The organism is Vibrio sp. 10N.222.51.C5 (assembly GCF_041474575.1).
GTDB lineage: Bacteria > Pseudomonadota > Gammaproteobacteria > Enterobacterales > Vibrionaceae > Vibrio > Vibrio crassostreae_C.
In genome coordinates this window covers 1-48,577 of record NZ_JBFRUJ010000066.1, presented here as the reverse complement: position 1 = coordinate 48,577, position 48,577 = coordinate 1, and the positions used below count along the sequence as shown (strand labels likewise).

Sequence of the window (48,577 nt, the reverse complement as noted above, 5' to 3'; positions counted from 1 at the left end):
TGTCAATCCCATTTTAAAATGTCCTCATTTGTCCCAAATAGAAATGTCCCCTTGTTAGGTCTTTCGACTGGAAGCTTTGAATGGTTCGGTGAGGACAGGGTTGATGGCTCGAGGGGCTGTTTGAAGGGCTCTTTGTTGTGCACGGCGCTTGGGGGCTTTCTTGCTGCGGGTTCGTTGCTGTTGTTGTTCGAATTCTTCTTGTTGTTGCTGAGCAAATTTTAAAACTTGGCCGAGGCGTTTGTTGTCGACGATTTGGGTTTGTTGAACGTGCTCGAGTTTGTCGAAGGTTTTGAATTCGAGTTTTCGATGCCCGTATTGGATGGCGATTTCACCGTTTGGGTAGTCGAGTATCTTGACGTTTTCGTACGTTAATCGGCTGTTTTCTTCAGTAGGTTCAATGAGATAAATCACTTTATCGTATTGAAATGTAAGTGACTTAGAGAGCTTACGAGTTTCTTGCCAACTGAAAATATCGTCGAGTTCTTGCTTGGACTCTCGAACCGGACGATGCATGTCTTTTGGGTATTGAGCGGGCTTAGCAAAGCGATGGTTAAAATCGGCGATGAAGTAGGGAAGCCAGGCGTTGGCTTGTTCGATGGTGTCGATACCTTGTAAGCGCATCTCTTTAACCAGTCGGTCTTGCAGCGTGAGGTTGGCTCGCTCAACGCGGCCTTTGGCTTGGGAGCTGTTGGCACAGATGAGTTCTATCGCCAGTTCTTTCAACACGCGCCCGTATTGAGTTTGGCCAACTTGTTTGTGTTTCTCCTGATTCACTCGAAAAATAGAGTGCTTGTCACTGTAAAATGCGATGGGCTTGCCGTGCTCATTGAGGTATTCACGCGTGGTCATCATGTAGTCAAACGCGGATTCTGTCTCGCTGAATCTTAGGTTCATCAGACGGCCAGTCGCATCATCAATGAACACCAATAGGCAGCATTTGTCGCTGCGGCCCTCAAACCAGTCATGATGTGAGCCATCTATCTGAATCAATTCTCCAAGACAGTCTCGACGGTAACGAGGCTGATAGACCCGAGGTTTGCGTTGTGAATGTGGAAGCCACAGTCCGTCGGCGATCATCCATTGACGGAGTGTTTCTTTAGAGACGGATAGATTGTGTCGTTCAGTCAGTTTTTCCAGAGCGAACGTTGGTGAGAAGTCAGAGTAATGCTCACGGATAAGTTTCAGTATTTCAATTCTGAAATGTTCTGAGTAGCGTCGATTACTTGGGCGTCCACGCGCTGCGTGTGTAAGACTTTGCGCGCCAAGAGAGACAAGTTGGTTTACCAAACGTCGGATATGACGCGCAGACAGGTTCAAAATGATAGCAGCGTCAACTTGGCGTAGTCGTTTTTCACGTACGTCAGTAAGTACCTTGAATCGATGAATATCTTTTTCACTCATAGTAATAAGCATCCGGATAACTCCTAAGCAGACCAATATAGGTAAGCTTAGGAGGACATTTTAAAATGGCTTAAACCGGACATTACTAAATTGCTCTAACAAATTAACTGCGTATTATGTACGTTATGTTAAATGGTGTTTGGTATTTATAAGGCAGGTATCTTTGTGCGATGCCCTGCCTTTGTATTGTGCCGATATTCTCTAATTTATACTGTGTATTTAACCATACTGGCTATTTACCATAAAATACCTAATAACCAGTGATAATAATCTTCGATTTTAACCCTGGTATTAGTTAGAGATTAACCGCCAGCAAATTTAACTTTGTAGCCTTTCTTTTCAAGGTGCGCTTTGATCTTGTCGCGCGCGTCACCTTGAATTTCGATGTTGCCATCTTTTACTGAGCCACCGCAGCCGCAAACTTTCTTGAGTTCTGCTGCCATTAGTTTTAATGGTGCGTCATCTAGGTCTAAGCCAGTTACGACAGAAACGCCTTTGCCTTTACGGCCTTTGGTTTCTTTTTGGATTCGAACGATACCATCGCCTTTAGGACGTTGGACTTTCTCTTCTTCAGGCTTAATGCGACCTGTTTCTGTTGAATATACTAGGCTCATAATTTACTTCTTTTGTTGCTCTGCTTTTTGTTTTGCGAGTAAGTAAGCTTCTATATGGCGTTGGATTGCAACCTTGCCGCCTTTGATTAAGCGACCGTTAAACATGCAATACCACGCATTAGGCTCACCGGTGTCATTCTTGATTTGGTAGCCGTTGAAGTTTTCAGTCGAGCCACCAGTTCCTCTCGACTTATTTAATGACATGAATTCTTTTGGATCAATAATAGATGCGGTATCAATCCACCAATCAATACTCTTTTTCACGGCAGCTAGGTTGCCCTGAATAACGTTGTTTTTTAACTTAGCACGCCAAACTGTGTTGTTAGCATCTATCGATTGAAGATGGACGCTTCGGTAAATTGAATTAGCCATATCTATTAATCATCTTTCTGTTTTCACTGCATTAATCATAAGTATACTAATAATGATATCAAGCATAATATGGTAAAAACACCTGTCGAGGTATGGTAATTTGAGAAAAAAAGTCCCTATTTTAACTGACTCTGTGATAATTAATTCATTTGTTGAAAAATTAAACAGCAACGCGACAATAGAAATTATAGATGAGTTGACAGGATTTCAATACTCTCGCAATTCACTGTTGGGCATTTACAGTGATTGGAATCGCTATCATGCGTTCTGTACCAAACATCGTATTAACACACTTCCCGCATCTATAACCGCTGTTCGTCGTTTTCTTGAAACGGAGTCTAACGATAGAAAATACGCATCGCTAAAACGTTACACTGCAACGCTTAGCATGTTACATACTGTGTTGAGCTTTGCTAACCCGATCAAGCACAGGCAAGTTCGCTTTACCCTACTCCACTTACAATCTCAAATGGCCGGTGACGCTAAACAAACCAATGCTATGACATCTGTGCATCTCACTGATTTGAATACGTTACTCTCCCATGAGAAAGCAAACCTGAAAGAGATCAGAGACATTGCTATTTATAACGTGATGTTCGAGTGTGCTTTAAAGCGCTCAGAGCTTAAGTTGTTATCGATGAGTGATGTTGAGTACGTTGAAGATCATTACCAAGTAACAGTCAAAGATTCGGCTTATCAGTTGTCACAAATAGCCAGTGTTGCACTTCAACGTTGGCTTTCGTTTACTGGTATACAAGATGACTTGCCAGTATTTCGTGCGATAGACAAGCATGAGAATATTGGTTTGCAGCCTTTAGATGATTCGTCCATCTATAGGATATTGAGAAGAGCTAGCGACTTACTTCAACTGCCAGAAAATCACCATTTCTCTGGAAATTCGATTCGTGTTGGTGCTGCACAAGAGTTGTCGAAACAAGGTCTTAAGGTGAGAGAGATTCAGGACTTTGGTCGTTGGCTTAGCCCGGCAATGCCAGCTCAATATGTCGGTTTCACGGGAACGGCTGATAGTGAGAAGATGAAGTTTAAGGCGTTAATACCTTGGCAATGACGGGTCGCAGATTACTTGGATATTACTATTTTGATATAAGTTATGGTTAAAACGATATTTGTAAAAACGGTTAGCGTTAAAAACAAAAAGCGCCTTGGCGAAAGCTCAAGGCACTTGTTGGTTCAGCTCTAAGTGAACGAAAACGAGTTAGAAACCTAAGAAAGGCTTGTTCTCACGCAGTTTTCTAAGAACTGGCTGAATTTGTGGCCGTCATGCTCAACCATTTTAGGGAACATGGAGATTGGCGTCATACCTGGGAAGGTGTTGACTTCGTTCAGGTAGATTTCGTTGTCTTGCGTTAAAAAGAAGTCGATACGAGACAAGTGACGAAGCTTCATCTGGGTGAAGACTTTTCGTGCGCTGTCTGCAATCAATTCACGCTGTTCGTCAGTTAAATTACTTGCTTCAACTTCAGTGATCGAGTGGCTGTCTGCACTGTACTTCTCTTCGTAAGAGTAAAATGCGCCATTCGGTGCAATCACCTCACCCGGCTTGCTGATGTGTAGCTCGCCATCGATTTCATAAGCAGCAATTTCTAGCTCTCTAGGCACCACTGATTTCTCAACCAATACTTGGTTCGAGAAAGTGAACGCCTTGTTGATAGCCTCGCTTAAATCTTCTACTTGGTTAACTTGGTAACAACCTACAGAAGAACCTTGACGAGCCGCTTTTACAAACACTTTACCCCACTTTTCAAATGCTTGAGTTGCTTGTGAGTGAGCTTGATCATTGTTGTCTGATAAGAACAGGTACGGCGTGTTTGGAATACCAAGTGCGTCGTACCAAAGCTTTGACGTGATTTTGTTAAAGCTGTTGTTGCTTGCTTCTGGACCACAACCTAGGTATGGAATTTTAGCCATTTCAAACAGTGATTGAATGTCACCTGTTTCACCTGGGAAACCGTGTATGCAAGGCACAATGAAATCGACTTTAGATGCTAAATTGTCACCGCGTAAGGTTTGGTCGTTAATATCAAGATAAACCAATTCACCTGAATCAAGACACCAGCCTTCGTTCTTAATTTCAACTCTTACAACGTTAAAATCTGCAACGCTATTAAGTTGTTCAAAAAGGTAATTGGCTGAAACTAAAGATACTTCATGCTCTGAAGATCCACCGCCGCAAAGTAGAAGGATGTTTGTGGTGTTCATGGGTAAATTCGGTCCTTGAAACTAGGAGTACTGACTTCAATGATAAACAAAAGTCGAGATAGGTACAGTGTTTTGATTGTTAAAATTGCGTTCGAAAGATCGAGCGATTAACTATTAAACAAAACAGCGAGTCTTAAAACAAAAGAAGGAGCATTTGCCCCTTCTTTATGAATCAAAACTTAGTTCAACTTGTTAAGCGTTGGGTATTCAGAGTTCTTGATGTCATCAATGCTCTTAACGAACGGCTTCAAGTTTTGGAAAGTGTTCGGCAGTGTTGAGATTGCCTTTTTAGCTTCTAAGCGTGTTGCGTAGTCACCATAAAGTACCGTGAACCACTTAGTGCCGTTAACCATTTTGTAGTTTTCCCAAACTGGTTGAGAAGTCGTAGGTAGCATTTTCACGAAAGAATCGACTTTACTTTGGCTGCCAACAGCAACAACTTGAACTGTGTAACCAAAACGCTGGTTCATGTCTTGTTGTTTCTTGGTTGGTCCTGTCACTACTGCAACTGGCTTAGCTTTAGTCGTTTGAGTGACTTTCTGTTCAACAGGTTCAGTTCTGATCACGTTGACAACGTTTTCTTCAACAACGCCTGTTTGCTCAGATTGAGATACAACTGGAGCTTCAACTTTGGCCGTCTTGTACTCTTCTTGATAACTATCTGAAGTGACATTGGTAACGTAGTCGTCAGATACACACGCAGCCAAGAGCAGTGGCAAAGTCACAATTGCAAATTTTTTCATGGAAAGCTCTATATCCTTAATAATAATTACTATAAATCATGCCGATACGTCGGTTTAGAATCAAGTTAACTTTGGGATTATACACCATTAGTGGGTGACCTATTTCACAAACTTTATGCAGTGTTTGCTTATTCATCTGAATTCGGTGAATTTGCCATCAACCTGTGAGTGCAAAGTAAGTTACGATGAACTTACGTGCATTGCTAGGATATGTCTATGAATCATCTTGATCCCCTACTTAAACCCCGTTCAATCGCTGTTGTTGGTGCTTCTCAACGAGAAACACGCGCAGGATATATTGTTATGAACAATTTGTTGCATGGGGATTTTAAAGGTGCGGTGATGCCGGTTACGCCGAAATATGATTCAGTGGCCGGTGTGCTTTCTTACAAGAACATTTTGTCGTTACCGATTGTTCCTGACCTCGCAATCTTGTGTACCAATGCGACCCATAATGTCGCTATTTTTGAAGAACTGGCTGAGAAAGGTATAGCCTCTGTCATTGTGCTTTCTTCAGACATGCAGCAAGAAAGCGATAATGGTGAGACGTATGATGAACGATGCCTAGCGATTGCCAAAAAGCACAACATTCGAGTGTTGGGTTCCAATAGTTTGGGGGTGATTGTCCCTTGGTTAAATTTGAACGCCTCATTCTCTCCAGTGACAGCATTACCCGGTAAGATCGCCTTTGTTTCTCAGTCGGCAGCTGTGTGTACCACTATTCTCGATTGGGCTAATGACAAAGAGATCGGTTTTTCGGCGTTTATCTCTATAGGCAATGGTAGCGATATCGAATTCTCGGAGTTATTGGATTATCTCAGTACCGACTCTCACACCGAAGCGATATTGCTTTATGTAGACAGCATTACTGATGCGAGGCGCTTTATTTCTGCAGCGCGTGCGGCTTCGCGTAACCGACGAATTTTGGTGTTGAAAGGCGGTCGAACGGCGAAAGGCAGAGCCGCAGCAATGGCTCACACTGGCGGTGCCGACACATTAGATATTATTTATGATTCCGCAATCCGACGCAGCGGCATGCTACGAGTTAAGAACTTACATGAACTGTTTGCTGCGGTAGAAACACTGACTCATTCAGTACCATTGCGAGGCGAGCGCTTGGCTATTGTTACTAATGGTGGCGGCCCTGCGATTATGGCTGTGGACACCCTATTTGACCGCGGTGGTAAGCTCGCAGAGTTTTCAGAAGAGACACTTGATAAGTTGAACAAGGTTTTGCCATCGAGTTGGTCTCATAGCAATCCTATCGATATTGTCGGCGACGCTGGTGATCAACGTTATATCGACACTATAAACATCTTACTCGATGGCGATGAAGCAGACGCGATTCTTATCATGCACAGCCCTTCAGCGGTCGCACATTCCGCTAAAACGGCAGAACGAATTATTGAAGCGATTAAGAAGCACCCTCGCCACAAGCGCTTTAACATCCTGACGAATTGGTCTGGTGAGCTAACAGCAAGGCCCGCACGAAAGCTGTTTACCGAAGCGGGTTTCCCAACTTATCGGACCCCTGAAAGCTCTGTGGTCGCATTCATGCACTTAGTCGAGTACAGACGTAACCAACGTCAGTTAATGGAAACGCCGACCACTGCAGAAAAAGTACACATTGAAGATCTAGCAGATGCGAAAGGTTGGATAGAAAGAAAATTACTGGATAAAGACACAGTTAGCCTTGATACTCACCAAAACAGTCAGTTTTTCAAGAGCTTCAACCTCGATGTGTTACCAACTTGGATCGCTTCTGACCCAAGTGAAGCGGTACACATCGCTGAAACGATCGGTTATCCCGTCGCAGTAAAATTACGTTCGCCGGATATTGCACATAAGTCAGACGTACAAGGCGTGATGCTCAATTTGCGAAACAGCAGTGAAGTTGCCAATGCGGCTCAGGCAATTCTCGATCGTTCTCAATTATCCTTCCCTACAGCAAACATCCACGGCTTGTTAATTCAAGGTATGGCTAAGCTCGCGGGCGGCCAAGAGTTGCGTATTAAGGTTACAACAGACGAAACCTTCGGCCCAATCATATTACTTGGACAAGGTGGTTCGGAGTGGGATGAGTCGATTGATGCCGCAGCTGCTTTTCCACCGCTCAACATGACACTGGCGCGTTACTTGATTATTCGAGCGATAAAAAGCGGCAAGATTCGTCTACAAAAACTCCCTAACCCCATCGATATAGAAGGTTTGTCTGAGTTATTGGTACGTATATCGCAAATGGTAGTGGATTGCCCTGAAATACATGATTTGGATATCCATCCAGTACTGGCCAATGGTGACAAGTTCACGATATTAGATGCCGATATCATCTTGAAAGCGTACGAAGGCGATCCACAGGAACGTCTTGCGATTCGCCCTTATCCGGTCGAGCTTGAAGAACGTATCCAGCTAAAAGATGGAACCGAAGTGTTGTTACGCCCTATTCTTCCCGAAGATGAACCGCTTCATGCTGACTTCATTAACCGTGTGTCTAAGGAAGATCTCTATAAGCGTTTCTTTAGTGATGTCGGTGAATTCAATCATGAGGCGTTGGCGAATTTCACTCAGATTGATTTCGATAGAGAAATCGCCTTTGTGGTCGTTCGCGAGGAACAAGGCGTTCCAGCGATCATCGGCGTGTCCCGTGCACTGATTAACCCTGAGAACACAAACGCCGAATTCGCAATATTGATTCGTTCTGACCTTAAAGGTGTTGGTCTAGGTCGCATTCTTATGACCAAGGTTATCGATTACTGCCGTGCGAAGCAGACCAAGCAGATGTCGGGTATGACGATGCCAACCAATAGAGGGATGCTGACACTAGCTCAAAAGCTCGGTTTTAAGCTAGATATCAGTTTTGAAGATGGTACTGCAGATATGGTGTTACCGTTACTTTAACGCCCATGTCTTTTTAAGATGTTGGATACACCAAGACTTGGCGTCGCCCATTTTGTTGCGTCGCCAAGCCATAACAATATCGATCGGTTGTGGTTCTGTACCGGAGATCTGCTGTAGTACGCCAGATTCAATCAAAGGTTTAGCGACACTATTCGGTAAGGTGCCAATCCCTAGTCCTGATGTCAAAGCCTCTACTTTCGCAGGAAAGCTTGTCACGGTTAAACGTGGCTGTTTCTCTAGAATATTGATGCTTAGTGCTGGCTGATCGCGTGCGGTGTCTGCAATGGCAATAACCCTGTAACTTTCTCTCGCCTTCTGATCGAATTCACCAGAACGCTTGTGAACATAGTGGCTTGATGCCGCGACCCACACCATCTCCATTTTACCAATTACGTCACTTTTCATATCGTTTGGAATTGTATCGAGCTTAGGGCATATCAATAAGTCAGCACGACCATCTGTGAGAGATTCCCAACAACCCGCTAAGATTTCCTCTTGCAAACGAACGCGTGTTTTACTGATTTTTCCTAGTTCATCTACCAGTGGGAAAAAGTTAGCAATCGGGATAATGCCATCAAAGGCGATGGTCAAATCGAGCTCCCAACCATTGGCTAGAATGCTTGCCTCGTTAACAAGACGTTCTGTAGCTCCAAGAATGATTCTACCTTGCTCAAGTATCAACTGACCCGCTTCCGTGAAATTTGCACGGTGGCCTGAGCGGTCAAAAATCATGATGTCTAGATCTTGTTCAAGCTTCTGTATTTGATAGCTGAGTGATGAAGGCGCTCTGTCCATTTCATTGGCCGCGGCGGCGAAACTTCCACGTCGGTCGATGGCGTCTAGGATGTGTAACGCTTCAAGTGTTATTGGACTATGCATAGCTTTCCTACTTTATAAATGAGACTTGAATCACAAAAACAGAAGCATTCAGACTGTGAATGGAACTGTAAAAGTCTTGTTAATACAGATATTTAAGAGTATTAATTATGAGTTAGTTGATAAAATTGAAAATTATTTAAATGCAAATAATAGTAATTATCATTTAGATCCAATATTATATTTCGCAAATCAAGATAATACTATGGAACTAAGGTAACTATCAGATGTATAAGCAATCCCTGCTCTCTGCTTCAATCGTTTTAGCGCTTTCATCAACATCAGCCTTTGCTGAAGATTATGCCCTATTTGACGAGGTTGTTGTATCTTCGACTCGTACTAATCAACAACTTGAAGATGTTGCTGCGTCGGTAACTGTGATTAACGATAAAGATATCGAAAAAAACATGGTTACGGATGTAGAAGACTTATTTAAGTACACACCAGGTGTCACGGTGACTACGAATTCTCGCCAAGGGATTCAAGGTATTAACATTCGTGGTATGGAAGGTAACCGAGTAAAGGTTATCGTTGATGGAGTATCACAAACTAGCCAATTTACTCCAAGTGGTACTCAGTCATATAACTTCATTAACTCTTCACGCATTGATGTCGATACGGATATGTTGAAGTCTGTCGAGATTGTTAAAGGTGCGGCTTCTTCTCTGTATGGTTCTGACGCGATTGGTGGTATTGCTGCGTTCGAAACAAAAGACCCGAGTGACTTTTTAAAAGACAAAGACTTCGGTGGCCACGCGAAGTTCAACTACTCTTCATCTGATAATACCTTTAGCGAATCGGTTGCTTTAGCAAATCGTATTGGCGACCTAGAAACGTTAGTTGCTTATACTCGCAGAGACGGTGAGCAAACTGATAACTTTGGTACACCTGATGAGCAAGATACTCAGAACAACAACTTGTTGATTAAGCTTCAGTACCAATTAAACGAACAACACCGTTTAGAGTTTTCTGGTAACTTCATTGAGAATTCTGGTGATACCGATTTAAATAGTGCAAGTTACACCGACTACACTGGCGAAGACACAACTAGCCAACAGCAAATCGGTATCAAACATATTTGGGATGCTGACCTAGCGTTTGCAGATACTATTACTTGGCAAGCTGACTGGCTGAGCAAAGAAGAGAATGGCGTAACTAATCGTACTTCTAATGGCGGTATGTTCCTACCTCCGGCAGGTAATGTTCAGAAAAAGGACTATATCTACGAGGATGAAGGTTATCAATTTGATGTGCAATTCGATAAGTTCTTCATGACGGGTAATGTAGAAAACTACTTTATCTATGGCGCTTCATATTCGGACAAAGACATTAAAAACGTTAATAACGAATATAACTCCATCAGCGCAGACCAAGTTATTTTCTACATCCCTGCCGCATCTGAAAGAAAATATGGATTCTTTGCTCAAAATGAAATGACGATCGGAAATTGGATGATTACTCCGGGTGTTCGTTTTGATGGTTTTGAAACTGATCCAGGTGATACAAGTCAAAACCCAAGTGGTAACCCAGAAGAGTCTTATGCAAAATATTCAGACTCAGCTGTTACCGGACGTTTGGGTACAACTTACACGCTTAATGATGAAAATAAGATCTTCGGTCAAATCAGCCAAGGCTTTAGAGCTCCTGATTTCCAAGAGCTTTACTACTCATTTGGTAATCCTGCTCACGGTTATTTGAATGCCCCTAACCCTGACTTAGAAGCTGAAGAAAGTATTTCATACGAGTTAGGTTGGCGTCATAACACAAATTATTCATCAAGCGAAATCGCTATCTTCTACAGCGATTATGATAACTTTATTGATAACGTAGCAGTTAGTGGCTCAGCCACTCCGGCCGATCCAACAATATATCAGAATGTAAACATTGATGAAGCCGTAATTAAAGGTATCGAAGCGTCAAATACACAGTCTTGGAATAGCTTCATGCCAGTGAAAGGTGTTAGTACTCGTGTTTCTGCAACGTATACTGAAGGTGAAGATGGCGAAGGTAATCCTCTTAACAGTGTAAACCCTTGGAACGCTGTCGTTGGTTTTAACTATGATGCTCCTTCAGCACTATGGGGTACATCACTTAACATAAGCTACACAGCAGGTAAGAAGTCTAGTGATATCAACAGCGATGGTTTGAATGATGAAATTCTACCAATTGATTCAGCAACTGTAGTTGACCTAACAGCATACTACTTGCCGATGAAGGATCTTACGCTTAGAGCAGGTCTCTTCAACGTTACGGATGAAGAGTACTACTCGTGGAATGACGTTCGTGGATTCTCACAAGAAGATAAAGATTACACGCAAGCAGGTCGTAACTGGTCAATTACAGCTAAATACGAATTCTAACTCGTTAGAAAACTTAACGACAGAATCTGATACAGCAGAAACTAAAAAGCCAGCTTAATTGCTGGCTTTTAATTTATTTCACTAAAAAATTGTATAAAAAAGGTAATAAGTGAAATTACTTCTCTGCCATCTCTTTTTTAACCATTACTGCAGCAGCAACGATGAAAGTGATGATTAGGCCTAGTTCCATGATTAACTCCAAAGAAAATTAACATTAAACATATAATTCGCGAGCATAATAACACAGCGGATACAGAATGATACTTTTTAACCACTAATTTACTTTTTATTCGATTAAGATCAAAAAAGATGCCCGAAAGCATCTTTTAATTTTTGAATCATTCACGAAACCACTAGGTTAACCAGGGAATCCATTCGGGTTTGTTGACTGCCAGCGCCATGTATCTTCGGTCATTTCAGCCAATGTGCGGCTTGCATTCCAGCCCAGTTCTTTCTGAGCTTTAGCTGGATCTGCCCAACACTCTGCGATGTCACCAGGACGGCGTTCAACTAGCTTGTAAGGGATCTCTTTACCGCTTGCTTGTTCGAATGCTTTAACCATGTCTAACACACTTGAACCGTTACCCGTACCAAGGTTGTAGATATGAAGACCGTCTTTGCACCCTACTTTCTCAAGCGCTGCGATGTGGCCATCAGACAGATCCATTACGTGGATGTAATCGCGAACGCCAGTCCCGTCTTTTGTTGGATAATCGCTACCAAATACAGATAGGAATTCACGGCGGCCCACTGCTACTTGAGAGACAAATGGCATTAGGTTATTTGGGATACCTTGCGGGTCTTCACCTAGCTCACCACTTGGATGTGAACCTACAGGGTTAAAGTAACGCAGCAGTGTAATGCTCCAATCAGGATTGGCTTTTTGGAAATCGGTTAAACACTCTTCAACCATTAGTTTACTACGACCATATGGGTTGGTAGCGCTTGTTGGGAAGTCTTCAGTAATTGGCACACTTGCAGGATCACCGTATACCGTTGCTGAAGAGCTAAATACCAAGGTTTTTACACCCGCATCACGCATTGCATCAACAAGAACTAAAGTGCCGTTTACGTTGTTGTCGTAGTATTCAAGAGGCTTTTCCACAGACTCTCCGACGGCTTTCAGACCAGCAAAATGGATAACCGCTTCGATGTTGTGTTGCTTCATAGTTTCAGTCAAAAGCGCTTTATCACGAACGTCACCTTCAATGAAGTTGGGACGAACGCCCGAGACTTTTTCGATGCGCTCTAGAACGCTTGGTTTACTGTTGTACAAGCTATCAAAAAGTACAGGTGTCATACCTGCGTTGATCATCTGGATACTTGTATGGCTACCAATGTAACCCATGCCACCTGTAACTAAAACATTCATGCTTAGCAGACCTTTTAATTAAAAATATTCAACCTATCACTTATGATACAACAACTTAGGGTGAGCTCACAAACACCGGTGCCTATTTACCCTCACGAGCGAACACAAACTGACCTTTTCCTTTGCGTTTCGCTTGGTACATCGCCTCATCGGCAACCTTTAGGATCACGTCTATATCACGCTCTGAACCATCAACTAAGTGTATGCCCAAGCTCGCTCCAACATGAAGCGAGCGCTGTTTATGGGTCACTTCTTGCCCGATCAGCTCCAACAGTCGCTCCGCTAACTTTGCTAACAAGACTTTGTTGGTTTGTTTAATAATAAGAACAAATTCATCACCAGACAAACGTGCTACCAAATCTCCTGCACGAACTTGAGATAACAACCGGCTCGATACTGCTTTGAGGATTTCGTCGCCCGCATCGTGTCCATAGTTATCATTAACGTGTTTAAAGCCATCGAGATCCAAATAGATAACCGCGAAGTGTTGATTAGAATAATGGCTAGACGTGACTACATCATCCATCACTTTATACAGCTGAGCTCTGTTGGCCAAACCCGTTAATGCGTCGTGATGAGCCAAGTGTTCGAGCCTTTCCATCTCTTTAACGTTGGATAAATCAGACAGCGTTAATACCATATCAAACTCGTCTTTCTCGTTGTCTGAGGCAATTCGATTCACTTTGACAAACATTGGAACTAACGTGCCGGACGCGCTTTTCTCCCACACTTCGCCTTGCCATTGACCATAGTTGTCTAACGAACTGCGAATTGTCGGCATCAATGATGAAAATTGCTGCCACGAAAATACTTCAAATGGTGTTTTGCCCACCAGCAGATCAGAGTGATAACCGAGAAGTTGTGTGATCGCCGGGTTAACCATGGTTATCACATTGGATGAGTTGAGCACGATCAAGCCGTCTTTACTGTTTTCGAAAACACCCGCAGCAATACGTTGGCGACTCATGGCCGTTTCTATGTCGGTGACATCTTGGATTGCATAAAGAATACGACCATGTTTTGTCAAAGAACGACTGCTCACACGGAGCCAGCGTTTTGATTGAAAGAGATCGGTGGTTTCCAGCAATTCGTCATTAAGTTCAATATTGGCATCAATAACATCTTGTAAGTAACCCGTTTGCTTGGTCGCGATCAACTCTTGGATCAACAAATTCTCAAGAAAGGCTTCCGAGCATTTAAAAATATCCCGAGTAGCTGCGTTCGCATGAAGAATGAGCCCTTTTTCATCCACCACCAACAAAGAGTGCTGAACGGTTTCAATGACCTCATTTGCGAATGATTTTTCTTCTTGTAACTTGTCTAACGTAAAATTGATTTGGTTATCGCGATGTTGAAGCCTTTCTAACATGGTATTGAAAGCTCGAACCAGATCGCCGATTTCATCGCGGTTCGTTACGACTAATTTAGGCTGCTTCGAACGACGCTCAACAAAGGCTTGCATCGCCTCATTGAGGTCAAACATCGGTTCGATAATCAAGCGTTGCACCAATTTGACCACTACTCCGCCTAACATCACCAGAAACAACAGGTAGACGACCGCAACCTTGAAAATATTCGTTAAGATCGAATTAAACGTCTCTTTCGATATTGTTACTCTCAAGTTCGCGATCACTGCGCCATCCAGTGTCACTGGAACGAGCAAGAAGATGAAATGCTCAGAGATGGCAAATTGATGATCGGCGATATCGTCTAATTCTTCTGCGTTTGGCCTTGGAACCAGAGTGTTGCTCACCTGATAGCTGGCAAAAAGCTGTTCGTTGATGTCATAGAGCTTCACTCTAACAATATCTTTATCTGCGACGAAAGCTGACAATATTTCCTGAGCCGATGACTTGTCTTCAAATAAAATCGCGGCTTGCAAGTTATAAGCAACACCTTGTGCTAGCACTTTAACACGCTGAATAAGACTCTCTTTCTCTCTCTCAAACGTGACAGTGTAATTTACCGATTGGATCGTTACAAAAGTGACTGCGATGAAGATGATAATGGGTAATATCAGCTTGTTTTTAATCGATATGTTATTAATGAAAGACAACATTATTGGCCCTCCACTATAGCGATTCGTAACAGGTTCGAGCCAATGACGTAGTCACCGCGCCTTGCGTTCTCTAGATTGATCTTAGGTTTGAGCTTATTATCGATGTGCGTGAGTTCAATGATTCCACCTAAGTCCGTAAAGTTAGGGATATCACTGATTGTCACAGTATGTGGCGAGTGCTCTTGACTAAGAAATTGGTCATTTTTACGGTCAGACAAATACGTAATATCACACTTAGAAGTAATCGACTGTTGAACTCGGATAGCGAGCGAACGAATAGATTTCCCCTCGGTAATTGACGTTAGCACTTGGCTTACCTTTTCATCGCCAATCACACAAAAGTTCACAGCGTTCATTGAGCTTTCATCATTCCAACGTATAAAATTCGCAATTCTAAAAAGGTACACCGCTTTCACTTCATAAGGTTTGAAACTAGCCGCCGATGTATTCAAAGGCACAATAAACATAGCTATAGTGGCAAGGCTGAGTTTCGTAAAACCGAGCTTAATACGGTACTTGAGCCACTTAGAATTCATGAGAGATCCTCACATATACGGACTCTTGGTTGACACAAATCTCGGTAAGTTTTTGTGTCACTTTCGAAGCCGTTTCCATTTCAACATCTAACATAGACAACTCTTCAAGGCTCATCGACATGAGTTGGTCTAAAGAGTTTTCTTGAGCAGCTACAAAAACAGGTGTCGTTAATGCTAGTCCTAAGCAAACCTGGCGGGATATCATGTGCTCACCTAATATACAGATAGATATTAATCCTTTAATCAATAGTTCAACTATATACAAAATACCATACTGGTAAATCTACGGTGTCGAAAGTTTGAGTTAGGTCACTGTTTATTTATGGTATTTATAAGACCGTCATTACTTACCTAAACGTAAAGGATTAGCACCACGTGACAACGAAGATTTTGCTTAATTGCGACATGGGAGAAAGTTTCGGCAATTGGAAGATGGGCGATGACGAGTCGGTCATGGAATGGGTCGATATGGCAAACATCGCTTGTGGCTTTCACGCGTCTGATCCGCACGTTATGTCCAAAACCATAAAACTGGCGCAGCACTATCACACCCAAATTGGTGCTCACCCTGGTTATCAAGATTTGGTTGGGTTTGGTCGCCGTTCTATTCCTCATACTATGGACGAGATCAGTGAACTAGTTTGTTATCAAGTCGGTGCACTACAAGCCCTTTGCCGATATCACCATGCATCTGTTGGCTATGTGAAACCTCATGGCGCCCTTTACAACGATATGATGGCGAACATTGATGTGTTTAATGCGGTAGCCCAAGCCGTCGCTGAATTTAACATCCCCTTAATGATTCTCTCTTCATCAGACAATCAACAGTATTTGGATATTGCTGACGATCATGACTTGCCTCTCTTGTTTGAAGCGTTTGCCGACCGTGCTTATTTAAATAACGGACAATTAGCGCCACGTACTCAAAAAGGCTCGGTTTACGTCAATCAAGACGATATCTATAACCAAGTTATGCAAATCATTAACTATGGCTCGGTTACGACTTTAGAGGGCGAAAGACTGCCTATTGAAGCCGATACTATCTGTGTTCATGGTGATAACCCTCAATCCATCGCATTAATTAGAAAAATCAGACAAGACCTCAACGCTTTTAATTAGTATGAAGCGTGTGATTGGTATGACGCATGGTCTAATCGCTCGTGAGATCTAATTGACTTGTATTGGCTTGGACACGGAAGTGAGACGCGCCAAGTAAGCTAATAAAAGGCAAAATAACAAACGTATGGAAACGAAATGACGACGAATCAGATTGAATTCAATATAGCGCCAGTCGCGGAATGCAGCGTTTTAGTCACCTTGACGCTATCGCCTTCAAATAATCAATCTAGCGCCGAATATGCGCAGTACATGGCTCACTTTTCCGATGCCATTCGCCAAAATTTGGCATCGGTGTTGATGAATGTGACGCCGGCTTACCAAACAATATTGGTCGACTACCTCCCTTATCGAATATCAGAACAGCAGCTCATTGAACAGCTCAATAATTTGATGAGTCATGCTCTGTCGTCCTTTTCTAGTGTTAGTAAAACTCGCGATACGATTGAGCTTCCTGCCTATTACTCACCAGAAACGGCGCTCGATTTAGACCGATATCAAAACAAAGGCCTGTCGCTCGACCAAATAATTCAACATCACACCTCACAGACATACAGCGTCAGTGCGATTGGGTTTACGCCTGGCTTTGCCTTTATGTCGGATGTGGTTAATGAGCTTGCCTTGCCCCGTCACTCCACACCCCGCTTAATTGTGCCCAAAGGCAGTATCGCCATCGCGGATACGAAAACAGCTGTGTACCCTTCGGATTCACCGGGCGGTTGGAATATTATTGGCAATTGCCCACTTCCGTTGTTCGATCATAGCAAGTTGAAGAACGCCGATATCACGCAAAGACCACTGTCTCTGCTTAATGTTGGTGATACCGTCCGTTTCATAGCGATTTCAAAAAAAGAATTTGTAGAGTTGGGTGGAGGCATCGTAAATGGCTAAGACAAAAACTAAACCAACACTGACAGTGATTAAGCCCGGCCCGTTGAGTTTGATTCAAGACTTTGGGCGATTTGGTGTTGCTCATCTTGGATTAACGCAAGGTGGACCGGTTGATGACTACTCTTATAGCTGGGCTAACCATCTATTGGGCAACCCAGTCAACCAAGCGGCGTTGGAAATCACGCTTGGGCAATGTGCGTTGAGAATCGATTTTGATTGCGAGATGGCACTATGCGGGGGTGATTTACAAGCGAAACTCGATGGTAAACCACAGGCTAACTGGAGCACTTTTCAAGCTTTTAAGGGGCAAGTTCTCTCATTTGGTTTGCCTAAAAATGGTCTAAGGGCGTATTTAGCCATTAAGGGCGGTTTCGATGTTCCATCAACTCTTGATAGCTGCTCTACAGTCACTCGTGAAAAGATTGGTGGATTAACGCAAGATGGCGAGCCATGCCAGCAAGGGCAACAAATCGCTTTTACCCAACACCAACTCTCTCATCCATTTAAAGCGTTGAGTGTTACCTTCCGATACACGCCTGATTACAATCTACCCGTGAACCTACGAGTGATTGAAGGCTATCAAAGCGAGCTATTCTCCGAGTCAGCAAGAGAGATTTTGTATAACGCGCAGTATCACGTTGACCAAAACTCTAATCGGATGGGTTATCGACTCAGTGGCGAGCCCGTAGACTCGCCTGACATTTCGCTATTGTCAGAAGGCATTGCCCTAGGTGCGATTCAAATTCCACAAGATGGACAGCCTATCGTGCTGCTTAATGATAGACAGACCTTAGGTGGTTATCCGAAGATAGGATGTGTCGCCAGAATCGATTTACCACGCTTGGCGCAAGCAAAACCTGGACATGCGATATCGTTCAGCAAGGGCGATCGCTTGGGCTTACAAGATGTTTGGTGCCAATGGGCTCAGTTTTTCGGCTATTAGTTTTTGCGATGTGTTATGTGCTAAATGCTATGTAGCTGAGAATAATCAACTAGGAAGATTTCATTTAGATGAGGTTCGGTATCTAAGCAGATGTTGAAATGAAGATTCGGCTTACCTATTACAGTAAGCCGAATTGAAGAAATTAAACGCAGTCGATGATGATAGACTAATTATAGGCTATTAAGCGTGATCTTGACCTGACACCTTGGCAAGCGCTTCTGGGTATCCACGTTCTTGTGTCAAATCTATCGCTCTGTTTTCAATATCATTTAGATTAAGTGACATTGTCACTGAGTGTGTGTCTTCAATAGATGCCGCCTCTGATACATCAAACCATTGCTCAGCGACCTTTTGTGCCGCTTCTAATGTTGAAGAAGCTTTTACTACTTCAAGTCGAGCATAGCGATCCCCACAGAATGAAACGTCTGAAGCTCTTAAGCTTGGATCGGTTCCCGGAATCTGTTGTGCACCAAACAAAGGTTTACCACCGACCAATGCAGAACTGAAACTTGGGATGAACTGAGACATATGCGTTATTGCCGCGCGAGTTCTTAATTCAAGCTGATCTTCACTCCAACCCGATACGATTTTCTTAAGCAGCTTCGAAGGCAACTGTGGCTGTGACGAGTCTGTTGACGATGAAACAAGCCCCCCCTCAAACAGAGTAATCCCTTCTGTCATGCCGTGAAGTTGGAACACACCATCAGCATACGGCGTTAATTGCGCCATGCCTTGCGGTGTGCCTCTCGGGCCATGGAAGATAACTTCTGGCCACTCTTCCTTACATTCTTGCGAATATGGCCACTCTGTAACGTATGCAGCTTTAAACTCAACAAGTCTTTGCTGCTTAGAGCCAACAAAGTCATCTACGATACCCGTTTCAAACCCACTCGCATTAATCAAGTAATCGGTCGTTAGTTGGCAGCTTTGGTTTTCGGCATCGGTATAAGCCAAAGACCAACCTTGACCTGTCGACTCAACAGAATGTAATCGGCTGTTGGTTAACACAGTACAGTTAGCTTGTTGCCCCAAAGAGAGTTGAGCGGTCGCAGAAAGTCGGAATACGCTCCAGCCATACTCTTGGACCATCGCAACAGGATACTTTAGGGTCTCTAAATCCGTATGCTTGGCGAAAGGAATACACCAATCATCAAGCGATGTTGGTTTCAGAGGCTGTGTTTTCGCAGAAAGTGCTAATAAATCTTCTTTGCTGTACAGCTTATAATACTCTTCCGGATCACCGAGCACTTGGTTGCTTTTATCTTGTTTAACAAGATCGGCATAAGCGCTTTTGATTATCTTGAGACGAGGAAGCAGATCCAACGGCTCTCCACCATCACTGTGCGGAACGGCGATGATTGTCGGACGAATATTGATCGTATGAGGAAATAAGCGGACGGTATCAATTGACTGCGTGAGCAACTGAAGACACTGCTCTACAGAAATATCTCGATACAAATTGCCGCCAGCGTGCAGGTGGCAAATTGGTGGACCATTAACCAAACTCGGCCCTTTTTCTAAGATAGTGACCTTAAAACCCAACTCACTAAAGTGAATCGCGCTCGTTGTTCCGGCAATACCACCACCAACAATGGCAATAGAAGGTTGATTTGTATCCGTTTTGTTGTGGTTCATCGTGTTCTGTAGAATAAGATTAACTGCCTCTATTCTACTTTTGTTCTGCGATGAATTAAAACACATTTTTATCAAGGTCTTAGATAGGCGGGATTTAATATCTATGTAAAAAACATAAATAATCTCTTGACTCAATAACTCCAGATAGGGTTTTAAAGGTTATTCTAACAGTCAAATTTGTCCTAAGTGACGCCACATAAAGGCTGCCTCAGTACTCTTAAAACATAGCGGTTAACTTATCCCTAAAGTTATCCACCGTTTTTGTGGATAACTGTTGATAACGTTCTTGCTAAGTTGCGCAAACCCTTTGTTTACAGGGACTAACCGCTGTTCATTAAATCGGCATTATTGGGTAATTAGTTTTAAAAAATGCTAAAAACAGTGGAATCTAAGGTGCGATATTTTTTACTTATGCTACCGGTTGGTTAAATAAAAAACGGTCTAAAGCGACGTATTATAAATAGTGCATGACTAAGTATAAATAATCTCACTTTTAGACCGTTTTAAGCGCTTGGCTAGATCTCGCTAACGACTAGCCAAAATCCTTGTTTACTGGTGCCAACAAACGTTTGATTAAGCTATTCACTACCGCGGCTAATGTGATGAACGTTAGCACCGGTAGCGCTATCCACAACATCGGGTGAAGTGAAGGTTGTAACTCAAAACCAAAGTTCATCACTCCTGCCACGCTGAGCTCAGAACCAAGGGCTGCAATTGAGCCTGCGACTAACGCCATTAAACCGTACTCACACCAAATAGTATTGAGAATTCGCTTCTTACTCGCGCCTAATGTTCGATACAAGCGTATCTCTTGTTGTCTTTGAGATAAGCTCAATCGCAATAGAGTGAAGATAAGCAACAGCCCCGCCACCACACCTAACGCCGCAAGTACGGTAATCGACCAAACAATCTGCTTAAGCAACTCTTGGATCTTGCTACCCATCTTACGAATATCCATCAAACTCACGGTTGGATGATTTCGAGAGAGTTCGTTGAGCATCTGATTGTGTTGTTCTTCTAATCTGAAGCTCACTAGCCAAGTAGAAGGGATTGAACTCAAGACATCTGGAGTAAAAATGAAGTAGAAGTTCGGCTTCATTTCTCGCCACTCGACTTTGCGGATGCTATTCACCTTGGCAGAAACATTCTGGCTGTTGATTGTGAATGACAGCTCATCGCCAATCTTTAGATCCAGTTGCTCCGCGACATCCGATTCCACAGATACGCCATGCTCTTGTGTCCAGCTGCCTTCTAATACTTCATTGTACTTAGGTAAGCTATCTCCCCAAGTGAAGTTGATCTCACGGCTTAGTGCGTCTGTTTCTCCAGAGGTATCACTGTATTCCGATGCTTCGACACCGTTTATCGTCGTCAGTCGTCCTCGGATAATTGGAAACGCTTGAGTACGCTCTACTTCGTTTGCATCAATCGTCTCGAGATAACTGTCTTTTTCATAGCTTGCAATGTTAAGTGCAAACGCATTTGGTGCGTTCTCGGGTAAGGTTTGCTGCCAATCTGACAGTAAATCACTTCTTACCAACCAGATGATAGACAGCAACATCAGTGAAAGCGCTAAAGAGCCAAATTGAATCCCCGTTGCTAAAGGTGTGCGATTAATTCTGCTCAATGCTAAACGCATAGACGTAGATGTCGGTAACTTGCCAACCAAACGCAGAACAAGCGTACTAACGACCGCAAGTACTAAGAACAGGCAAGCGATACCCGCTAGAACTATCCATACCAATAGATTGTCGCCATACATCAGCATCATTGGAATAATCGGTACCAGTAACAACAAATATTTCTTGTAGCTTTCATTGGACTGGTGACTTGATTGGATAACGCTGATTGCCGAGGTATTGACCAAGCCAATTAACGGGATACCAAGAGCAGGAACACCAATTAAGATGCTTGATAAAATCGCCAAGATTGCAGGCTCAATACCATAGCTAGGAAGTGGCGTTGGTAATAAGTCACCCAGAGGTATACGAAGCAAAAACTCTAAGCCGATACCGATAGTTATTCCCAGTACTGCACCGATAACCACTAATAAAGATACCTGTACAGACAACCATTTAACGATCCACTGCTTGCTTGCACCCAAACTCTTAAGCATCGCGATGGTTTTACGGCGACTCGCAACATAATGTTGGCAAGTGAGTACCAAAGTGGTCGCAGCCATGATCACAACAATAGCAACGGTTAACGAAAGATATTGAGTCGTGCTTTCGAACATGTCGTTAGTACGGCTCGCAGAATCTTGAGTACGCCAGCGATCGCTTGGTGTTAATTCTACGCTGTCTTGCGCGGCTTGCAGTTTTGTATCATCACCGTTGAGAAACAGCCTAAAACTAACACGACTGCCCGGTTGAATCGCTCCCGTGGCATCAATATCGCTTGTATGAATCAGAACGGCTGGCATCTGTTGGAATGGGTTAAAGCTTAAGCCTGGTTCTTGAGTGATTCGTCCAGTTATCGCTAAATCGGCATCGCCAATAGTGACAACGTCACCAATATCAACCTCTAACTGTGCAAATATACGCTCGTCTAACCAAAGTTCCCCTGGCTCAACATGGTTACTTGATGTTTTATCAGCACCCACTAAGATCATTTCACCGCGTAATGGATAATTACTTTCAACCGCTTTCACCGTCACTAACTGCATCGAGTTGTCACTGAATGCCATGGTTGAAAAACGAGTCAACTGAGAGCTTTCTAACTGTTCAACTTGAGTGAGGTCTAATAAGGATTGTGGAACTGGGTTTGCTGAGATAAACACGATATCGGCAGTAAGCGCATCTTTGCCCTGCTTAACAATTACCTGCTCCATACGTTCGGCCAACGCCGACAATGCAAATACACAAGCAATAATAAGCGTTAAAGCGATTGAAACTGGCCAAAGCTGACCGTGTCGAATCTCTTCGATACTCCATGAAAACAGGCGTTTATTCAGTCCGTTTGATGAATTCAATTTAGACTTCCTCTATCTGACCGACATGCATCTTGAGTGTTCTTTGGCAACGTTGTGCAAGCTTAGGATCGTGTGTCACCAAAACTAAAGTTGTGCCGTGGGATGAGTTCAATTCAAACAACAACTCAACAATTTTGGCTGCCGTTTGTTGGTCTAGGTTGCCTGTGGGTTCATCGGCAAAAAGAATTTTTGGCTTAATCATAAATGCGCGCGCCAACGCCACCCTTTGTTGTTCACCACCAGATAGCTGCGACGGTAAGTGATCAAGCCTGTCTTTCAAGCCTACTGATTCAAGCAGAGCAGTCGCGCGTTCGATGTCTTCGTCTTCTCCCTTTAACAAACAAGGTAACGTGACATTTTGTAGCGCTGAAAGACTTGGAATTAACAAGAAGCTTTGAAATACAAACCCTACCGATTCACTGCGGATCTTCGCTCTTGCCTCGTCATCAAGCTGTGAAAGTGGCTGTCCTAATAAACTGATTTCGCCTTTCGTTGGTACATCAAGACCAGCAAGCAGCGTCATTAAGGTCGATTTACCCGCGCCAGACGTGCCGACAATCGCGACAGTTTCGCCTTCACGAATATCGATATCGACGTGCTCTAGGATTGTTAAATGTTCTTGATTAGTAGACACTGTCTTCGAAACAGCTTCTGCTTTAATGATGGATGTATGCATGACTCGACTAATTTCCTTTTTATTCTTTATTTTATTTTCAACCGCTTCTTTGGCTCAAGATACCCGCTTAGATTCTAAGTTACTGGTCCTTGGTGATAGCCTGAGTGCTGGTTACAACATGGACATCAAACAGAGTTGGCCAAGCCTGTTACCAGACGCGTTAGCAAAGCATGACAAAACGGTAACCGTGGTTAACGGGAGTATTTCTGGTGATACAACGGGCAATGGTTTAGCCCGCCTACCACAATTGCTTGAAGAACATGCTCCAGACACCGTTCTTATCGAACTTGGTGCGAATGATGGACTTCGTGGTTTCCCACCTAAGCTGATGTCTGCAAATCTTGAGCAGATCATTGAGCAGATAAAAGCTGCGGGCGCCAAACCTATAATGATGCAGATTAAAATCCCACCAAATTACGGAAAGCGTTACAACCAGCAGTTTGAATACGTTTTTGCAGCGCTTGCTGATCAACAAAACGTGCCACTTTTGCCGTTTTTCCTAGAGCATATCATCCTCAAACCTGAGTGGATGATGAACGATGGACTGCATCCAAAACCAGAAGCTCAACCTTGGATTGCTGAATTCGTCGCCGAAGAATTATATCAGTATCTTTAAGTTTTAATGGTCTAGCTCAATAAATTTTACACAGCTTTACGTTAGCCTGAGTGCATATCACCGTTAACTGTAAGGTTATTTATGCTGGTCGAACCTGTTATCAAGGGTGTGGTAGCCAAAAGCGCTCACCCTCTTGGCTGTCAAGAAGCCGTAAAGCAACAAATCAAGTTTGTTAAGAGTGCGCCGCAAATCAAAGATGGCCCTAAACGAGTACTGATTATCGGCGCTTCCTCAGGCTTTGGCCTTGCCGCTCGTATTGCCCTTACCTTTGGCGGCGCAAAAGCTGACACTATCGGCGTCTCATTCGAGCGCGGTCCAAACGAAAAATCCCTAGGTAGTGCTGGTTGGTACAACAACATCTACTTCAAAAAAGAAGCCGAACGAGAGCAACGCACTGCTATCAACATCGTTGGCGACGCATTTTCGCAAGAAACACGCTCACAAGTTGTCGAAGCCATTGAAACCTACTTCGAAGGTGAAGTGGATCTGATTATCTATAGCTTAGCTGCAGGCGTTCGCCCTAAACCAGATTCCGATGAGTTTTGGCGCTCTGCCATCAAACCTATTGGTGAAAGCGTAACTGGCGCAACCATTTCTCTGGAACACGACAACTGGGTCACCAACACGCTTGAAGCCGCGACGGAAGAAGAAGCCGAAAGCACACTCAAAGTGATGGGAGGTGAAGATTGGGAAAACTGGATAGACGAACTGATCAACGCTGAGTCTATTGCTCCGGGTTGTAAGACGATCGCCTTCTCCTATGTTGGCCCTGAAGTGACGCACCCTATCTACTTAGACGGTACTTTAGGTCGCGCTAAGATCGACCTTCATCAAACCAGTCATGCATTAAACCTCGAACTAGCTAACTTCGACGGCAACGCTTACGCGGCAGTATGTAAAGCCCTAGTCACTAAAGCGAGCGTTTTCATCCCTGGATTAAGCCCTTACTTACTTGCTTTGTATAAGGTGATGAAAGAGAAAGAGACCCACGAAGGTTGTATCCAACAAATGCAGCGTCTGTTTGGCAGTAAACTTTATGGTCAATCCAAAGTACCACTTGATGGTGAGCGATTGATCCGTATGGATGATTGGGAATTAGACCCAGAAACCCAAGCGCACGTAACTGAACTGCTAGAAAAGATGGACGAAAATAACTTCCAAACCTTAGGGGATTACCAAGGGTTTAAAGAAGAATTTCTACAATTAAATGGGTTTGCTCAACCATCGGTAGATTATAGCCAGAAACTTAATACAGAAGATTTTATAAAGTTAAAGCCTTAATCTAAAATTATCTCATTACTGAGACCCGGATTCACATTTGAAAACCTCTGCATAATTGCGGAGGTTTTTTCGTGCAACATTTCTTATACTTAGTTAACGTAAGATTCACAGTTTTCTTTGGTTCATCATAATTAACACAGGATGTGTTGATGCATTTAGCATAATTGACTCGGAGTCATATGAAGAAAATAAAAACTCTCGATTTAGATATCCCAGACGATATGGAGCACGGTTGGCAGAATATTGTCGACCTCTTAGCTCAAATTACTCAAGTGCCCGCAGCACTAATCATGCGTGTTCACGCCAATTACATTGAAGTTTTTTCAACCAGTCGTAGCGAGAACAACCCATACAACAAAGGTGATTCTGAAACGCTGGGGAATGGGCTGTACTGCGAAACAGTGATGGAAACTCAACGACAGCTTCTTGTGCCTAACGCGCTTGCCGATCCTAAGTGGGACAACAACCCAGACATCAAACTCGGCTTAATCTCCTATTGTGGTATTCCATTACTTTGGCCTAACGGTGAACTGTTTGGCACCATTTGTATCTTGGACTCGAAAGAGAATCACTACACCCCTACTTATATCAAACTGTTAGAGAGCTTTCGGACTTCGATTGAATCTCAGCTTAAAACCCTATTCCAACACGCCAAGCTTACCCAAATGAATCGCGACCTAAAAAACCGCGTTTACAATCGCACTAAAGATCTCGCGAGCCTTAATTACTCGTTGAATCAAGAAATTGATAAACGAAAAGCGGCTGAACAGAAGATTAACTTCCAAAAGAATCACGACCTCGGCACCGGCTTTTTAAACCGAAACGCATTTGAATCTCGCTTAAACCACAAGCTACTGTCACAGAGAAGGCTGACAGACAGCTCATTTGCAGTCGTTCATATTGGTTTTACCAACGGTAGACGCATACAAGCACGCTACGGCTATAACGCGTTAGACCAAGTGCTTGTTGAATACCGAAAACGCATCGACTGTATTTCTGATATCGATGTATTAACTGCACGCCCTACTTCGGTTGACCTCGTATTGGCGTTTAGCGTTAAAGATTTACACCATCGCCTTGAAGAACTTTGCCAGACGCTCGTTAAAGTTGGTCATTCAGAATTCGACATCGAAAGTGACAAAGTGCATTTGCACGCGTTTATTGGGATTGCAATTACGAACGACGAAGATGACGCGGAAAGCATTCTGCAGAAATCTTCTGAAGCGATGTTAGCCTGCAAAGATTCAGGACAAAAGTTCGCTTACTACTCTCAATCCCATACCGAAGAACAAACTCACATTAATAAGATCGAAGGCTATTTGCTTCAAGCCGTTCGTAATGATGACCTTATGCTCTACTTTCAACCCAAAGTTAGCCCGTTGACGCATCGCTGGGTCGGTGCTGAAGCTTTGCTTCGTTGGCGACATCCTGTTTTGGGTGATATCTCTAACGAAACCCTGATCCACATGGCTGAACAAAACGGTTTGATTTTCGAAGTGGGCAGCTTTGTTTTACGCAATGCGATTGAAAAAGCCAAAGAGTGGTCCGAATACGTTGAAGATTTCAAGATGGCTGTGAATGTGTCTGCAATTCAACTCAAGAACGTACACTTTGCGGAACAAGTGGTTCACCTACTCGAAACCTATCATTTAGAGCCTCGTTTCTTAGAACTTGAAGTTACGGAGAGTGGACTGATAGCAGATGAAGTGGTTGCCAAGAATACCTTGGGATCTTTGCACGATATTGGCGTTACATTGTCACTAGATGACTTCGGTACGGGCTACGCCTCCTTCAGTTATCTGAAGAAGTTCCCATTCGACACCATTAAGATTGATAAGAGCTTTATCGACCAAATGCTCAACTCACACGAAGACTCGGAAATTGTTCGTTCTATTGTCCAAATTGCCAAAAAGCTCGACTTAAAAGTGACGATTGAAGGCATAGAAACGGAGGTTCAGGAGCAATTTATTATTAACGAAGGCTGCGATGTGGGCCAAGGTTACCTTTACGGAAGACCAATGCCGAGCCAAGAATTCGAACACAGCTTAATCAATCAAAACTATTTGGGGACAACTCGTTACGCTTAAAGCGAAAAAGAGCAGTTAGTTTTGGATTTAGGCCTACTTTCTCTTTACTCTAAAGGTGGTGATTTTTATAATCGCCGCCTTTCTGTTTTTATCTTTCCCCTTATATAGGCATTCCTCGTTATGGATCAGTTGACTGCAAAGCTTAAAAAGCTCGAAAAACAAAACTACCGTGCATATCAACAAATTAAAGGTCAATACGACTTTGCTGATTTTGAATTACACATCGACCACATCCAAGGTGACCCATACGCGTCAGCTTCTCGTTTTCGTGCAACGCGCGCGTGGTCTTTGACCGGGTTAGATTGGCTGAAAGAAAAATCTTACGAATACCAAGTAGCCGCTCGTGACTTTATCGCACGTAGCTTCTCTGAGTTCGCGAAACAAGAGTCGACCGTTTCTATCGCGCTGACGGGTCAAACCGTATTAGACAACACAGCTGTTGTATTCACAGACCACGGCATCGAAATTCGTTTCCGTATTAATTTACCAGCTGATGGTCGTAGCATTCTTGCTAAGAAAGCGAACAACATCATCACTTTCTACTTACCGAAGTTTATTCGTCGCGCGACGCTTGAGCGTGAGTTAAACATCGATGCAATGATCAAACATTGTGAAACGATTGAAGACCAAGAAGCGCTGCGTGCTCAATTGGATGAAAACAACCTAGCCGCTTTCGTTGCAAACGGCAGTGTGTTACCTCGTATCGCGGGTAACTGCGACCTTCCAATGAAAGACGCGGTACCTTTCGCGGCTCCAGAATCATTGAGTGTTACGTTAAATACTCCAAACCAAGGTGACGTGACCGGCCTAGGCATTCCAAAAGGCATTACGCTGATCGTTGGTGGTGGTTTCCATGGTAAATCGACACTGTTGAACGCCGTTGAACGTTCTATCTACAATCATATTCCTGGTGACGGTCGCGAAGGCATTGTAACTGCGATTGATACGATGAAGATCCGCGCTGAAGATGGTCGATGTGTGCACAGCTTGAACCTGTCAAACTACATCAACCATTTACCAATGCAGAAAGACACATCTGACTTCAGCACACAAGATGCGTCAGGTTCTACGTCTCAAGCGGCTTGGTTACAAGAATCGATTGAAGCCGGCGTTCAAACTCTACTTATCGATGAAGATACGTCAGCGACTAACTTCATGATTCGTGACGAGCGTATGCAAGCGCTAGTGTCAAAAGGCGATGAGCCAATCACACCACTTGTCGACCGCATTGGTCAGCTTCGTGAAGAGATGGATATCTCTACCATTGTTGTAATGGGTGGCTCTGGTGATTACCTAGATGTCGCGAACACTGTGATTCAAATGCACGACTACCAAGCGGTAGATGTGACTGAAAAAGCAAAAGACGTGATTGCTCAGCACCCTACTCAGCGTACTAACGAATGTGAAACTGCTTTAGAAACGTTTGTACCGCGTTCATTGAACCGTGCTTCACTGATGAACATTCTGACTGACGGTAAATTCCGTGTTAATGCTAAAGGCAAAGAGTCACTGCGTTTTGGTAAAGAGTTTGCAGACCTTTCTGCGCTTGAGCAATTAGAATCACCGTCTGAAGTGAATGCGATCGGTTGGGCTTGGTTCCAATTCGCACAAACTCCAGGTTGGTCAAACAACCCTGCTAAAGAGTTTAACGCTATTTTAGAAAACGAATGGCACGCTAACATGCCTAACTACGGTGACCTAGCGAAACCAAGAACGTTAGATGTGATGGCTGCTCTGAACCGTATGCGTAAATCTCAGTTCAAGCCTTCGAACTGATTTCGTTAAATATCGGATTTATTGTGCTTCTAGGTTTTTGAAGTTTTAATCTTCTAATTTACTAAAGCTTCTAAGCCACTAAATAAGCAAATTAACCTTCTACGGCTCTCATTCTGAGGGCCGTAAATTTATCTAACCTCTTTTGACCTAACCTCTAGTGTCGTCAAAACTCTTGAACTTTATAAATTCATAAAACCAATCTTTACATCAATTACTTATCATCTTTTGTAATGAGAAAATTAAAGGCACTGTTTACCGCCATCTAATGCTGTCGATCCCTCAAAACATGACACAGCTTTTACAAAACCCTAGTGATATTCAGATAAAGTCCCGATTCGACAAGTGTAACCAAATGTAACAGACCCTTGAGGCTTCAATGAATCATAAACGCGTTAAGATGCGTGACCATAAAATCGAAGTGAACCTATTCAAAAACCGCGTAATCGTCGCGTTTTGTGGGATCTTGATGTTCACTCTTGTCTTAGTCGGCAATCTATACCGACTTCAAGTTGAAAATTTTAAAAGCTATCAAACTCGTGCCGATGGCAACAGAATCAAAGTATTACCTATCGCCCCTACTCGTGGACTTATTTACGACCGTAACGGCGTGTTGCTTGCAGAGAACAAGCTTGTCTTTGATCTAACCATGATTCCTGAGCAAACCGATGATGTCGATGCAATGCTCACCAAGCTAGACAAATATGTCCCCCGTGATGCAGAGCAGATCGCTCGTTTCAAAAAACGCTATCACAACACCCGCCGTTTTAAATCTGTGACTATTCTAGAGAACTTAACGGAGGAAGAGATCGCCAAGTTCTCCGTGCACCAGTACCAGTTCCCCGGCTTATCTATCGATACCAGCTTAAAGCGTTTTTACCCGAATGGTGAGGTGCTTACCCATGTTCTTGGTTACGTGGCGCACATCAATGATAGCGATCTCAGAAAGCTTGAAGAACAAGGGATAGAAGCGAATTATCAAGCTACAACAATCATAGGAAAACTGGGTGTTGAACGTTATTACGAAGATATTCTGCACGGCACCAAAGGTTATCAAGAAGTCGAAGTAAACAGCCGTGGGCGAATAGTCCGAACCATTGAGTACGTGCCGCCAGTAGCTGGTAAAGATATCGTGTTAAATATTGACCTTGAGCTGCAAAAATACGTCTTTGAGCAACTTGATCACCGAACTGGAAGCGCGGTTATTCTCGATCCGAAAGACAACAGCGTGTTGGCGATGGCATCAAGCCCGAGTTACGACCCTAACCTATTTGTCGACGGCATTTCGAGTAAGAACTACCAACGTTTATTGAATGATCCGGCTCACCCGTTGGTTAACCGCACCACTCTAGGCGTTTATCCTCCTGCCTCAACCGTTAAACCATTTATGGCTGTGGCAGGACTGCAAGAACATGTCATCTCTGAAGATACCATCCGTAACGACCATGGCGTTTGGAGAATTCCTGGCTCTAGACGAAACTCTAAATCGTGGCGTGACTGGAAACGTTGGGGTCACGGACCTGTCGATGTCACTCAAGCCATTGAAGAGTCGGTAGATTCATTCTTCTATCAAACCGCTTTCGATTTGGGTATTGACCGAATTTCAAGTTGGATGAACCGATTTGGATTTGGTGAACCGACAGGCATTGATATCTATGAAGAAAGTACCGCCAACATGCCGACTCGAGAATGGAAGATGATGCGTTATCGCACCCCTTGGTATCAGGGTGACACAGTTCCGATTGGTATTGGCCAAGGTTATTGGACATCGACACCTATGCAACTTGCTAAAGCAACATCAGTATTAGTTAATCATGGTAAGGTGATGCCCCCTCATATCTTGAGAGCAACCTTAGATCACGGCGAAGATTTCAGTACACAACAACTTGTCGAACCGGAGCCAATGCCCTCAATCACCGAAGTACCGGATAGAATTTGGGATGTGCCAATCAATGCGATGCGACTCGTAAACCACGGTAATCGAGGCAGCGGCAGACGTGCATTTAAGGGAACTGAATACACGAGCGGCGGTAAATCAGGAACTGCACAAGTCTTTGATCTTGCGAAAGACCAGGTCTACAACTCGAAGAAACTCGCTAGACACTTGCTTGACCATGCGCTTTACACGGCTTTCGCACCGTATGAACACCCTGAATATGTCGCAACTGTGGTCATTGAACACGGTAACGGCGGTTCAAAAGTCGGTGCGCCTTATATCCGTAAAGTACTCGACTATGCCTTTGAACATAAAAGTGGCGAGAGCAAAGATCACTCCTAACACCAATAACTTAAGTCGCTACAGCACATAACGTAGTTACCCAAAACATAACGTAATGACGACAAAGCCCCACTTGTGTCACTCACAATGTGGGGCTTTCTGTTTTAGGGTTCTAAGCAATTAGACAGCTAAAAATGCCTGTCGATTATGAGCTTCTTAATACATGCCATGCTTCACAGAGCGTCTGAAATTTTGCGGTGTTGCCTTCGTCTCTGTCCGGATGCCATCTCAATGCCAGTTGTCGCCAACGTTTTCTAATTTCATGGTGTGTCGCGTCTAAAGGTAACTCAAACAGGTTCAATGCTCGACTTCGATCCATATCGAGTTCATCACCACCCACATACTTTCTATACCGAGTCCAAAATTCGTTCAACAGCCTTTTGACTTCACCTTCATCCGCTTCATAGTTAACCCAATTAATGTAGTATTCTCGAAGTGGGTCTTGATGATCGATGATGTGACTGCTTCCGTGATAACGACCATTCATCAATTCGATGTCCATCGCTTGGACTTGGAGCCAACCATCTGGGTGTAAGGTTTCTTGAAGCTGATAAAGCGCATTCATGATAAGGAAGTTCTTTTTAAACAACTCTTTCTCAGGCACAGCATCCAACACTGGCACAAACCCAAGATCGTTCAGATGAGCTGCCAATGTGTGTACTTTCCATCCGCTTGGCTTTTGCTTAAGCACTTCCATTATCGGCCAAAGCAATGGGTTTTCCATATGGCAATGAAAGTTTGCTCTCACATCTTGATAATTCGACATAGTTGACTCAGTTAGCTTCTCTGAATTAATGGATTTCTAGAACTGTGGATACTATAAGTAACCTGTTTCGCATCCGTTGCGTATCTTCTTTAATTGAAAGCGATTTTCTAAGATTTGTCGAGCTTAAGGACAAACAACTTTCTAACGTTTGGCTTAAAGGCACCTTTTATCGTCAAAACTGAGTACCATTTCGTTGAATGCAACCATTAGGGCGTGTTGACCTTTCGCGGTTAAATTTTGTTCGAGATAAAAGCGTTTTAATCGCGGCGAGGGAGAAGTAGCCTAGTCATTCTAAGCAAATCTCCCTCAACAAAGAGTAAAACGCTTTTAGCCGAACCCTTCGGGCAGCGTTTGCTGGTCATTTCTACTACGTTATCGGCTTCTCATGTAGGCTAGCTACACATCGATGCCTCTGCCTTGTATAAATACCCAGCAACTCGCTGCAAAAATCAGCTCGAAAGATCAACACGCCCTAGTAATAAAGCCGCAATTCTTTGGTACGGATACAAAAAAGGTCAGCGACTTAGCTGACCTTTCACATCTATCCCAATTTTAGGGACGAAGCATTGAACTGACTAGATAACGCCAAGCTCTCTTAGACGTTCCATTAGGTATTCGTTTGCTGTGTACTTTTCAGATAGCACTACTTCTGGTTTCGGGTGAAGGAATAGAGGCAAAGAGATACGAGACTTCTCTTGGCGTTCACCTGATGGGTTGATTACACGGTGAGTTGTCGATGGGAAGTAACCACCAGATGCTTCTTGAAGCATGTCACCGATGTTGATGATCATGTTACCGAAGTCACATGGAACATCTAGCCACTCGTCATTTTGAGCTTTAACTTGAAGGCCCGGCTCGCTTGCAGCAGGAAGAACCGTCAGTAAGTTGATGTCTTCGTGTGCCGCAGCGCGGATTGCACCTGGCTCTTCATCACCTTGCATTGGTGGGTAGTGAAGAACACGAAGCAGAGTCTGTTCACTGCCGTTGATCATTTCTGATAACGCAATAGAGAATTTCTCTTGTACTTCTTTAGGAGCATGAGCTTCAACCCAACCTAGCAGCTCTTGAGCAAAAGCATTCGCACGTTGGTAGTAATCTAGAATCTGTTCTTTCAGCTGCTCAGGGATTTGACCCCATGGGTATACGTGAAAGTACTCTTTGATGTCTTTTACAGTGTGGCCCTTAGCAACTTCAGACACTGAAGGTGGAAAATATCCATCTTGTGTTTCAACATTAAAGTGGAAGTTCTCTTTTTCTTCAGAGATGAAGAATTGGTACCAGTTTTCGTAAATTGACTCAACAAGCTCTTTCGGGATTGGGTGGTTCTTAAGAACACCAAAACCAGTTTCACGTAGAGAGCGAACAAATTGTTCTGCTGCGTCGTCAGCAAGGTAATCGACAGTTTCCAGTTTCATGACTTTCTTTCTTGTTATGTAGTAATAGAGCGATTTTAAGGATCGCTTTGTTGTAAATCAAACTTTTGTGAAACTCTCGCAACCGTTTGTCTAGATACTGGGCGATAACGCCGGTTTTCAACAAATATGGTGATTAGAGCACAATTGAACACTGTTCATTATTGTGTAACTATACATGAAACTAATACAGGATCTGATGATGACAATTACGCCACTTGCTCAAAATAGACCATTACTGTCATTGACGACGCTGTATCTGATTGTGTTTCTATTTTCAGCGTTTGCTCCCTCTTCAAGAGCGGTATGGATTGCCGAAATTGTCCCAGCGCTTGCGATATTGGTGGGAATCTGGTGGTTATCAACAAAGCTCACCTTCACTAAGACAGCTTACGTTTTAATGTTTATCTGGCTAATTTTGCATACGATAGGCGCGAAATATACCTTCGCAGAAGTGCCATTTGATTGGTTCAACAACATGATAGGTTCTGAGCGTAATAACTTTGATCGTGTTGCGCATTTCTCAATTGGCCTTTATGCTTACCCACTCGCTGAGTACTTGATTCGTAAAAAACTGGCTCAACCGGTGCTTGCATGTTTCTTTGCGTTATTTGCGATCATGAGTGTTGCTGCAGGTTATGAAATCATCGAGTGGTGGTACGCGGAGATTGCAGGTGGTGATGAAGGTATCGCATTCCTTGGTTCACAAGGCGATATTTGGGATGCACAGAAAGATATGCTGTGTGACACCACGGGCGCAATTGTCTCGCTATTACTTCTTAAGCTTCAAGGGCGTGTCAATGCTTACTAAGCTCAATTATTTACACTGAGTATCAAAAGCAACGTTGAAATGCCACACACAAACCGTGCTGTGGCATTTTTAGTTTCAGCATTGTTTGCTCGTTTTAATATGACTGGTCGTTTCATCGTGACAGGTTATTTCATCGTTACCTTGCCACCAACAAACTTGTAGGCTGGCGTACCTCGAACCAAAGTGTCTCGCGCAAATTCAATCCCGCATTCAGGGCACACACATGGTTTTGTCGTGAAATCTTCAACGATACGCTCCTTAAAACATTTCACGAGTGCACCTTTGCCACCTTTCCGATACTTAAAAAGCTGCGTTTTACATTTGGCACAGAAAATCTGAACCGTCTTGGTCGGTTGTTTCTTGTTTGGTTTAGCCATAGAAGTTAATGATTGAACTCTTTATTTCTTAAGTTTAGGGGCGACAAGAACCAAGCTTATCCCTAGAAGTATAACGGTTGATGAGACTATAAATTGCATGGTGACAGGTTCAGATAAAAGTAATACACCACCAAGTGTCGCGATAACTGGAACAGAAAGCTGTGCAATAGACGCCACCACGGTATTCAGCTTTTTCACCACGTAATACCACAAACTATAACCCACACCAGAAGCCACAGAGCCCGATATAACCGCGTAAATCAAACCTTGTTCAGTGATAGACACTTGCGTTAACGCATTAGGAATCAAAACTAACAAGCTTAATGCCAAAAGGATAACTAGCGAACTGAATCCAAAGTTAGCGGTGGTCGATTGCAGTGCGTTTGACGATGTCTTTCCTGCCAATGTGTAAATGCCCCACCCAACTCCGGCCAGAGACATCAAGATAATAGAAACTAAATCAGGTGCCTGTGTCGATTCCGTTGGCATTAATAAATAAACAAGCCCTGCTACCGATAACAAACATCCGCCCCATTCAATCAATGACATTCTGTTGCCAGAAAACAAGTGCGCGGCAATCATCGTAAATTGCACCGCGACAAACAACACCAGAGCACCAAGACCTGCGCCAAGCTCTAAGTAAGCAAACGAAAAACCAAACATATACACGAGCAGTGACAATATTGATGTGAGTTGAAACTGTGATTTGAGCTTTGTGTATAGCGATGTGTTACTTGCTAACTCACTTTTAGCTTTAGATTGGGAAGATAAAGCTAATAAAATCAAAAGCGTAAGCGCACCAGATAAGATGCGAACGATCGAAAAGCTCAAAGGATCGATCGTTTGATCCATTAAGGCCCAGCGACACAGAACTGAATTCGCAGCAAATGCCACCAGCGTAATAAATGTAACCATCAGAGTTTGCATCGTTTTTCCTAAATGAGTTATTTGGTCCTAATTGAGTTTTCTTGGATTTCAATCAACGTCAGGCTTCACCCAAACTTGGCTAAAGTCGAACCAACCTAATGCATTACATTTCGCGTTTTGCAACGTACCACATTGATCTTTATTGACGCCTAACCAGCAATGGAACATCGGGATCAATTGATTGCTTTGGACTAGTTGTTTACCTAACTGTCTTGCTGGGAATTGCTCGAATTCACCAGAACGCCAACGGTCAATCATGTGACACCATTGGTCGAAGTCTTCTGCCGGGCTAGATTCATCAAGAAAACTGTAGTCCATTAACCAGCCAGCCAAGGCGTCGTCTCTGTTATTGGCGATGCCCATAGGGTTAATCCAAACATCAACATCATCGGCGTGCGGAGGATCGGTTTCGTAACCGTAAAGATCAACATCGACGTTGTATTGCTTCAGCACCGTGACAATCGCCTTTGCAAGCGTTGGGAACATTGGGTGTTGGCATTGATACGCTAATCTTATGGTAGGCTTCGAATCTGCTGGTGGACAAACGGGCACTTTTAACTTTATGTCATACCAACCGGGTTTTATCCCATAAGCGTGTAACACGCCCAAATCGATAACAGTCTCTTTTGGAATATGAACAAACAGATCCGCCGCATTCAACGCGTTAGATAAAAACTGTGCCCATGCGGGATCTTGTGCAATACCTTTCTTTCTATTGAGCAGTAAATACGTGCAGCCAGGATCGAGTTCTACTTCATCGCTATCGCCACGGTCGGCCATAACAGGCTTAGATAGGCTTGGGTAAACCATTGAAGAATAAGCCTCATCCACCACCCAAACTTCAACGCGATCAATTAACGGTCTAAAACCAAAGTACCCATTAAAAGCGGTTAACACGAGTTGTTTCTCGTCGTTCTTTTCAATGCGATAAGGTCCCGTTCCAATCGGTCGAATATCGTAGTCTTCACCACGTAAAGTGATCGGTAATGTGACTTTAGCGACCGATTCCGTTAGTGCGAGGGGAAAATACTTGTCTGGACGTGTGAGAAAAACATCTACTACACAATTTGCAGGTGAAGAGACATCTTTGATATGCGAAAACATGTTGAGAGGTTCGAGTGCAAGCAGTGTATCCACAACATGATTGGTTAACAGAGGTTCCCCGTTATGGAAACGAACACCGGGTCTCAAGAAGAATCGCCATTGGTAATCGCTAATCTGCTGCCACGAGTGCGCAAGATCAGGCTGGAGCTGATCGTTTTCATCCAAACGCGTTAGACCACTGAAGACTTGGCAGGCGATGTGTTGCTCTGAACGACGCATAGACTTTGTCGGATTAAGCATGGATAGCGGACGGTAATAAGGCAAACGAATAACTTGTTCGCCTTCTTGATACTGTACACCCAAGTAGTTTTGAATAACTTGGGTGAGTTTGGCAGCATTGTGATCAAGCACTGACAGCGCCTGTCCAATTTTGCCTTCTTGTAAATAGCGTCTTGCTAGGTTCTCGCTGACATCACAACGATTCTGTTTAAAGATAAGTTGAGATAACTTCCCTCGACCAGCTGCAGGTAACCATTCTACCCACCCTTCTTCTTCAAGCTTGTTGAGTACCATTCGGGCATTACGACGGGTACAACAAAGCACATCCGTGATGTCGTCGAGTTGAACATCAGAATCTTTACCATCGAAGTATTCAAACAGGGTTTCAAATTGAACGCGAAGTCTTGGGCTGCTCATAAAGAGGAAAACTTATTCAAAGGACATTGAATTCAGTTTCCCTATTTTATGGCGTAAAATCAATATTACTGACACAATTTTATTGTGAATTATGAGTACGACATCCTAAGATGTTATTCAATCTTAAGGGTTAAGTGCCTTTACCGTAAAGGATTACATTACATCGCAGCCAATTTCATTAGCGATTTCACGGAGCTGCTGTTCATCGTCTAATTTTATCGACCATTTACACTCAGAACCGTTAGCTGAAATAACATTTGCCCCTTTTCCGATCAATTGAATTGCATCAACTTGGGCTTGCAGCGTGACTCTATGCTCCCCATCTAAACGAACAACCAATTCATGTGCGGTTGCGATGACTTTTCCACTTTTAAACGTTATGACCATGGGCTTCTCGGGTTACTTCTTTAAATACTGATTGCTTGTTCTAAGTACTGATTATTTCTTCTAAAGACAAAACCAGCGTACGACTGCCTAGTCTGTTATCGCTTATGTTTCTTAACGGCAATGGTTAAACGGCTGGTACAAACTAAGCGTTGACGATCATCAGTGATATTGATCTGCCATACTTGAGTAGAGACGCCCAAGTGAATAGGCTCAGCAGTACCAATGACATGCCCTTCACGCATTGACCTTACGTGGTTCGCATTGATATCGAGCCCAACGCAATAATAGCCTTCTGGTACGCAGAAGTTTGCAGCCAATGAGCCAAGCGTTTCTGCTAGCACAACCGATGCGCCGCCATGAAGCATACCCAGTGGTTGGTGCGTAAAGTGACAAACCGGCATGGTTGCTACCAAAGAATTGTCATTTACTTCGGTGTAAACAATGTTGAGGTGTTCAATTAAGGTATTTTTTGAGGTCGCGTTGAAGGTATCTAGGTCAACGGGCTTTTTCCAAATACTCATATAGGTTCCTTAATTATTGATCTTGTTATCGCGTGCATAGCTTTTTTCTATATTACCGCTGTTAGTTATCTTACAGCCCTTAGCTATTACGCAAGTTGATGTTAACATGCATAAAAACCGAATACACAGAGGATATTGTATGACGTCATGGATGAAGTTTGCCTCGCTTCTCACACTTGCAGGCCTAACCGCGTGTAGCGCTTCTCCGACAGGCAGAAACCAATTGCTGCTTTTTTCAGATAAAGACATGTCTCAGCTTGGAGCACAGTCTTTTGAACAAATGAAAAAAGAACAACCCATCAGCAAAGATGCCAAAACTAACGCTTATGTACAGTGCGTAGCGAACAGCATCACTCAATATATTCCTAAACAAGGTTTTAGTGAATGGGAAGTTGTTGTGTTTGATAGTGATCAAGTGAACGCATTCGCCCTACCTGGCGGAAAAATCGGTGTATACACAGGGTTACTCAAGGTTGCAGTCAATCAAGACCAACTCGCGACGGTTATCGGTCACGAAGTGGCACACGTTTTAGCGGACCACAGTAATGAGCGCCTTTCTCAGTCTCAAATCACTAATACGGGCTTATCTATTACTAACGTTGCGTTAGGTGCATCAGAATACAAACAGTATCAAGGTATGACGATGGCCGCGTTAGGGTTAGGCGTTCAATATGGCGTTATTCTACCGTATGGGCGAACTCAAGAGTCTGAAGCCGATGTTGTTGGTTTAGAGTATATGGCTCAAGCAGGTTTCGATCCAAACCAAAGTGTCAACTTGTGGCAAAACATGGCGAAAGCATCAGGGGGTAATCAACCGCCAGAGTTGCTTTCTACGCACCCTTCCCACAGTACGCGTATTAAAGATCTACAAGCAACGATAAAAACGCTTCCTCAATCAGGTTCACCAAGACCAAATTGCAAAGCGTAATCTAAGTAAGAATCGCCTAGCTGGTGTAAATACAAAATGCCCTATCCATATTGGTTAGGGCATTTTCAGTTTCTTGCTTGCTAACAGTTCAAGTGCACTAAGCAGCTGGATAATTCCAACAACAGAAACTCACTCGTTAAGTACCAAGAATTTGTAATGGTAGGCTTAATAGCTGATCACCAGTAGATGCAAAATACCAGATAACACCAATCAAACTGCTCACTAAACCTACATACCAAACGAACGACACGACTTGCCCGTATTTGTCTAACGGTAACAAGTGACTGTGATGACGTCCTTTCCATTCAAACAGTATTTCAACACTGCCCATGATCAATAAGAAACCAAACAGGGTTAAATTCAACTGATAACTCAATACCACACCAGCAACGGCAGCCGCGACACAAAGTACAATGCCAAGCACACTGTTCATCGAGAAACTGATACTTTTTAGTACATGTCCGCCATCGAGAGGCAAAATTGGTAATAGATTAAATAAGTTTAATAACGCGTTAAATACCGCAAGCCCAGCGAAGAACATTTCGCCAGTCGCCCAGTACAACACCATAAATATCAACGACAATATCAAGCCAAACAATGGCCCCATGATTGAGATAACCACATCTTGCCAACGCGTATTAATCTTTTCATCGGATAACGCCAAGCCACCAAGAAATGGTATCAAATAGATCCCTTTGGTTTTCATGCCGAAGTATTTCATCGCTCTAATATGACCGTACTCATGGAACATTAAACAGGCGATTAAGGCCAAAGCGAACTGAATTGAAAACAACCATGAATAGGCCGCTAAACTCGCAGAAGCAAGTACGACCTTGATTAGCTTGGCGCTTTTAAGCGCTTTCATACCAAGCGACACCAACCCAATTAAGCTAAAACGCTTCTCTGGTTTAGGAGCGACAACAGGAGTTTGTTGTTCAATATCTTTGGTGTTTCGATTGCCTTCGGTAATGGTTTGCCCATTCACCGACGCTTTATACGTCATCTCAAACGGTTGCCACTGAACGGTCGATTCAACGTGACACTGCAACGTTTCTTCGCCAGCGCGTAGTGTAAATTCGTGTTTTCGGGCGTCTTCTTGGTCTGTGGTCGCATCTAATTGAGATACCAAAGTGTTATCCCAATACAACTGTTGCCACCCTGCCATTGATCCTTCTAAACGAAGCGGTTTTCCAAGAAACTCTATCGCGAGTAATTCCAAACTTAAAATTCCAATTTAATGACTTCTAACGAGTGTCGATATTATGCCGATTTAGCGAATGGTGGTAAACAGAAACAAAGTTGTTACATATTGAGCTATTGAACACTATTTATACCGCAACGATGCATAAACACTCTGGTCACACCTCCAACCACGAATAAATTATTGATTATACTTATATTATCGATGTTAAAGTGCCGCCCCTTTAAAACATAACCTCACAAAATAACAACTCTTTCTTTGACTTTATATAAAACATGAATTTAACATGTCATTTACATTAGAGCTTCAACACCAAAAATGCTCAGTGTGTTTTCAAACCATAATAACGAAATTCGATGCCCTAGGAGGGTCAAGGATGAAAACAATACAACGCTCTCTCGTTTCACTTTCAGTACTATTTGCATGTAACTCACTTGCGGCTGGTTTCCAAGTTGCTGAGCATTCTGCCTCAGGTCTTGGTCGTGCCTTTTCAGGTGAAGGTGCAGTAGCTGATAACGCGAGTGTACTAGCGAGAAACCCCGCCGCAATGACCCTATTTGATACAGCCCAATTTTCAGGCGCGGTTTCTATCGTTGATCCAGAGGTTAACGTTTACGACGTTGACGCTAACGAGCATTCAAAAGATGTTGCTCCATTACAAGTCGTGCCAGCCGCATATTACATCAGCCCAATCAACGAAAAATGGGCTTGGGGTATCGGTATGTTCACCAATTATGGTGTTGCTACGGATTACCCTGATGACATCTCGGCAGGTGATATGGCTGGTGATACGTCGCTCTTATCTGTAAATCTAAATCCAAATATTGCGTATCGCGTGAATGAATCATTTAGCGTTGGTGCAGGTTTAAACCTTGTGTATGCGGAAGCTGAACTTACTCGCCATAAAGGCGAGCTCGCTAACTTTGTTGGTGGAAATCCATCTGACAAACTTATAGGCATGACCGGTGAAACATTTGCCTATGGTTGGAATGTTGGCGCGATGTATGAGCTGAACGAAAACAATCGCTTTAGTATCGCTTACCGCTCTTCTGTTGATCTTGATTTCGATGACGGTGAATTTACCAGCTACGATTCAGGTAGAGCAACATCTCCCAAGGTTGATGGTCGTCTTCAAATCGAGCTTCCTTCTATTCTGGAGCTTTCAGCATTTCACCAACTTAACGAACAATGGGCAATTCACTACGGTTGGCAACAAACTGATTGGAGTACTTTTAAGGAGTTAAAAGCAACAAGTCCAGATTGTACTGACAACGGTGTAGCTGGTCAGTGCTTCTACAAACCTGAAAAATATGAAGACAACAATCGATATTCATTAGGCGCGACGTACCAACTAAACAGTAAGTGGACATTAAGAGCTGGTTACGCTTATGACGAACAAGCTGGTGAAGCAACTTTAAGCATTCCTGATAGTGATCGTATGTGGTACAGCGCTGGCTTCACTTATGTTTGGAGCGAAAATATGACTGTCGATGCCGGATTCGCACTTGTTGTAAGTGATGACGGTGAGTTCACTGAGACAAATGGTGCCCAGCAAGAAAGGACGTTCGAAGCAGAAGGTACCGCTTACCTTTCTTCAGTTCAGCTTAACTACACTTTTAACTAAATTAGGATCGTATCATGAAACGTAACTTTAAGATTTCTCTACTATGTTCAGCGATCCTGCTATCAGGTTGCGGCGACAACACTGAAAGTTCGGGAACAAGTAACCAGCAACTTGAAGCCTATCTAGAAACGTCTTTGGCAAGAGCGACAACTCAAAAAATGCTCTTGCAAGGTAGTAATGCATCAGTTCCTTTAAGCAATAACCTATTATTTGACTCTACAGATGGCACGTTAGCGATCCCAACAGGTGGCGACGATAGCATTTCTAACCCAAAAGCAGCATTAAATTATGCCGATGGTTTTTCGACCAGCATGCCAATTTACATCGAGTTTGAAGGCGACGGTTTTGGTGATACTCCTGGAGTTGTTACTTCCGGAGTGACATTGTTGAAGCTTTCTAAAAAGCTAACAGACACATCCACAGCGGCTCAAGTACCAACACCTGTTGCTAGCTCTGAATACAAAGTTTACAAAGTAGGCTCAAACCTAGCAATTACACCTAATACTCCTTTTGATGAGAAGTCTGAATATTTGCTTGTTGTTACTGATGACGTTACAGATGTAAATGGTAACCCAGTAGGTACATCGCAAAGCTATGCGGCTCTCAAAACAGCCACTAAAACTTATTCAACCGGTGACTTAGCTAGTGCGCAAACTTTAATTAAAGGTCAAGAAGCTATAGCTGCCGCTGTTGGTATTGATGCGGAAAAGATTGTGTATTCAGCTTGGTTTACTACAACTTCTGTTGGTGATGTTCTTGCCTCTACAGCATCGTTGATTGGCGGAATGATTGATGCTGGGGCCCCACTTTCGACTTATTGGAATGGCAGCGCAAACCCAAATAATATCGATCTGACAAACGCTTACAATCTTAGTTTAGATTCCTCATCAACAACACCATTTGCTACAGCAATCGCTGCAGATGCTGACTTTAAAAAATATCTTGCCGATGACGATGCAACAGAAAATGCCACTTTGATTGGAGGGATAAATCTCCTTTACTCTAACGCTGGTATCAGCACTACGTCGGTAAACGTGACTAAAGGTACTGTTCAACTCCCATATTTCTTGGAAACCGATCCAACTAAGTTCTCTACAACGCCATTTGCATCAGCATTGGACAGTTTAGCGGTTATAAAAAGCGCACTAACGGATAACTCTACAAGTTCTTTCGTTGGTGGAGAGTTGGTTAAATTAGGATTAGACCCAACAAACCTTAGCGCAGCTGATGTCACGACTTTAATGGGAAAAACACTCACAAAGGACGCAAGTGGAACAGCTCTAGATAGTGATCGCATTGTCACTCAGTATTCACCAATACCACAAATTAAATCACTTGAAGCTGTTGATGTGCTTTTGTTTACTCCTGTGACTGACCCAATAACCGGGGTTGTAATCTACCAACACGGTATTACCTCTGTAAAAGAGAATGCGTATGCGTTTGCGGCAAACTTAACGGCTGAAGGTCTTGCTGTCATTGCAATTGACCACCCTATTCATGGGTCTCGTTCACTTGCCGGAGGTGCTATTTCAACTAACGATAATGCTCTGTACTACTTGAATCTAAGCGCTTTGCCCGTTGCGCGTGACAACATCCGTCAAAGTGCACTTGATGTAATAGGTCTTCGTATGGCACTTGAAAAAGTGGGGAATGACTTTACTGGTACACCATTAGCCGGAGTTGATGTAAAAGACACAACCGTTAAATTTATGGGCCACTCATTGGGCGGTATTACTGGATTTACGTCAGTAGCTACATCTGAAATTGCTGGTACACATAAATTTAGCTCGGCGGTATATGCTAATTCAGGTGGGCACATTGCTGAATTACTCTTCGCATCGGAAACCTTTGGCCCCGAAATTAAACACAATCTAGCTAAACAGTTAAATGCAACGTATCGGGATTCAGTGGCTTCAGCTTGTACTGCGGCTGACATTGAAGATGGCGATTGCTATACCGCTTTTGCTAAGGAAAATCCAACTAGTGCCGCAGCAATTGAAACTGAATTAGTTGCATTTAAAGTCGCCGCTCAAACCCTTATTGACACGGTCGATCCACATTCAATAGCAAACACTGAGGACCAGTCATCAATTAGCTCTAGCTATCCAACGTTGTTGATCCAGTCGCAAAATGATGAAACGGTACCAAACAATGGCAATGATGATAATGGTGCACCGTTATCATATACGGCTTCATTTGTTGGCTCTGAAGGGTTAGATTCGACGTTAGGATTGACTGACTCAACAAAAGCTAGCCCTTCAACTGGGAATCGTGTGTTTGTTCAATATAACGAAATAGCTAAACACTCAACGATCATCGGACCGCAAGCAGACCTTTCTGATGCCACTCATACCCTATCAATGAGAGCTCAAGTAGCTGATTTCTTAGAATCGGATAGCCTTGATGCAGCAGCACCGGATGCTTTATTGGAATAACTAAGACTTAAGCTTTTCACTAAACCAAATGCCAGCCTAACCGCTGGCATTTTTGTCTCTGTCGTTCGAACAAGTCCCCTAGTTGACCGTTTGCATAAAACTTTAAAACACAAATGGTTGATCTCAGCTAAAATTAATCAAGACAGAATACCGTACGACCTCTTTCTTTATTGTAAATAAAGTGGATAATAGCCCCGTAATTTAATACCTAATAAATGTGAGTCCATTATGTCTTCTGAAGCTACTATGCTAGAACGCTGCCAATCTAAATGTGAACTATGTGGTTCTGATTCTTCTCTTACTGCATACGCAGTGCCGCCACACAGCCACGTAACAGTGGATCACGGCATCATGGTATGTGACAAATGTCTTGGTGAGATTGACGATCCTAAAGATATCAACCACTGGCGTTGTCTGACTGACAGCATGTGGAGCCAGGAAGCGCCAGTTCAAGTAACGGCATGGCGTCAACTTACTCGTCTGAACACAGAAAGCTGGGCTCAGGACGCGCTAGACATGATGTACCTTGAAGAAGAAACATCAGTTTGGGCACAAATCGGCATGTCTGCTGATGACAAGCCTCTTGATGTGAATGGCGTTGAACTTAAGAAAGGTGACGACGTAACAGTAATCAAAGACCTGCCAATCAAAGGTACTAACCAAGTGATTAAGCAAGGTACTGTTATTCGTGGTATCAGCGTTGGTGACGATCCTAAGCTTGTTTCTGGTAAAACAAACGGCGGTCAATCAATGTACGTAATCGCTGAGTTCTGCCGTAAGAAGTAATCTTACTGTAAGAAAGTGATAGAAAACGAAAAGGCGCTAATTAGCGCCTTTTTTCTTGGAAAAATTTAACCTATTCCGTTGTTCTAGAAACCACTGCCTACGTTAAAGTAGATAGCGCGTTCTTCATGGCTTTGCGCATAATCCATCCCAAGGTGCAAACCGTAACGTCTCGCGATTTGGTATCGAAAGCCGACACCTCCGGCATTGACGGTACTGTCGTGGCTTATGCCGTTATCTTGCTTTGCAACCCCTGAACCGTAAAACCCAGACACCTTCCAACGATGAGTGATGCTATACGTCAATTGGCCTTGGATTGTTTCAATCTCATCTCCTTGGTACCGATAAGATGACACCCCGCGTAACGACACGTACGGTTTCGCTGTGGGTGATACAAACAGGTCTTGCTGTTCGAAGCTTTGATAATTTGCAGCCAAGCCTAACGTCCATTTATTGGCAATTGGGATATAGGCTTCGCCATCTATGTTCAAATTTCGGTAATTGTAATCACTGCCAATCGCATCGTCGTACACCATGTAATCTGCAGACAATTTGTAACCTTTGGTTGGATAAAATAAATTATCTCTTGTGTCATATTCAGCCTCCAACCCTAAACCAGAAGTAACCGATTCGTTACCCAAAATTCGGTCTAAAACCATGTTATCAAATTCAATCTCAGACTTAGCTAATAACTGCTTTATTCCCAACATCCAAGGCGTATGCCCAATCCGGAACTGCACCTTTTGTGAAAGTACGGCTACCGAAGTTGACGTGCCTATTCTAAGGTCATGATCTATGGGGCCCCAGTTGATTGATGTGTACAAATCCAAATTCGCAACACCAAAGCCGCCGCCTCCTGTGTAACGAATGGAATCATTCATCCAAGATCGTCTATGGCCACCAAATACAAACCAAGTTTCGTTCTCTGTCCCTACTGCGCCCACTACTGACATTGCTGAGGGTACTAACTGCGCACCACCATCTATGGCAGAAAGAGCAGCTTGCTTTCTTTGTCGCTTTTCCTCATCCGTCTCATGTAAAAACAAACCAGCCACACCGCCGCCGTACCCCACCGCAGGCTCGGTAATCAAAATTGGGATAGGCAAAAAGCCATATGCGTTTTCCGCAAGGTGATGCCCCATATCAAATTGACCATCAACAGGATCATAAAACGATGCGAAAGAAGATGTTGTAAATAAAAAGCAGGAAAGAAGAACAATGCCGCCGCAGCGAGTCATAAAATTTGCCTCATAAAAAAGACCGGGTAACGAAACCCGGCCGAAAGTTTGCTTCCTTGCAATAAACATAGAAATTAAACACTTATTGCCAATAAAGGGGGTCCTTAATCGACGGGCATAGAATAGGCCAAATAATGGTGTTGCCCTACTCCTATATAGAGGATGTCGCCCTACAAAATTAAAGAGCTTTCGAGATGACAGAAACGCAAAAGGCTCATATAAATGAGCCTCTATTAATAAGTTACCTACATTCTTCCTTTGCTAATATTGACTCAATACTCGATCAACATGTTCTTGTATAACAGATAAAACCGATAATTTTACATCCTTCACTTGCTTAGAATGATTGCACCAAAGCGCAAAACCGAATTTGAATCCTTGGTGCATTTCAGACGACTGTATAGGTTCAATGTCGTAATGGGAAAATTCAGAATGAGCAAACGTTTTTGGTAACAGTGCCCACCCTAAACCGGCTTCAACCATTTTAATAACTAACGCCAATTGATCGACTTCTTCGTTATCGGAGCTGATGGTTACTTTTTCTGACATTCCCTCTTCAATAAACGATCTCAAGATAAACTGCGTTGAATTTCTTAACGCTAAAAGTACATCCTCTTGCGCCAAAGATGAGAACTCACCATTTTTTTGAACGAATGGGGAAAACTCAATGTGACCTAGAAAAGTCGCATCAAAGCTGTGTATACCCCGGCTGTCATGCACATTGACTAATCCAAAGTGGTACTCGCCACTTTGAAGGCCCTTCTTAATATCCTTTTTGTTTCGGATTAAAAAGTTCACTCGCATCATCGGGAAATCACGACGCAGTTTCTTTCGAATATCCAAAAGCATTTGATGAGGTATCACACCAGAATAAGCAAAGGTGATGTTTTCCAACCCGCCATAAGAGAGGCTCAATGCTACCTTATCGAAGGTACGAGCTTGTTCAATGGTTTGTTTAGCGTAATGGTAAAGAAGATGCCCGTCTTCTGTCGGCTTTACAGAGCGCCCAACCCTTTCAAATAGGCTTACCGCGAGTTGGTCTTCAAGGTTAGTAATAACCTGCCCGATTGTCGTTCTGTGTTTATTGAGTTTAACGGCGGCTTTGCTGAAAGAGAGTTGGTCATAAACGGTAACGAACGCGAGAAGTTGTTCAATGCTGAAATTCATTTTGTTGTGCTTACTTTTAATCGTTATGTATTTAAATTATCACAGGTTGGCGAAATATCTACTTTGTCAGAATAATATTAGTGAAAATAATTCGTCAATTTGAAACAAAAAACCTACTTAAGCTAGTAGGTTTTATCGTTGATGTCAAACGAATAACTTAAATTGCATTCGATAACTCGAGCTAGATAGTTAAAGTCCCCAGAATCACCGTGGTAATTACGGTAAACATCGACACTGAAATATCTAGGTTGGTCCACTTGAATATGCTCAGCAATTCGCTGCTCGATGGATTCTAGAGTTTCACCTGTTTGCGAGTAAATGTATTTCTTGGTGGTCTTTTGAAGCTGGCGTTCTTTAGCTTCTTTGTGTGTGACGTAATTGTTCACGTCAACCCACTGACCAATGTAGTCAATCTCCACGTAGTCTGAATTTTCTTCAACCATGAACAACGCCGCTTCTTGTTGAACGTCGGCCAGTTGTAGCATGTCGTTATCGACTTTTTGCTGTTCCATTGAGGTCACATTTTGTGCCATGGCAGCGCT

The 48,577-nt window shown here is 43.3% G+C and carries 40 protein-coding genes; 16 read left to right on the top strand and 24 right to left on the bottom strand.

Going from position 1 to position 48,577, the window contains the following annotated elements; all coding sequences use genetic code 11:
• Positions 1-54 precede the first annotated feature (54 nt).
• From AB4558_RS19770 to AB4558_RS19760, 3 genes are all read right to left on the bottom strand, one after another.
• Positions 55-1,401: an ISNCY family transposase gene (locus AB4558_RS19770; RefSeq protein WP_372075048.1), complete on the bottom strand. Its 1,347-nt coding sequence runs from the start codon at positions 1,399-1,401 to the stop codon at positions 55-57.
• A gap of 302 nt (positions 1,402-1,703) precedes the next feature.
• On the bottom strand, positions 1,704-2,015 hold the full coding sequence (gene yciH / locus AB4558_RS19765) for a stress response translation initiation inhibitor YciH (protein WP_008221404.1): 312 nt from the start codon (positions 2,013-2,015) through the stop codon (positions 1,704-1,706).
• 3 nt (positions 2,016-2,018) lie between these two features.
• Positions 2,019-2,387: a DUF3319 domain-containing protein gene (locus tag AB4558_RS19760; protein WP_017060095.1), complete on the bottom strand. Its 369-nt coding sequence runs from the start codon at positions 2,385-2,387 to the stop codon at positions 2,019-2,021.
• A gap of 100 nt (positions 2,388-2,487) precedes the next feature.
• Between AB4558_RS19760 and AB4558_RS19755 the strand changes: the two genes are divergently transcribed.
• Positions 2,488-3,456: a tyrosine-type recombinase/integrase gene (locus AB4558_RS19755; RefSeq protein ID WP_017060094.1), complete on the top strand. Its 969-nt coding sequence runs from the start codon at positions 2,488-2,490 to the stop codon at positions 3,454-3,456.
• 155 nt (positions 3,457-3,611) lie between these two features.
• Here AB4558_RS19755 and AB4558_RS19750 read toward each other — a convergent pair whose 3' ends face one another.
• Entirely contained in the window at positions 3,612-4,607 is a 996-nt protein-coding gene (locus tag AB4558_RS19750) for a D-alanine--D-alanine ligase (RefSeq protein ID WP_065584955.1), read from the bottom strand.
• A 179-nt stretch (positions 4,608-4,786) separates the two neighbouring features.
• The gene (locus AB4558_RS19745; protein WP_017064585.1) at positions 4,787-5,350 is read right to left on the bottom strand and encodes an SPOR domain-containing protein; all 564 of its coding nucleotides are present in this window, start codon (positions 5,348-5,350) and stop codon (positions 4,787-4,789) included.
• A gap of 216 nt (positions 5,351-5,566) precedes the next feature.
• Between AB4558_RS19745 and AB4558_RS19740 the strand changes: the two genes are divergently transcribed.
• Positions 5,567-8,248: a GNAT family N-acetyltransferase gene (locus AB4558_RS19740; protein WP_372159032.1), complete on the top strand. Its 2,682-nt coding sequence runs from the start codon at positions 5,567-5,569 to the stop codon at positions 8,246-8,248.
• On the opposite strand, the gene AB4558_RS19735 is transcribed toward AB4558_RS19740, so the two are convergent.
• The gene (locus AB4558_RS19735; RefSeq protein WP_136974592.1) at positions 8,240-9,127 is read right to left on the bottom strand and encodes a LysR family transcriptional regulator; all 888 of its coding nucleotides are present in this window, start codon (positions 9,125-9,127) and stop codon (positions 8,240-8,242) included. The two genes, AB4558_RS19740 and AB4558_RS19735, sit on opposite strands and share 9 nt — an antisense overlap.
• A gap of 224 nt (positions 9,128-9,351) precedes the next feature.
• Between AB4558_RS19735 and AB4558_RS19730 the strand changes: the two genes are divergently transcribed.
• Complete coding sequence (locus tag AB4558_RS19730; RefSeq protein WP_372159031.1) at positions 9,352-11,484, top strand: TonB-dependent hemoglobin/transferrin/lactoferrin family receptor; 2,133 nt, start codon at positions 9,352-9,354, stop codon at positions 11,482-11,484.
• A gap of 358 nt (positions 11,485-11,842) precedes the next feature.
• Here AB4558_RS19730 and galE read toward each other — a convergent pair whose 3' ends face one another.
• From galE to AB4558_RS19710, 4 genes are all read right to left on the bottom strand, one after another.
• A complete protein-coding gene (gene galE / locus AB4558_RS19725; protein ID WP_017060088.1) occupies positions 11,843-12,856 on the bottom strand; it encodes a UDP-glucose 4-epimerase GalE in 1,014 nt (337 codons plus the stop codon).
• Positions 12,857-12,938: 82 nt separating this feature from the next.
• Positions 12,939-14,915 (bottom strand): diguanylate cyclase domain-containing protein, encoded by a 1,977-nt coding sequence (locus AB4558_RS19720; RefSeq protein ID WP_372159030.1) that lies wholly within the window; start codon positions 14,913-14,915, stop codon positions 12,939-12,941.
• Complete coding sequence (locus tag AB4558_RS19715) at positions 14,915-15,451, bottom strand: YfiR family protein (protein WP_372055049.1); 537 nt, start codon at positions 15,449-15,451, stop codon at positions 14,915-14,917. The genes AB4558_RS19720 and AB4558_RS19715 overlap by 1 nt, the downstream gene beginning before the upstream one ends.
• Complete coding sequence (locus tag AB4558_RS19710; RefSeq protein WP_017069912.1) at positions 15,441-15,656, bottom strand: hypothetical protein; 216 nt, start codon at positions 15,654-15,656, stop codon at positions 15,441-15,443. Before AB4558_RS19710 ends, AB4558_RS19715 begins: the two co-directional genes overlap by 11 nt.
• Before the next feature lie 170 nt (positions 15,657-15,826).
• Here AB4558_RS19710 and AB4558_RS19705 point away from each other — a divergent pair, with 170 nt between their 5' ends.
• From AB4558_RS19705 to AB4558_RS19695, 3 genes are all read left to right on the top strand, one after another.
• Positions 15,827-16,570, top strand: a complete 744-nt coding sequence (locus tag AB4558_RS19705; protein WP_372073417.1) for a 5-oxoprolinase subunit PxpA — start codon at positions 15,827-15,829, stop codon at positions 16,568-16,570.
• A 135-nt stretch (positions 16,571-16,705) separates the two neighbouring features.
• A complete protein-coding gene (locus tag AB4558_RS19700) occupies positions 16,706-17,458 on the top strand; it encodes an allophanate hydrolase subunit 1 (protein WP_372073419.1) in 753 nt (250 codons plus the stop codon).
• Entirely contained in the window at positions 17,451-18,401 is a 951-nt protein-coding gene (locus AB4558_RS19695; protein WP_372073421.1) for a biotin-dependent carboxyltransferase family protein, read from the top strand. The genes AB4558_RS19700 and AB4558_RS19695 overlap by 8 nt, the downstream gene beginning before the upstream one ends.
• Positions 18,402-18,581: 180 nt before the next feature.
• Here the strand turns inward: AB4558_RS19695 and AB4558_RS19690 are convergent, their stop codons facing one another.
• The 3 genes from AB4558_RS19690 to AB4558_RS19680 form a co-directional block, all read right to left on the bottom strand.
• A complete protein-coding gene (locus AB4558_RS19690) occupies positions 18,582-20,036 on the bottom strand; it encodes an FAD-dependent oxidoreductase (RefSeq protein ID WP_372159029.1) in 1,455 nt (484 codons plus the stop codon).
• A 532-nt stretch (positions 20,037-20,568) separates the two neighbouring features.
• Positions 20,569-23,007 (bottom strand): ABC transporter permease, encoded by a 2,439-nt coding sequence (locus AB4558_RS19685; protein ID WP_372159028.1) that lies wholly within the window; start codon positions 23,005-23,007, stop codon positions 20,569-20,571.
• A 1-nt stretch (position 23,008) separates the two neighbouring features.
• Complete coding sequence (locus tag AB4558_RS19680; RefSeq protein WP_004730959.1) at positions 23,009-23,683, bottom strand: ABC transporter ATP-binding protein; 675 nt, start codon at positions 23,681-23,683, stop codon at positions 23,009-23,011.
• On the opposite strand from AB4558_RS19680, the gene AB4558_RS19675 reads away from it, so the two are divergent.
• The 5 genes from AB4558_RS19675 to mrdA all read left to right on the top strand — a co-directional run bounded on the left by AB4558_RS19675 (position 23,682) and on the right by mrdA (position 31,718).
• A complete protein-coding gene (locus AB4558_RS19675; protein ID WP_017060079.1) occupies positions 23,682-24,299 on the top strand; it encodes an arylesterase in 618 nt (205 codons plus the stop codon). The genes AB4558_RS19680 and AB4558_RS19675 overlap by 2 nt on opposite strands.
• 81 nt (positions 24,300-24,380) lie before the next feature.
• A complete protein-coding gene (gene fabV, locus AB4558_RS19670; protein ID WP_372159027.1) occupies positions 24,381-25,580 on the top strand; it encodes an enoyl-ACP reductase FabV in 1,200 nt (399 codons plus the stop codon).
• 179 nt (positions 25,581-25,759) lie between these two features.
• On the top strand, positions 25,760-27,667 hold the full coding sequence (locus tag AB4558_RS19665; RefSeq protein ID WP_372159026.1) for an EAL domain-containing protein: 1,908 nt from the start codon (positions 25,760-25,762) through the stop codon (positions 27,665-27,667).
• Between the two features lie 120 nt (positions 27,668-27,787).
• On the top strand, positions 27,788-29,443 hold the full coding sequence (locus AB4558_RS19660; RefSeq protein WP_017060076.1) for an ABC-ATPase domain-containing protein: 1,656 nt from the start codon (positions 27,788-27,790) through the stop codon (positions 29,441-29,443).
• 376 nt (positions 29,444-29,819) lie between these two features.
• On the top strand, positions 29,820-31,718 hold the full coding sequence (gene mrdA, locus AB4558_RS19655) for a penicillin-binding protein 2 (protein WP_372159025.1): 1,899 nt from the start codon (positions 29,820-29,822) through the stop codon (positions 31,716-31,718).
• 145 nt (positions 31,719-31,863) lie between these two features.
• Here mrdA and AB4558_RS19650 read toward each other — a convergent pair whose 3' ends face one another.
• Both AB4558_RS19650 and AB4558_RS19645 read right to left on the bottom strand, forming a co-directional pair.
• A complete protein-coding gene (locus AB4558_RS19650; RefSeq protein ID WP_372159024.1) occupies positions 31,864-32,484 on the bottom strand; it encodes a DNA-J related domain-containing protein in 621 nt (206 codons plus the stop codon).
• Between the two features lie 575 nt (positions 32,485-33,059).
• Entirely contained in the window at positions 33,060-33,899 is an 840-nt protein-coding gene (locus AB4558_RS19645; RefSeq protein ID WP_017060073.1) for an isopenicillin N synthase family oxygenase, read from the bottom strand.
• 199 nt (positions 33,900-34,098) lie between these two features.
• Here AB4558_RS19645 and AB4558_RS19640 point away from each other — a divergent pair, with 199 nt between their 5' ends.
• Positions 34,099-34,707, top strand: coding sequence for a DUF2238 domain-containing protein (locus tag AB4558_RS19640; RefSeq protein WP_017064602.1), 609 nt, complete (start codon positions 34,099-34,101; stop codon positions 34,705-34,707).
• A gap of 125 nt (positions 34,708-34,832) precedes the next feature.
• Here the strand turns inward: AB4558_RS19640 and AB4558_RS19635 are convergent, their stop codons facing one another.
• The 5 genes from AB4558_RS19635 to AB4558_RS19615 form a co-directional block, all read right to left on the bottom strand.
• Complete coding sequence (locus AB4558_RS19635; RefSeq protein ID WP_017060071.1) at positions 34,833-35,084, bottom strand: hypothetical protein; 252 nt, start codon at positions 35,082-35,084, stop codon at positions 34,833-34,835.
• A 21-nt stretch (positions 35,085-35,105) separates the two neighbouring features.
• Entirely contained in the window at positions 35,106-36,011 is a 906-nt protein-coding gene (locus AB4558_RS19630; RefSeq protein ID WP_017064603.1) for a DMT family transporter, read from the bottom strand.
• A 48-nt stretch (positions 36,012-36,059) separates the two neighbouring features.
• On the bottom strand, positions 36,060-37,751 hold the full coding sequence (locus tag AB4558_RS19625) for an SgrR family transcriptional regulator (protein WP_017067296.1): 1,692 nt from the start codon (positions 37,749-37,751) through the stop codon (positions 36,060-36,062).
• A gap of 153 nt (positions 37,752-37,904) precedes the next feature.
• Positions 37,905-38,138 (bottom strand): DUF3389 domain-containing protein, encoded by a 234-nt coding sequence (locus AB4558_RS19620; RefSeq protein WP_017064605.1) that lies wholly within the window; start codon positions 38,136-38,138, stop codon positions 37,905-37,907.
• A gap of 95 nt (positions 38,139-38,233) precedes the next feature.
• Positions 38,234-38,659, bottom strand: coding sequence for a hotdog fold thioesterase (locus tag AB4558_RS19615; protein ID WP_017060067.1), 426 nt, complete (start codon positions 38,657-38,659; stop codon positions 38,234-38,236).
• Positions 38,660-38,798: 139 nt separating this feature from the next.
• Between AB4558_RS19615 and AB4558_RS19610 the strand changes: the two genes are divergently transcribed.
• Entirely contained in the window at positions 38,799-39,587 is a 789-nt protein-coding gene (locus AB4558_RS19610; RefSeq protein ID WP_372073435.1) for a M48 family metallopeptidase, read from the top strand.
• A 136-nt stretch (positions 39,588-39,723) separates the two neighbouring features.
• On the opposite strand, the gene AB4558_RS19605 is transcribed toward AB4558_RS19610, so the two are convergent.
• Complete coding sequence (locus AB4558_RS19605) at positions 39,724-40,806, bottom strand: site-2 protease family protein (RefSeq protein ID WP_372073437.1); 1,083 nt, start codon at positions 40,804-40,806, stop codon at positions 39,724-39,726.
• A gap of 358 nt (positions 40,807-41,164) precedes the next feature.
• Between AB4558_RS19605 and AB4558_RS19600 the strand changes: the two genes are divergently transcribed.
• From AB4558_RS19600 to AB4558_RS19590, 3 genes are all read left to right on the top strand, one after another.
• A complete protein-coding gene (locus AB4558_RS19600) occupies positions 41,165-42,412 on the top strand; it encodes a porin (protein ID WP_050654485.1) in 1,248 nt (415 codons plus the stop codon).
• Positions 42,413-42,426: 14 nt separating this feature from the next.
• Positions 42,427-44,847: a VolA/Pla-1 family phospholipase gene (locus AB4558_RS19595; protein ID WP_372073439.1), complete on the top strand. Its 2,421-nt coding sequence runs from the start codon at positions 42,427-42,429 to the stop codon at positions 44,845-44,847.
• Between the two features lie 228 nt (positions 44,848-45,075).
• Positions 45,076-45,633, top strand: a complete 558-nt coding sequence (locus AB4558_RS19590; protein WP_017060062.1) for a PhnA domain-containing protein — start codon at positions 45,076-45,078, stop codon at positions 45,631-45,633.
• Positions 45,634-45,716: 83 nt separating this feature from the next.
• Here the strand turns inward: AB4558_RS19590 and AB4558_RS19585 are convergent, their stop codons facing one another.
• From AB4558_RS19585 to AB4558_RS19575, 3 genes are all read right to left on the bottom strand, one after another.
• Entirely contained in the window at positions 45,717-46,868 is a 1,152-nt protein-coding gene (locus AB4558_RS19585) for a BamA/TamA family outer membrane protein (protein ID WP_017069662.1), read from the bottom strand.
• A 261-nt stretch (positions 46,869-47,129) separates the two neighbouring features.
• Positions 47,130-48,035, bottom strand: a complete 906-nt coding sequence (locus tag AB4558_RS19580; RefSeq protein WP_017060060.1) for a LysR family transcriptional regulator — start codon at positions 48,033-48,035, stop codon at positions 47,130-47,132.
• 122 nt (positions 48,036-48,157) lie between these two features.
• Positions 48,158-48,577, bottom strand: a 420-nt coding sequence (locus AB4558_RS19575; protein WP_372159022.1) for a hypothetical protein, incomplete at its 5' end; no start/stop codon positions are given.

Excerpts from the sequence above, each read along its gene's own strand:
- AB4558_RS19650 (WP_372159024.1), bottom strand. The coding sequence starts at position 32,484 with ATGTCGAATTATCAAGATGTGAGAGCAAACTTTCATTGCCATATGGAA.
- mrdA (WP_372159025.1), top strand. The coding sequence starts at position 29,820 with ATGAATCATAAACGCGTTAAGATGCGTGACCATAAAATCGAAGTGAAC.
- AB4558_RS19665 (WP_372159026.1), top strand. The coding sequence starts at position 25,760 with ATGAAGAAAATAAAAACTCTCGATTTAGATATCCCAGACGATATGGAG.
- AB4558_RS19730 (WP_372159031.1), top strand. The coding sequence starts at position 9,352 with ATGTATAAGCAATCCCTGCTCTCTGCTTCAATCGTTTTAGCGCTTTCA.
- AB4558_RS19700 (WP_372073419.1), top strand. The coding sequence starts at position 16,706 with ATGACGACGAATCAGATTGAATTCAATATAGCGCCAGTCGCGGAATGC.
- AB4558_RS19760 (WP_017060095.1), bottom strand. The coding sequence starts at position 2,387 with ATGGCTAATTCAATTTACCGAAGCGTCCATCTTCAATCGATAGATGCT.
- galE (WP_017060088.1), bottom strand. The coding sequence starts at position 12,856 with ATGAATGTTTTAGTTACAGGTGGCATGGGTTACATTGGTAGCCATACA.
- AB4558_RS19745 (WP_017064585.1), bottom strand. The coding sequence starts at position 5,350 with ATGAAAAAATTTGCAATTGTGACTTTGCCACTGCTCTTGGCTGCGTGT.
- yciH (WP_008221404.1), bottom strand. The coding sequence starts at position 2,015 with ATGAGCCTAGTATATTCAACAGAAACAGGTCGCATTAAGCCTGAAGAA.
- AB4558_RS19580 (WP_017060060.1), bottom strand. The coding sequence starts at position 48,035 with ATGAATTTCAGCATTGAACAACTTCTCGCGTTCGTTACCGTTTATGAC.
- AB4558_RS19715 (WP_372055049.1), bottom strand. The coding sequence starts at position 15,451 with ATGAATTCTAAGTGGCTCAAGTACCGTATTAAGCTCGGTTTTACGAAA.
- AB4558_RS19640 (WP_017064602.1), top strand. The coding sequence starts at position 34,099 with ATGACAATTACGCCACTTGCTCAAAATAGACCATTACTGTCATTGACG.
- AB4558_RS19635 (WP_017060071.1), bottom strand. The coding sequence starts at position 35,084 with ATGGCTAAACCAAACAAGAAACAACCGACCAAGACGGTTCAGATTTTC.
- AB4558_RS19710 (WP_017069912.1), bottom strand. The coding sequence starts at position 15,656 with ATGATATCCCGCCAGGTTTGCTTAGGACTAGCATTAACGACACCTGTT.
- AB4558_RS19770 (WP_372075048.1), bottom strand. The coding sequence starts at position 1,401 with ATGAGTGAAAAAGATATTCATCGATTCAAGGTACTTACTGACGTACGT.
- AB4558_RS19620 (WP_017064605.1), bottom strand. The coding sequence starts at position 38,138 with ATGGTCATAACGTTTAAAAGTGGAAAAGTCATCGCAACCGCACATGAA.
- AB4558_RS19695 (WP_372073421.1), top strand. The coding sequence starts at position 17,451 with ATGGCTAAGACAAAAACTAAACCAACACTGACAGTGATTAAGCCCGGC.
- AB4558_RS19625 (WP_017067296.1), bottom strand. The coding sequence starts at position 37,751 with ATGAGCAGCCCAAGACTTCGCGTTCAATTTGAAACCCTGTTTGAATAC.
- AB4558_RS19600 (WP_050654485.1), top strand. The coding sequence starts at position 41,165 with ATGAAAACAATACAACGCTCTCTCGTTTCACTTTCAGTACTATTTGCA.
- AB4558_RS19690 (WP_372159029.1), bottom strand. The coding sequence starts at position 20,036 with ATGAACCACAACAAAACGGATACAAATCAACCTTCTATTGCCATTGTT.
- AB4558_RS19585 (WP_017069662.1), bottom strand. The coding sequence starts at position 46,868 with ATGACTCGCTGCGGCGGCATTGTTCTTCTTTCCTGCTTTTTATTTACA.
- AB4558_RS19735 (WP_136974592.1), bottom strand. The coding sequence starts at position 9,127 with ATGCATAGTCCAATAACACTTGAAGCGTTACACATCCTAGACGCCATC.
- AB4558_RS19750 (WP_065584955.1), bottom strand. The coding sequence starts at position 4,607 with ATGAACACCACAAACATCCTTCTACTTTGCGGCGGTGGATCTTCAGAG.
- AB4558_RS19720 (WP_372159030.1), bottom strand. The coding sequence starts at position 14,915 with ATGTTGTCTTTCATTAATAACATATCGATTAAAAACAAGCTGATATTA.
- AB4558_RS19630 (WP_017064603.1), bottom strand. The coding sequence starts at position 36,011 with ATGCAAACTCTGATGGTTACATTTATTACGCTGGTGGCATTTGCTGCG.
- AB4558_RS19660 (WP_017060076.1), top strand. The coding sequence starts at position 27,788 with ATGGATCAGTTGACTGCAAAGCTTAAAAAGCTCGAAAAACAAAACTAC.
- fabV (WP_372159027.1), top strand. The coding sequence starts at position 24,381 with ATGCTGGTCGAACCTGTTATCAAGGGTGTGGTAGCCAAAAGCGCTCAC.
- AB4558_RS19680 (WP_004730959.1), bottom strand. The coding sequence starts at position 23,683 with ATGCATACATCCATCATTAAAGCAGAAGCTGTTTCGAAGACAGTGTCT.
- AB4558_RS19595 (WP_372073439.1), top strand. The coding sequence starts at position 42,427 with ATGAAACGTAACTTTAAGATTTCTCTACTATGTTCAGCGATCCTGCTA.
- AB4558_RS19590 (WP_017060062.1), top strand. The coding sequence starts at position 45,076 with ATGTCTTCTGAAGCTACTATGCTAGAACGCTGCCAATCTAAATGTGAA.
- AB4558_RS19675 (WP_017060079.1), top strand. The coding sequence starts at position 23,682 with ATGACTCGACTAATTTCCTTTTTATTCTTTATTTTATTTTCAACCGCT.
- AB4558_RS19615 (WP_017060067.1), bottom strand. The coding sequence starts at position 38,659 with ATGAGTATTTGGAAAAAGCCCGTTGACCTAGATACCTTCAACGCGACC.
- AB4558_RS19740 (WP_372159032.1), top strand. The coding sequence starts at position 5,567 with ATGAATCATCTTGATCCCCTACTTAAACCCCGTTCAATCGCTGTTGTT.
- AB4558_RS19645 (WP_017060073.1), bottom strand. The coding sequence starts at position 33,899 with ATGAAACTGGAAACTGTCGATTACCTTGCTGACGACGCAGCAGAACAA.
- AB4558_RS19610 (WP_372073435.1), top strand. The coding sequence starts at position 38,799 with ATGACGTCATGGATGAAGTTTGCCTCGCTTCTCACACTTGCAGGCCTA.